The sequence below is a fragment of the Serratia sp. JUb9 genome, assembly GCF_014298095.1.
Classification (GTDB): Bacteria; Pseudomonadota; Gammaproteobacteria; order Enterobacterales; family Enterobacteriaceae; genus Serratia_B; species Serratia_B rhizosphaerae.
This window is the reverse complement of record NZ_CP060416.1, coordinates 976,379-1,032,618: the sequence shown is the minus strand read 5'-3', so window position 1 is coordinate 1,032,618 and position 56,240 is coordinate 976,379. Positions and strand designations below refer to the sequence as shown.

Annotated in this window: 55 protein-coding genes and 1 other RNA gene (2 of these 56 running past the window's edge); 13 read left to right on the top strand and 43 right to left on the bottom strand. The window is 60.8% G+C overall.

The annotated features are described in order from the left end of the window. On the bottom strand, positions 1-77 hold the start of the coding sequence (locus HF675_RS04895) for a protein YgfX (RefSeq protein WP_187044174.1). Its footprint begins 343 nt before the window's first position; 77 of the gene's 420 nt are visible here — the first part of the coding sequence; it begins with the start codon at positions 75-77; its stop codon lies off the left edge, out of view. Next, a complete protein-coding gene (gene sdhE, locus HF675_RS04890) occupies positions 58-324 on the bottom strand; it encodes an FAD assembly factor SdhE (protein WP_105232395.1) in 267 nt (88 codons plus the stop codon). The genes HF675_RS04895 and sdhE overlap by 20 nt, the downstream gene beginning before the upstream one ends. A gap of 330 nt (positions 325-654) precedes the next feature. On the opposite strand from sdhE, the gene ygfZ reads away from it, so the two are divergent. Continuing rightward, the gene (gene ygfZ, locus HF675_RS04885) at positions 655-1,647 is read left to right on the top strand and encodes a tRNA-modifying protein YgfZ (protein ID WP_187044173.1); all 993 of its coding nucleotides are present in this window, start codon (positions 655-657) and stop codon (positions 1,645-1,647) included. 36 nt (positions 1,648-1,683) lie between these two features. On the opposite strand, the gene HF675_RS04880 is transcribed toward ygfZ, so the two are convergent. After that, on the bottom strand, positions 1,684-2,364 hold the full coding sequence (locus HF675_RS04880) for a hemolysin III family protein (protein WP_105232397.1): 681 nt from the start codon (positions 2,362-2,364) through the stop codon (positions 1,684-1,686). A 194-nt stretch (positions 2,365-2,558) separates the two neighbouring features. Here HF675_RS04880 and HF675_RS04875 point away from each other — a divergent pair, with 194 nt between their 5' ends. After that, positions 2,559-3,167: an HD family hydrolase gene (locus HF675_RS04875; RefSeq protein WP_105232398.1), complete on the top strand. Its 609-nt coding sequence runs from the start codon at positions 2,559-2,561 to the stop codon at positions 3,165-3,167. A 31-nt stretch (positions 3,168-3,198) separates the two neighbouring features. Here the strand turns inward: HF675_RS04875 and HF675_RS04870 are convergent, their stop codons facing one another. From HF675_RS04870 to HF675_RS04855, 4 genes are read right to left on the bottom strand one after another with little or no spacing between them, the layout of a single operon-like run. Next, complete coding sequence (locus HF675_RS04870) at positions 3,199-4,518, bottom strand: MFS transporter (RefSeq protein ID WP_187044172.1); 1,320 nt, start codon at positions 4,516-4,518, stop codon at positions 3,199-3,201. After that, positions 4,515-5,168 carry a DUF4286 family protein gene (locus HF675_RS04865; protein WP_187044171.1) on the bottom strand — a complete coding sequence of 218 codons (654 nt, stop codon included), beginning with the start codon at positions 5,166-5,168 and terminating at the stop codon, positions 4,515-4,517. The genes HF675_RS04870 and HF675_RS04865 overlap by 4 nt, the downstream gene beginning before the upstream one ends. A 47-nt stretch (positions 5,169-5,215) precedes the next feature. After that, entirely contained in the window at positions 5,216-6,565 is a 1,350-nt protein-coding gene (locus HF675_RS04860) for an amidase (protein ID WP_187044170.1), read from the bottom strand. Next, positions 6,565-7,275 carry a DUF2848 domain-containing protein gene (locus HF675_RS04855; RefSeq protein WP_105232402.1) on the bottom strand — a complete coding sequence of 237 codons (711 nt, stop codon included), beginning with the start codon at positions 7,273-7,275 and terminating at the stop codon, positions 6,565-6,567. Before HF675_RS04855 ends, HF675_RS04860 begins: the two co-directional genes overlap by 1 nt. A gap of 126 nt (positions 7,276-7,401) precedes the next feature. On the opposite strand from HF675_RS04855, the gene HF675_RS04850 reads away from it, so the two are divergent. Beyond that, positions 7,402-8,082 (top strand): GntR family transcriptional regulator, encoded by a 681-nt coding sequence (locus HF675_RS04850; RefSeq protein WP_105232403.1) that lies wholly within the window; start codon positions 7,402-7,404, stop codon positions 8,080-8,082. Positions 8,083-8,233: 151 nt separating this feature from the next. Here the strand turns inward: HF675_RS04850 and gcvP are convergent, their stop codons facing one another. The 7 genes from gcvP to HF675_RS04815 form a co-directional block, all read right to left on the bottom strand. Continuing rightward, the gene (gcvP, locus tag HF675_RS04845) at positions 8,234-11,113 is read right to left on the bottom strand and encodes an aminomethyl-transferring glycine dehydrogenase (RefSeq protein WP_187044169.1); all 2,880 of its coding nucleotides are present in this window, start codon (positions 11,111-11,113) and stop codon (positions 8,234-8,236) included. Between the two features lie 91 nt (positions 11,114-11,204). Then, the gene (gene gcvH, locus HF675_RS04840; protein ID WP_105232405.1) at positions 11,205-11,591 is read right to left on the bottom strand and encodes a glycine cleavage system protein GcvH; all 387 of its coding nucleotides are present in this window, start codon (positions 11,589-11,591) and stop codon (positions 11,205-11,207) included. A gap of 35 nt (positions 11,592-11,626) precedes the next feature. Beyond that, positions 11,627-12,724, bottom strand: a complete 1,098-nt coding sequence (gene gcvT, locus HF675_RS04835) for a glycine cleavage system aminomethyltransferase GcvT (protein ID WP_187044168.1) — start codon at positions 12,722-12,724, stop codon at positions 11,627-11,629. A gap of 503 nt (positions 12,725-13,227) precedes the next feature. Continuing rightward, positions 13,228-14,427: an FAD-dependent 2-octaprenylphenol hydroxylase gene (gene ubiI / locus HF675_RS04830; protein WP_105232407.1), complete on the bottom strand. Its 1,200-nt coding sequence runs from the start codon at positions 14,425-14,427 to the stop codon at positions 13,228-13,230. A gap of 58 nt (positions 14,428-14,485) precedes the next feature. After that, on the bottom strand, positions 14,486-15,664 hold the full coding sequence (ubiH, locus tag HF675_RS04825; protein WP_187044167.1) for a 2-octaprenyl-6-methoxyphenyl hydroxylase: 1,179 nt from the start codon (positions 15,662-15,664) through the stop codon (positions 14,486-14,488). A gap of 1 nt (position 15,665) precedes the next feature. Continuing rightward, positions 15,666-16,979, bottom strand: a complete 1,314-nt coding sequence (pepP, locus tag HF675_RS04820) for a Xaa-Pro aminopeptidase (protein WP_187044166.1) — start codon at positions 16,977-16,979, stop codon at positions 15,666-15,668. Positions 16,980-17,029: 50 nt separating this feature from the next. Further along, complete coding sequence (locus HF675_RS04815) at positions 17,030-17,608, bottom strand: YecA family protein (RefSeq protein ID WP_105232410.1); 579 nt, start codon at positions 17,606-17,608, stop codon at positions 17,030-17,032. Positions 17,609-17,929: 321 nt separating this feature from the next. Here HF675_RS04815 and zapA point away from each other — a divergent pair, with 321 nt between their 5' ends. From zapA to HF675_RS04800, 3 genes are all read left to right on the top strand, one after another. Beyond that, the gene (zapA, locus tag HF675_RS04810; protein ID WP_015673685.1) at positions 17,930-18,262 is read left to right on the top strand and encodes a cell division protein ZapA; all 333 of its coding nucleotides are present in this window, start codon (positions 17,930-17,932) and stop codon (positions 18,260-18,262) included. A 41-nt stretch (positions 18,263-18,303) separates the two neighbouring features. Further along, positions 18,304-18,485, top strand: a non-coding RNA gene (gene ssrS / locus HF675_RS04805) — 6S RNA. A 52-nt stretch (positions 18,486-18,537) separates the two neighbouring features. Then, entirely contained in the window at positions 18,538-19,146 is a 609-nt protein-coding gene (locus tag HF675_RS04800) for a 5-formyltetrahydrofolate cyclo-ligase (RefSeq protein WP_187044697.1), read from the top strand. Positions 19,147-19,195: 49 nt separating this feature from the next. On the opposite strand, the gene serA is transcribed toward HF675_RS04800, so the two are convergent. Both serA and rpiA read right to left on the bottom strand, forming a co-directional pair. Further along, the gene (serA, locus tag HF675_RS04795) at positions 19,196-20,434 is read right to left on the bottom strand and encodes a phosphoglycerate dehydrogenase (protein WP_105232412.1); all 1,239 of its coding nucleotides are present in this window, start codon (positions 20,432-20,434) and stop codon (positions 19,196-19,198) included. A 372-nt stretch (positions 20,435-20,806) separates the two neighbouring features. Then, entirely contained in the window at positions 20,807-21,463 is a 657-nt protein-coding gene (gene rpiA / locus HF675_RS04790) for a ribose-5-phosphate isomerase RpiA (RefSeq protein WP_015673688.1), read from the bottom strand. A gap of 184 nt (positions 21,464-21,647) precedes the next feature. Here rpiA and HF675_RS04785 point away from each other — a divergent pair, with 184 nt between their 5' ends. Next, entirely contained in the window at positions 21,648-22,541 is an 894-nt protein-coding gene (locus HF675_RS04785) for a LysR family transcriptional regulator ArgP (RefSeq protein ID WP_105232413.1), read from the top strand. A gap of 41 nt (positions 22,542-22,582) precedes the next feature. Here the strand turns inward: HF675_RS04785 and HF675_RS04780 are convergent, their stop codons facing one another. The 7 genes from HF675_RS04780 to epd form a co-directional block, all read right to left on the bottom strand. Continuing rightward, the gene (locus HF675_RS04780) at positions 22,583-23,314 is read right to left on the bottom strand and encodes an oxidative stress defense protein (RefSeq protein ID WP_015673690.1); all 732 of its coding nucleotides are present in this window, start codon (positions 23,312-23,314) and stop codon (positions 22,583-22,585) included. A gap of 200 nt (positions 23,315-23,514) precedes the next feature. After that, positions 23,515-24,129: an arginine exporter ArgO gene (gene argO, locus HF675_RS04775; RefSeq protein WP_111736524.1), complete on the bottom strand. Its 615-nt coding sequence runs from the start codon at positions 24,127-24,129 to the stop codon at positions 23,515-23,517. A gap of 277 nt (positions 24,130-24,406) precedes the next feature. Beyond that, complete coding sequence (mscS, locus tag HF675_RS04770; RefSeq protein WP_187044165.1) at positions 24,407-25,273, bottom strand: small-conductance mechanosensitive channel MscS; 867 nt, start codon at positions 25,271-25,273, stop codon at positions 24,407-24,409. A gap of 13 nt (positions 25,274-25,286) precedes the next feature. Next, positions 25,287-25,463: a hypothetical protein gene (locus HF675_RS04765; protein WP_187044164.1), complete on the bottom strand. Its 177-nt coding sequence runs from the start codon at positions 25,461-25,463 to the stop codon at positions 25,287-25,289. A 36-nt stretch (positions 25,464-25,499) separates the two neighbouring features. Next, entirely contained in the window at positions 25,500-26,579 is a 1,080-nt protein-coding gene (gene fbaA / locus HF675_RS04760) for a class II fructose-bisphosphate aldolase (RefSeq protein WP_105232417.1), read from the bottom strand. A 165-nt stretch (positions 26,580-26,744) separates the two neighbouring features. After that, positions 26,745-27,908 carry a phosphoglycerate kinase gene (gene pgk / locus HF675_RS04755; protein WP_105232418.1) on the bottom strand — a complete coding sequence of 388 codons (1,164 nt, stop codon included), beginning with the start codon at positions 27,906-27,908 and terminating at the stop codon, positions 26,745-26,747. A gap of 110 nt (positions 27,909-28,018) precedes the next feature. Then, complete coding sequence (epd, locus tag HF675_RS04750; protein WP_111736523.1) at positions 28,019-29,035, bottom strand: erythrose-4-phosphate dehydrogenase; 1,017 nt, start codon at positions 29,033-29,035, stop codon at positions 28,019-28,021. A gap of 400 nt (positions 29,036-29,435) precedes the next feature. On the opposite strand from epd, the gene HF675_RS04745 reads away from it, so the two are divergent. Then, positions 29,436-29,768, top strand: coding sequence for a putative quinol monooxygenase (locus tag HF675_RS04745; protein ID WP_105232420.1), 333 nt, complete (start codon positions 29,436-29,438; stop codon positions 29,766-29,768). 80 nt (positions 29,769-29,848) lie between these two features. Here the strand turns inward: HF675_RS04745 and tkt are convergent, their stop codons facing one another. Next, the gene (gene tkt / locus HF675_RS04740) at positions 29,849-31,843 is read right to left on the bottom strand and encodes a transketolase (RefSeq protein ID WP_187044163.1); all 1,995 of its coding nucleotides are present in this window, start codon (positions 31,841-31,843) and stop codon (positions 29,849-29,851) included. Between the two features lie 238 nt (positions 31,844-32,081). Here tkt and HF675_RS04735 point away from each other — a divergent pair, with 238 nt between their 5' ends. Next, positions 32,082-32,837 carry a M48 family metallopeptidase gene (locus tag HF675_RS04735; protein WP_105232422.1) on the top strand — a complete coding sequence of 252 codons (756 nt, stop codon included), beginning with the start codon at positions 32,082-32,084 and terminating at the stop codon, positions 32,835-32,837. A 77-nt stretch (positions 32,838-32,914) separates the two neighbouring features. Here HF675_RS04735 and HF675_RS04730 read toward each other — a convergent pair whose 3' ends face one another. From HF675_RS04730 to HF675_RS04665, 14 genes are all read right to left on the bottom strand, one after another. Beyond that, complete coding sequence (locus HF675_RS04730) at positions 32,915-34,555, bottom strand: thiamine pyrophosphate-binding protein (protein ID WP_187044696.1); 1,641 nt, start codon at positions 34,553-34,555, stop codon at positions 32,915-32,917. Positions 34,556-34,605: 50 nt separating this feature from the next. Next, positions 34,606-36,075 (bottom strand): aldehyde dehydrogenase, encoded by a 1,470-nt coding sequence (locus HF675_RS04725; RefSeq protein ID WP_111736520.1) that lies wholly within the window; start codon positions 36,073-36,075, stop codon positions 34,606-34,608. Positions 36,076-36,089: 14 nt separating this feature from the next. Continuing rightward, positions 36,090-36,884 carry an aspartate dehydrogenase gene (locus tag HF675_RS04720; RefSeq protein WP_187044162.1) on the bottom strand — a complete coding sequence of 265 codons (795 nt, stop codon included), beginning with the start codon at positions 36,882-36,884 and terminating at the stop codon, positions 36,090-36,092. A gap of 10 nt (positions 36,885-36,894) precedes the next feature. Beyond that, on the bottom strand, positions 36,895-37,689 hold the full coding sequence (locus HF675_RS04715) for an SDR family oxidoreductase (protein WP_105232426.1): 795 nt from the start codon (positions 37,687-37,689) through the stop codon (positions 36,895-36,897). Then, positions 37,686-38,504 (bottom strand): alpha/beta fold hydrolase, encoded by an 819-nt coding sequence (locus HF675_RS04710; RefSeq protein ID WP_187044161.1) that lies wholly within the window; start codon positions 38,502-38,504, stop codon positions 37,686-37,688. Before HF675_RS04710 ends, HF675_RS04715 begins: the two co-directional genes overlap by 4 nt. Next, positions 38,501-39,028, bottom strand: coding sequence for a cupin domain-containing protein (locus HF675_RS04705; protein ID WP_105232428.1), 528 nt, complete (start codon positions 39,026-39,028; stop codon positions 38,501-38,503). The genes HF675_RS04710 and HF675_RS04705 overlap by 4 nt, the downstream gene beginning before the upstream one ends. A 30-nt stretch (positions 39,029-39,058) precedes the next feature. After that, a complete protein-coding gene (locus tag HF675_RS04700) occupies positions 39,059-40,315 on the bottom strand; it encodes an MFS transporter (RefSeq protein ID WP_105232429.1) in 1,257 nt (418 codons plus the stop codon). A gap of 66 nt (positions 40,316-40,381) precedes the next feature. Continuing rightward, positions 40,382-41,596, bottom strand: coding sequence for an NAD(P)/FAD-dependent oxidoreductase (locus HF675_RS04695; protein ID WP_187044160.1), 1,215 nt, complete (start codon positions 41,594-41,596; stop codon positions 40,382-40,384). Further along, on the bottom strand, positions 41,593-42,522 hold the full coding sequence (locus HF675_RS04690) for a VOC family protein (protein WP_187044159.1): 930 nt from the start codon (positions 42,520-42,522) through the stop codon (positions 41,593-41,595). The genes HF675_RS04695 and HF675_RS04690 overlap by 4 nt, the downstream gene beginning before the upstream one ends. A 147-nt stretch (positions 42,523-42,669) precedes the next feature. Next, complete coding sequence (locus HF675_RS04685) at positions 42,670-43,464, bottom strand: IclR family transcriptional regulator (RefSeq protein ID WP_105232432.1); 795 nt, start codon at positions 43,462-43,464, stop codon at positions 42,670-42,672. Between the two features lie 30 nt (positions 43,465-43,494). Further along, positions 43,495-44,250, bottom strand: a complete 756-nt coding sequence (locus tag HF675_RS04680) for an SDR family oxidoreductase (RefSeq protein ID WP_160030081.1) — start codon at positions 44,248-44,250, stop codon at positions 43,495-43,497. Next, entirely contained in the window at positions 44,247-45,290 is a 1,044-nt protein-coding gene (locus tag HF675_RS04675) for an aromatic ring-hydroxylating dioxygenase subunit alpha (protein ID WP_105232434.1), read from the bottom strand. The genes HF675_RS04680 and HF675_RS04675 overlap by 4 nt, the downstream gene beginning before the upstream one ends. A 19-nt stretch (positions 45,291-45,309) precedes the next feature. Beyond that, complete coding sequence (locus HF675_RS04670) at positions 45,310-45,618, bottom strand: recombinase-like helix-turn-helix domain-containing protein (RefSeq protein WP_105232435.1); 309 nt, start codon at positions 45,616-45,618, stop codon at positions 45,310-45,312. Between the two features lie 3 nt (positions 45,619-45,621). Continuing rightward, the gene (locus tag HF675_RS04665) at positions 45,622-45,939 is read right to left on the bottom strand and encodes a non-heme iron oxygenase ferredoxin subunit (protein ID WP_105232436.1); all 318 of its coding nucleotides are present in this window, start codon (positions 45,937-45,939) and stop codon (positions 45,622-45,624) included. Between the two features lie 381 nt (positions 45,940-46,320). Here HF675_RS04665 and HF675_RS04660 point away from each other — a divergent pair, with 381 nt between their 5' ends. Then, a complete protein-coding gene (locus tag HF675_RS04660) occupies positions 46,321-47,559 on the top strand; it encodes an MFS transporter (RefSeq protein ID WP_187044158.1) in 1,239 nt (412 codons plus the stop codon). 121 nt (positions 47,560-47,680) lie between these two features. Here the strand turns inward: HF675_RS04660 and rluF are convergent, their stop codons facing one another. The 3 genes from rluF to speA all read right to left on the bottom strand — a co-directional run bounded on the left by rluF (position 47,681) and on the right by speA (position 51,688). Beyond that, positions 47,681-48,526: a 23S rRNA pseudouridine(2604) synthase RluF gene (gene rluF / locus HF675_RS04655; RefSeq protein ID WP_105232438.1), complete on the bottom strand. Its 846-nt coding sequence runs from the start codon at positions 48,524-48,526 to the stop codon at positions 47,681-47,683. A gap of 59 nt (positions 48,527-48,585) precedes the next feature. Then, positions 48,586-49,506, bottom strand: coding sequence for an agmatinase (speB, locus tag HF675_RS04650; RefSeq protein ID WP_105232439.1), 921 nt, complete (start codon positions 49,504-49,506; stop codon positions 48,586-48,588). 205 nt (positions 49,507-49,711) lie between these two features. Further along, on the bottom strand, positions 49,712-51,688 hold the full coding sequence (gene speA / locus HF675_RS04645; RefSeq protein ID WP_111736513.1) for a biosynthetic arginine decarboxylase: 1,977 nt from the start codon (positions 51,686-51,688) through the stop codon (positions 49,712-49,714). 984 nt (positions 51,689-52,672) lie between these two features. Here speA and metK point away from each other — a divergent pair. Then, positions 52,673-53,827, top strand: a complete 1,155-nt coding sequence (gene metK / locus HF675_RS04640) for a methionine adenosyltransferase (protein ID WP_105232441.1) — start codon at positions 52,673-52,675, stop codon at positions 53,825-53,827. A 63-nt stretch (positions 53,828-53,890) separates the two neighbouring features. On the opposite strand, the gene HF675_RS04635 is transcribed toward metK, so the two are convergent. Both HF675_RS04635 and HF675_RS04630 read right to left on the bottom strand, forming a co-directional pair. Continuing rightward, positions 53,891-54,343, bottom strand: a complete 453-nt coding sequence (locus HF675_RS04635; RefSeq protein WP_187044157.1) for a DMT family transporter — start codon at positions 54,341-54,343, stop codon at positions 53,891-53,893. A gap of 10 nt (positions 54,344-54,353) precedes the next feature. Then, complete coding sequence (locus HF675_RS04630) at positions 54,354-54,788, bottom strand: DMT family transporter (RefSeq protein WP_105232443.1); 435 nt, start codon at positions 54,786-54,788, stop codon at positions 54,354-54,356. Positions 54,789-54,887: 99 nt separating this feature from the next. Between HF675_RS04630 and HF675_RS04625 the strand changes: the two genes are divergently transcribed. After that, positions 54,888-55,820, top strand: coding sequence for a LysR family transcriptional regulator (locus HF675_RS04625; RefSeq protein ID WP_105232444.1), 933 nt, complete (start codon positions 54,888-54,890; stop codon positions 55,818-55,820). Between the two features lie 199 nt (positions 55,821-56,019). Beyond that, positions 56,020-56,240: the 5' portion of a contact-dependent growth inhibition system immunity protein gene (locus HF675_RS04620; protein ID WP_105232445.1), read on the top strand. It continues 82 nt past the right edge of the window; the window shows 221 of its 303 coding nt (coding positions 1-221); the start codon lies at positions 56,020-56,022; the stop codon falls past the right edge of the window.

Below are 56,240 nucleotides of genomic sequence, written 5' to 3'. Positions count from 1 at the left end.
ATCAGCGCGCCATGCGCCAACAACGAGATAAGCTGAGTACACCAGGAGATGCGGACATCACATCGCCACTGGGCCACGGTCTTTATTTCGCGTCTGGATCAGCGTCACCATTCTTTGCAATTCAGCGTCCTGCGGGGCGCCATGATTCATCAGCCAGTTAAACAGATCGGGATCGTCACACTGCAACAAACGCACGAACAGCGCCTTATCCTCTTCGCTCAATGAATCGTACTCATGCTCGAAAAACGGCATGATGGAGATGTCCAGCTCACGCATTCCACGGCGGCAAGCCCAGTGAATACGCGCTTTGTTATTAATATCCATGTTGTTATGACCAACCTCTGTTCAGCGTGGCAAAGCCAGCGTAGGGTTCAACCGACACACCGTATGGCAACACACGCGCAATATAATTCCGTCGGCTCACGAGCGATGTGCAAGAGTAGCACGAGCCATAAGCGTATAGAGTAACAATTTGACATACACGGCGGGAAGAATGTTAGCGCGAAATAGCAAAAAAAGCGCTGCGGCGGAATAACTGTTTGCAAAGCCTGCGCCCTCTTTTACCATGGTAGGTCTACGCCTTCAGGTAAGCCGGATACCCGGAATCATTAAAGCGGCAGCGCGGCCGGGTATAACGTTAATCAGGAACCGACTATGACGTTCACAACTCCTTTTCCACCTCGTCAGCCTTCCGCCTCTTCCCATCTGCCATTGACGCTGATTTCTCTGGAAGACTGGGCGCTGGTGACGATGAATGGCCCCGACACGGTGAAATATCTCCAGGGGCAGGTTACCGCCGACGTTGAGGCGCTGGCGGACGATCGGCACGTTCTCTGCGCGCACTGCGACGCCAAGGGCAAAATGTGGAGCAACCTGCGCCTGTTCCGGCGCGGTGAAGGCTTCGCCTATCTGGAACGCCGCAGCCTGCTGGACAGCCAGTTGGCAGAGATCAAAAAATACGCGGTGTTCTCAAAAGTGACCATCGCCGCCGACAACGATGCAGTGCTGCTCGGCGTGGCCGGCTTCCAGGCGCGCGCCGCCCTGGCGGACGTCTTCAGCCAGTTACCCGATGCACAGAATCCGGTGGCGCAGGACGGCGACACCACGCTGCTGCACTTCAGCCAGCCGGCAGAACGCTTCCTGCTGGTGACCAGCGCGGCGGTCGCCGAACAGCTGGTCAGCCGTCTGCAGCAGCAGGCCGAACAAAACGACAGCCGCCAATGGCTGACGCTGGATATTGAAGCCGGCTATCCGATCATCGACGCGGCCACCAGCGCGCAGCTGATCCCGCAGGCCACCAACCTGCAGGCGCTGGACGGCATCAGCTTCAGCAAAGGGTGTTATACCGGCCAGGAAATGGTGGCGCGCGCCAAATTCCGCGGCGCCAACAAACGCGCGCTGTACTGGCTGGCCGGGAAAGGCAGCCGGGTGCCGGCCGCTGCGGACGATTTGGAACTGCAGCTGGGGGAAAACTGGCGCCGTACCGGCACCGTGCTGGCCGCCAGCCAGTTGGCCGACGGTACGCTGTGGGTGCAGGCGGTGCTGAATAACGATTTGGCGGCGGACAGCAAGCTGCGGCTGCGCGAGGACGCCGGCGGCGAACTCAGCATTATGCCGCTGCCTTACTCGCTGGCAGAAGAGAAGTAACCTTCGCCGCCCGGCAGCACGGCCGGGCGGCAATCATCAGACGTAGAGATAAATCGCCATAAAGTGGCATACGCTGCCGCCCAGCACAAAAGCGTGCCAGATGGCGTGCCCGAAGCGCCAGCGCTTGGAGGCGTAAAAAATCACTCCCAGGCTGTACACCACCCCACCGACCGCCAACAGCGTCACGCCGCCGATATCCAGCCGCGTCGCCAATTGATAGATGACGATCAGCGACAGCCAGCCCATAGTCAGATAGGTCACCAGCGACAACGCTTCAAAGCGATGGGCAAACGCCAGTTTGAACAGCACGCCGAGCAGCGCCATGCCCCAGATGACCGCCATCAGCCCGCGCGCCAGCGGCGACCCCAGCCCCACCAGCAGGAAAGGCGTATAGGTGCCGGCAATCAGCAGGTAAATGGCGCAGTGGTCAAATTTTTTCAGCCAGTGTTTGGCCTTCTGATGAGGAATGGCGTGGTACAGCGTTGAGGCCAGGTACAGCAGGATCATGCTACCGCCGTACAGGCTATAACTGGTGATCGCCGTCGCCCCGGCGCCGGTGTCGATAGCCTGCCCCAGCAGCAGCACCAGGCCGACAATGCCAAAAACCAGACCAATACCGTGACTGACGCTGTTGGCGATCTCTTCCGCCCACGGATAGGCCGATTTCGCCGTCTTGTCCGCCTGCGTCCCGGCTTTCGCCACGTCCGTTTTATCCATAATATTCCAGCCCTCAAAAACGCCTGCATTGCGTGAAATTAACGCAAAAGCAGCTTAACTGAGAATAATTCCAGTGTACACGTGTACGCTAAAATAAAAATGTGAACGCTTGTAACATGCTGAAAATATCGAAATCCCCCCGCCGCTGGTCTACAATCGCTGGGTTTTAACGTCACCTACACCGAGGCTGTACCATGTCATCTGCCGTACCCGCATTAGAATTTGGCGCCATGACCGAAGTCATCCGGTTCCTGATGGAAATCGACAAACTCAAGAGCGTTCAGCGCCGCACCAAAGTGCTGGGCACCCAGCGTCAGGAAAACTCCGCCGAGCACAGCTGGCACTTTGCCATCGCCGCCATGAGCCTGGCGCCCTACGCCGGTAAGGACGTTGATATCCAGCGCGTGATTCAGATGGCGCTGCTGCATGATATCGTCGAGATCGACGCCGGCGACGTGCTGGTGTACGACCTGGCCGCCCGCGCCGCCATTCACGATCAGGAGGTCGCCGCCGCGCGCCGCCTGTTCGGCATGCTGCCGGAGCCACAGCGCGAGTATTTCACCGCTTTATGGCAGGAATATGAAGATGCCGAAACCGCCGACGCGCGCTTTGCGCTGGTGCTGGACCGCACCATGCCGATGCTGATGAACCTGCATAATGAGGGGCAAAGCTGGGTGGAGAACGGCATCTCGCTGGAGCAGGTGCTATCGCGCAACGAGATGATTGCCGAGGTCTATCCGGAGCTGTGGCAACATCTGCTGCACCATCTGCAGGACGCGCAGCGTAAAGGCTGGCTGAAGTGATAAAGCGCCGGGCCTGCGCCCGGCGTTGATGTTACAACGGCTTATGGGCGGTCTCCTTGGCCGCCAACACCGCCCACAGGGTGATCAGCAGCGTCAGGGTCACATAGGCCGAGATCGCCAGCGTGCTGTCATACGATTTAAACAGCGATGTGATAATCAGCGGCGCAAAGCCGCCGCCGACAATCCCCGCCAGCGTATAGGCCAGCGACGAGCCGGCATAGCGCACCCGCGTCGGAAACTGTTCAGTGACAAACGCCGCCTGCGGGCCGTACATCGCCGCATGAATCAGCAGTCCCACCACCACCGCCAGACAAATCAGCACCGGCTGCGTGCTGTCCAGCAGCACAAAGAACACAAAGGCCCAGACGATTGCCGCCAGCGCGCCGCCGATATACACCGGGCGCCGTCCCAGACGATCGGACAGCGCACCGAACAGCGGCACCGTAATGGCATTGCCCACCGCCCCCAGCATGGTGGCGGCCAGCGCCAGCGGCCGCGGCAGGTTCAGCACCGTAGTGACATAGGTCAGTGTAAACACCACCACCAGCGCGTACAGCACGTCGGAACCGATACGCGAGCCGCCGGCGATCAGCAGCGGGCGTTTATAGTGGCTGAAGACTTCACGCAGCGGCGCGTGCGTCACATCGCGGTTCGCCGCCAGTTGCAGAAACGCCGGCGTCTCGCCCACGCCGCGCCGCAGCCACAGGCCGAACGCCACCAGCGCCAGGCTCAACAGAAAAGGTATGCGCCAGCCCCACTGCTGGAAGTCCTCCGCCGACATCGCCAGCGTCACCACGGTGATAAACCCGGTGCCCACCAGCGTCCCGCAGGAGGGGCCAACCTGGGCAAACGACGCGTTGCGCCCGCGCTGTTGCGGTTTGCCGTGCTCCATCGCCAGCAGCACCGCCCCGGCCCACTCGCCGCCCAGCGCAATACCCTGAATAAAGCGCAGCGTCACCAGCAGCAGCGGGCTCCAGATGCCCCAGCTGGCGTAACCAGGCAGCATGCCCATTAGCGCGGTGGTGGCGCCCATGATCAGCAGCGTGGTGACCAGCACAAAGCGTCGGCCGAGCACGTCGCCCAGATGGCCGAACACCATACCGCCGATCGGCCGCGACACATAGCCGACCGCATAGGTGGAAAACGCCAGTATGGTGCCGACCAGCGGGTCGAAGGAAGGGAAGAAAACGTGATTAAAAATCAGCGCCGCCATAATGTTGTAAACGGTGAAGTCGTACCATTCCAGCGCGGTGCCGATGGAGCTGGCCGCCGCCAGTTTGCCGGTGTTCGGCGCAGCCTCGCTGTGCGCTGCTGCGCTATCGAGCGGCGTATCGGTGGTTGAGGTGCTCATGATTTCAGCTCCTGTGCGGTAAGTTGCCAGCCAAGGGCGTAACGCAGCACGGCATCTGCGGCGATATTCAACTGCTGACAGGCCAGCGCGTTAAGACGCTCGCCAGCTTCGGCGCTACTGCTTTCAATCAGCAGCATCGGTGACAGCGTGCGGTTATCCGGCGCTTCTTTCGGCAGCGGCGTGCTGAGCGCCGCGTCCGGCAGCAGCAGGCTGCTGCAGACAAACCCGGCCTCGGCGGACAGCATTTCCCCCAGTTGGGAAACGCGCGGCGTTAGCACGGCGGCGTCTTCCGCCGGAAGCGTTATCACGCCGAGGTGGCTGCCGCAGCCAAAGCCGGTGACCGCCGCCACGGCGCATACCCGCCGCATCGGGTCCACCATTTTATCCAGGCTGGCTACCGACCACGGCGTTTGCCGGGTAAACGCCGCGTGATAGGCCGCAGAGGTAAAGCTGTCGAGCGAGACGGTTTTATACAGGCCCAGGTATTTGCGTCCGCCCTCCAGCGCCTGATAGCGCGCGCCGCTTAAAAAACCGTCGATGCGCACCCGCTCTTCCACGTGTTCACGGTCATACCAGCGATTGAAATCCGCCTCATCCTGCGCGGCGACATCGGTTGCAACAAACAGCATTCCGTTCGGGGTTCCGGTCATGGGACTCTCCTGTTAGCTCATTATGAGGCGGGCGGGCCCGCCGGAAATTACGCGCCGGCCAGACAGCGCTCAACGGACAGCGCCCAGCCCAATAGCGCCTCATCCTGCTGCGCCAGACCGGCGACCATCAGCCCTACCGGCGCTTCGCCCGGCGCTTGAATCGGCAACGACACCGCGCAGCCGTCCAGGAAATTAATGATTGAAGGGTTACGCAGCGCGGCGCCGTTGATCCGGAAGTAGTGCGCCTCATCGGCCTCCAGCTCGGCGATGGTCGGCGCGACAAACGGCACGCTGGGCATCAGCAACGCGTGGTAGCCCTGCAGCGAACCGGCCACCCGCCGCTGCCAGTCGAGCCGCTGCTCCCGCAGCCGGCGGCCGTCCTGCTCGCCCAGCGCCGCACCACGTCGGATGCGCGACAGCACCCGCGGGTCGTAAGCCGCCGCCTGCTCGGCAATCAGCGTCTGGTGCCACTGCCAGGACTCCAGCGCGGTAAAGCCGCCGGCCGCGTTGATCGCCGCCAGTTCGGCAAACTCATCGCAAGGCAGGGCGTCAATCCGCGCGCCCGCCTGCGCCAGCCGCCGCAGCGCACGCTGAAACGCCGCGGACACCGTCTCGTCCAGTTCATCCATCGCCAGCGTCTGCGGCAGCGCAAAGCGCGCCTGCGCCAACGGCTGGGCGGTCGGCAGCAACGGCTGCCGCGCAATCAGCCCATCCAGCGCGATGCAGTCCGCCAGACCGTGGGCAATCACGCCGACGGAGTCCAGCGACGGCGACAGCGGCTGCACGCCCGTCATGTCTATGCGGCTGGCGCTGGGCTTATAGCCGGTCAGGCCGCAGAACGCCGCCGGAATGCGCACCGAGCCGCCGGTATCGCTGCCAATCGCGCCAAAGCCCATGCCGTCGCTGACCGCCACCGCGGCGCCGGACGAGGAACCGCCGGGAATTCGCCGCTCCTCCCGCCGCCACGGATTGGCCGGCGTGCCGTAATGCGGGTTAATGCCCAGGCCGGAGTAGGCGAATTCAGTCATATTGGTTTTGCCGATCACCACCGCGCCGCCCTGCAGCAGCCGCGCCACCACCGCCGCATGACGCTGCGCCGCCGGCGCCTGCATCAGCGCCCGTGATCCGCCGGTAGTGGCCTCGCCCTCCACGTCAAACAGGTCTTTAACCGACACCGGCACGCCGTCCAGCGCAGAGAGAGGCTGCCCGGCCGCACGCCGGCGGTCGGCGTCCTGCGCCTGTCGCCGCGCCCAGTCGTGATACACGCGGACAAACGCTCGCGCTCCTTCCCCCTGCGGATCGTCAATTCGCGCCAGCGCAGCGGCGGTCAGCCGTTCAGAGGTGATATCGCCGTTGGCGAGCGCGGCGGCGGCCTGTCGTAATGTCCAGTTTTCCATCACGCCACCACCGGTAATTCAACGCTGCGATAAGCGTGACTGATGGTGCGACCCAGCACTTCGTCCACCAGCTCCATACGAAACTCCGCCGCCGGACGGATGCCGCCGATCGCCGCCAGGGTGCCGCAGGTCATCGCCAGCCCTTCCGGCGGTTGCGGCATTGTCAGACACTCCGGCGTCTGCACACCGCCCAGATAACGTTCGAGCAAGTCCCCCGGCGTGCGCAGGCCGGCCAACGTGCCTTGCTGGTAAAGACGAAACTCCCCCTCCTCGCGGATCCAGGAACGCAGAATCAGGCTGTCCCAGTGCGGCGCCACCTCATGCAGCGGCCAGGCCGCAGAGGCAACCGGCTTGACGCAAAGCTGCTTCGACAGCGCGACGCTGTGCGCCTCCAGCTGACGGTCGGTGTGATCGGAAGCCAGCGACACATACAGCTCGCCGCGGTGGGTGAAGATCAGCGGTTCGGCTTCGCCGGAGCTGGCGCCGCCGACCACCTCAACGCTGTCGCACTGGCTAAGCTGATTGGCCGCCACGCGATAAAACAGCGGAATTGCACTCGGCTGGGGCACGCCCAGCTCCGCCAGTTCCCTGATATGGTGCAAAATGGCCTCATGGTCGCGCCCGGTCCAGCCGGCGATCACCAGATGATCGATCGCCACATTCAGCGCCTCAGCCCCCGCCGAATCAGGTAAAGTGAAGGTTAGTTGCATGGCATCTGTTTCCTTGGTGTTAAATTCCAGTGAAATTTCACTATATCTTCAGTTGCTAAATAAGCGATTTCCGTGCCATGTTTTTGTGTACTATGTCTAAAAACTTTCTGGTTGCAGGAGCAAAGTGTGAAGACCGTTGACGCAGAGCGCCGGGAACTCCCGACGGTAGAGGAAGCCGGCCTGTCGCAGAACGAACTGGCCTACCGACGCTTTAAACAGGCACTGGTGACGCTGAGCTATAAGCCCGGCGAGTACCTGAATACGGCGCAGGTGATGGACGATCTGGCGATGGGGCGCACGCCGATCAATCAGGCGATCCACCGGCTGGCGAATGAAGGGTTGCTGCAGGTGATCCCGCGTAAAGGCGTGATGGTGGCACCGCTGTCGATCGACGATGCGCTGGAGCTGATTGACGTGCGGCTGGCCAATGAACTGCTGTGTATGCGGCTGGCCAGCAAGCGCGCCAGCGCACCGCAGATCGCCAGCCTGGAGGCCATCAACCAGCAGATCGAAGCCGCCTGCCAGGCGCGCGATCGGGTGCGCATGATGACGCTGGATCATGAGTTCCATCAGGCGCTGGCGCAGATCGCCGGCAACGCCATGCTGGCGGACATTCTCAGCGTGCTGCACGCACGCGCCCAGCGCTTCTGGGCGACCTCGCTGTCCCGGCAGGGCCATATGCAGGAAGTGATCGACGAACACCGGGCGATTATCGCCGCGCTGGCGCAGCAGGATGCGGATGCGGCGGAAAGCGCGGCGCAGGCGCATATCCTCTCCTTCCGTAGCGCGCTGTTGCACGATGCATAACGGTTTGCCGGGCGGTGATGCCGGCTGCTCGCCGAACTGTTCGCCCGCACCCCCGAGGATATTCACCTGCTCTGCGGCTGTTAAGCCGTCGCAATAAAAAAGGGACACGGCATAATGCGGTGTCCCTTGATGTTCAGCGTTCGCTTATGCGTTATTGATATTCGCCGATTGGCACGCAGGAGCAGAACAGGTTGCGGTCGCCGTAAACGTCATCCAGACGCTTCACGGTCGGCCAGTACTTGTTCTCACGCACCGCAGCGGACGGGAATACCGCCAGCTCGCGGCTGTAGGCGTGCTGCCAGTCGCCCACCAGCTCGGCCTGCACGTGCGGCGCATTCACCAGCGGGTTATCGTCCAGCGGCCATGCCCCCTGCTTCACGCTCTCCATTTCTGCGCGAATCGACAGCAGCGCCTCGATAAAGCGGTCCAGCTCAACCTTACTTTCTGACTCCGTCGGCTCAACCATCAGCGTGCCCGCTACCGGGAACGACATGGTCGGCGCATGGAAGCCGTAATCGATCAGGCGCTTGGCGATATCCATCTCGCTGATGCCGGTTTCCTCTTTCAGCGGACGAATATCCAGAATACATTCGTGCGCCACGCGGTGGTCGCGGCCGGTGTACAGAATCGGATAGGCATCCTTCAGACGGGTGGCGATGTAGTTGGCATTAAGGATTGCCACCTGGCTGGCCTGCTTCAGGCCTTCCGCCCCCATCATGCGGATGTACATCCAGCTGATCGGCAGAATCGACGCGCTGCCGAACGGCGCGGCGGACACCGCGCCCTGCTGGGTGGTTACGCCGTCAATCTGCACCACGCTGTGGCCGGGCACAAACGGCGCCAGATGTGCTTTCACGCCGATCGGCCCCATGCCCGGGCCGCCGCCGCCGTGCGGAATACAGAAGGTTTTATGCAGGTTGAGGTGAGAAACGTCCGCACCGATGTAGCCCGGCGTGGTGATGCCGACCTGTGCGTTCATGTTGGCGCCGTCCAGATACACCTGACCGCCGAACTGATGCACGATCTGGCACACTTCACGGATGGTTTCTTCATAGACGCCGTGGGTGGACGGATAGGTCACCATAATGCATGACAGCTCCGCGCCTGCCTGTTCGGCCTTGACGCGCAGATCGTGCAGATCGATGTTGCCATTCTTGTCGCAGGCCACCACCACCACGCTCATGCCCGCCATCTGGGCGGAAGCCGGGTTGGTGCCGTGCGCCGAGCTTGGGATCAGGCACACGTGACGCCCCGCTTCATTGCGGCTTTCGTGATAACGGCGAATCGCCAGCAGGCCGGCATATTCCCCCTGCGCGCCGGAGTTCGGCTGCATGCAGACCGCGTCATAGCCGGTCAACTGCACCAGCCACTGGGAGAGCTGACCGATCATCACCTGGTAGCCGGTCGCCTGCTCAGGCGGACAGAACGGGTGCATATCGGAGAACTCCGGCCAGGTGATCGGAATCATTTCCGCCGCGGCGTTCAGCTTCATGGTGCAGGAACCCAGCGGGATCATCGCCTGGTTCAGTGCCAGATCCTTACGCTCCAGACGATGCATATAGCGCATCATTTCGGTTTCGCTGTGGTAGCTGTTGAACACCGGGTGGGTCAGGATCGCTTCCTGACGCAGCATCGCCGCCGGAATGGAGGCGCTTGCCGCGCTGACCGCCGCATCCAGCGCATCGATGTCCAGCCCGTGGCCGTCACCGGCCAGCACCGCAAACAGGGTTTGCACGTCTTCACGTGAGGTGGCCTCATCCAGCGTGATGCCGACCGCGCCGTGAATATCGGTGCGCAGGTTCAGGCCGAAGCTCAGGGCGCGATCCAGCACCGCCGCCTTGTCTTTCACCTCTACCGTCAGGGTGTCGAACCAGCTGTTGTGACGCAGTTGCAGGCCGGCCTGCTGCAGCCCGGCCGCCAGAATATCGGTCAGGCGGTGGATACGTTCGGCAATGCGCTTCAGGCCCTGCGGCCCGTGGTACACCGCATACAGGCTGGCGATATTGGCCAGCAGCACCTGCGAGGTACAAATATTGGAGTTGGCCTTTTCACGACGGATATGCTGTTCGCGAGTTTGCATCGCCATACGCAGCGCGGTATTGCCGGCAACGTCGCGGGAAACACCGATGATACGGCCCGGCATCGAACGCTTGAATTCATCACGGCAGGCAAAGAAGGCCGCGTGCGGGCCGCCATAGCCCATCGGCACGCCGAAGCGCTGCGCGGAGCCGAACACCACGTCGGCGCCCTGCTTACCCGGCGCGGTCAGCAGCACCAGCGCCATAAAGTCGGCCGCCACGCTGGTGATGATTTTGCGGGATTTCAGTTCGGCCAGCAGCGCGCCGTAGTCGTGCAACTCGCCGGTGGTGCCCACCTGCTGCAGCAGCACGCCGAACACTCCTTCCAGCTCCAGCACTTTTTCCGCTTTATCGACGATCACCTCAAAGTTGAAGGTTTCGGCGCGGGTACGCACCACGTCCAGCGTCTGCGGGTGCACATCGTCGGCGACGAAGAAACGGTTGGCGCCTTTCAGCTTGCTGGCGCGCTTGGCCAGCGCCATCGCTTCGGCGGCGGCGGTAGCCTCATCCAGCAGCGAGGCGGAGGCCAGATCCAGCCCGGTCAGATCGAGCGTCACGGTCTGGAAGTTCAGCAGCGCTTCCAGACGGCCCTGCGACACTTCCGGCTGATACGGCGTATAGGCGGTGTACCAGCCCGGATTTTCCAGCATGTTGCGCAGGATCACCGGCGGCGTCAGCACCGAGCTGTAGCCCATGCCGATATAGGATTTGTAGCGCTGGTTCTGGCCGGCGATCGCCTTCAGTTCGGCCAGCGCCTGATGTTCAGTCACCGCATCGCCAACCGGCGGCGGCCCCGGCAGCTGAATATCTGCCGGCACAATCTGTTGGATCAGCGCGCTGAGCGAGCGGGCGCCCACCGCCTCCAGCATCTCTTGCTGTTGCTGTGCAGAAGAGCCGATATGGCGTTCAATGAACGCTTCGCTGTGTTCAAGTTGGCTGAGTGTCTGAGTCATTGCGACAAATTCCTGAATGCTTACGTGGTACGGGATGTAGCCTTAATAACTAAAACGCCCCGACGCGTCAGCGTGCGGGGCGTGGTAACCATTACTCTTCGATAGACGCCTGATAACCGGCGGCATCGAGCAGCTTGCCGAGCTCCGCTTCGTCAGAGGCCTTGATGCGGAACAGCCAGCCGTCAGCGTAAGGATCGCTGTTGACCAGCTCCGGCGAGCCGTCCAGCTCTTCATTCACCGCGATGATTTCACCGCTGATTGGCGCATAGATGTCGGACGCGGCTTTCACCGACTCCGCCACCGCGCAGTCGTCGCCGGCGGCAACGGTGGCGCCGACTTCCGGCAGATCGACAAATACCATATCGCCCAGCAGTTCCTGCGCGTGTTCGGTGATACCCACCACATATTCGCCATTGCCTTCGCTACGCACCCACTCGTGAGAGGTGGCGTATTTCAGTTCAGTTGGTACATTGCTCATCGCCCGCGGCTCCTTCAAATAAAATCAATCAATCATTAATCAATCAGTGACTTACCGGCACGTACAAAACCGGGCTTGGTGACCTTCACCGGCATTTCACGGTTGCGGATCTGCACGATGGCCTGGTCGCCGATGCCGGCCGGCACCCGCGCCAGCGCGATGCTGAAGCCCAGCGTCGGCGAGAACGACCCGCTGGTAATCGCCCCTTCGTGCGTCTGGCCCGCTTCATCGGTGAAACGCACCGGCAGTTCATTACGTAATACGCCCTTTTCCGTCATCACCAATCCGACCAGTTGTTCGGTGCCCTGCTCGCGCTGCTGTTCCAGCACGTCGCGGCCGATGAACTGACGGTCCTGCGGCTCCCAGGCGATGGTCCAGCCCATATTGGCCGCCAGCGGCGATACGCCTTCATCCATCTCCTGACCATAAAGGTTCATTCCGGCTTCCAGACGCAGCGTATCGCGCGCGCCGAGGCCGGCCGGCTTCACGCCCGCCGCCAGCAGGCGCTGCCAGAAGTCGGCCGCCTGCTCTGTCGGCAAGGCGATTTCATAGCCGGCCTCGCCGGTATAGCCGGTAGTGGCGATAAACAACTCGCCGGCCTGTACGCCGAAGAACGGTTTCATACCGGCCACCGCCTGCTGTTGTTCCGAATTGAACAAAATGGCCGCGCGCTCTTTAGCCTGCGGCCCCTGCACCGCGATCAGCGCCAGGTCGTCGCGCACCTGCAGCTCTACGCCATACGGCGCGGCATGCTGTTCAATCCACGCCAGGTCTTTGTCGCGCGTGGCGGAGTTAACCACCAGGCGGAAATAGTCTTCCGTCAGGAAGTAAACAATCAGATCGTCAATCACGCCGCCGGAAGCGTTCAGCATGCCGGTATACAGCGCCTTGCCGGGCTGGGTCAGTTTGGCGACGTCATTCGCCAGCAGATAGCGCAGGAACTCCCGGGTGCGGGCGCCGTGCAAATCGACAATAGTCATGTGGGAGACATCGAACATGCCGGCGTCCTGACGCACGGCGTGATGCTCATCAATCTGCGAGCCATAATGCAGCGGCATCATCCAACCATGAAAATCGACCATGCGAGCGCCGCATGCCACGTGCTGCTCATACAGTGGAGTTTGCTTTGCCATCTTATCCCTCTTTCCACAATGTCCCCGTCATCATGCCGGCCGCATGGCGGCTGGCGGAATACATTCCGGGGTTGAAATGCCGTGCGAAACCGTGGCGAAAAAAAGGCGCCCATCAGCACGACGCAAACGATACCCTTTACCCGAACTTATCACCGAACGTCGTTTTTAACCATAAGTTAAAATAGGCTCAGCGCGGTGCGCGGGAGGAAAAATGTCGCGTTAGTGTGCAGAGTTTTTCACTGGAAAAATGCGTCTTAAGGCACAAAATTAACAATTAAAGCGGCAAATGTCCGATGTTATATAACAAACACGCTGTAAGAGAAGGAGTTATAGCCTTTGCCTTTTTTACATCGGATTATAAAAACTAATGGGTTATCGGGCGTTAAATTAGATTATTTCAAATGAAGGGTAATATAAGGAAAATTGATGACTGAAGGCCTAAAAAACAGGGGCGCCGTGATAGCGCCCCCTGATGCTAAATAAGATACCGCGCGTCGGCAGCCTTACGTCAGCCACTCCGGCAGGTCATTCAGCCCCATCGCCTGACGCACCAGCTTCGGCTTGACGCCCGGCAGGCTGTCGGCCAGCCGCAGGCCGACATCGCGCAGCAGCTTCTTGGCCGGATTGTTGCCGTCAAACAGTTCGCGGAAACCCTGCATGCTGGCCAGCATCACCGCCGCACCGTGCTTGCGGCGGCGCTCATAGCGCCGCAGATACAGGTGCTGGCCGATATCCTTGCCCTGCCGCTGCAGGCGCTTCAGTTCAGCGATCAGCTCCGCGGCGTCCATAAAGCCCAGGTTGACGCCCTGCCCGGCCAGCGGGTGTACGGTATGCGCCGCATCCCCTACCAGCGCCAGACGATGGCCGGCAAAGCTGCGGGCGTAGCGTCCGGTCAGCGGGAAGGTCAGCCGTTCGCTTTCCAGCGTACAGCGCCCCAGACGCATATCGAAGGTCATGCTCAGTTCGCGGTTAAACGCCTCCGGCGACAGCTGGCTGAGCCGTTCGGCCTCCTCCGGCGCCACCGACCAGACGATCGAGCACAGGTGTGGGTCGCCAAACGGCAGGAAGGCCAGAATGCCGTCGCCGTGAAACACCTGACGCGCCGTAGCCTGATGCGGCTCTTCGGTACGAATCGTGGCGACCAACGCGCTGTGGCGGTAATCCCAGAAGGTCAACGGAATATCGGCGTGCTGACGCAGCCAGGAGTTGGCGCCGTCCGCGCCCACCACCAGACGTGCGCTGAGCATGCGGCCGTCCTCCAGCGTGATAAAGGCGTCGTTCTCACCCCAGGCGACCTGTTTTAACGCCGCCGGCGTCAGCAGCGTGACGTCCGACAGCGTCTGCGCCTTGCGCCACAGCGCCTGCTGGATCACGTTGTTTTCAACAATGTGGCCCAGATGGCTGAAGCCGCACTCATCGCCGCGGAAGGCGATTTTACCGAAGCTGTCGCGGTCCCATACTTCCATCGCATTGTAGGCGCTGGCGCGCAGCTGCAGAATATCGTCCCAGACGCCAATCTGTTGCAGCAGGCGCTCGCTGGCCGCATTAATGGCGGAAACGCGCAGCGCCAGCTGCTCCGGAACGCCCTGCTCCGGCTGCCGGTGCTCCAGCACCGCCACGCGCAGGCCGCTGCCCTGCAGGCCGCAGGCCAGCGCCAGTCCCACCATACCGCCGCCGGCGATAACCACATCGAATGATTGCATGCTGCTTAATTCCTTAAAAACGCCTTAAATAACGGGGAGCGACATCGCGGCCATCGGCCTAGCGCTCGACCCAGCCCAGGGTGCGTTTGGCAAAGGCATCGCGCACCACGGGCAAATGTTCCATCGCCATCAGGCCCAGATTACGCCCAACCACCAGCGGCGCATAGCGGTTGGCGAATAATTTGATCAGGCCGTCGGTCACGCCGATGGTTGCCTGCTGGTCCTGCTGCCGCCGCTGCTGATAGCGGCCAAGCACCGCGTAGGCGCCGAGATCCTCGCCGGCCTGCGACGCTTCCGCCACGGTTTCCGCCAGCGACATCACGTCGCGCAGCCCCAGGTTGAAACCCTGCCCGGCGATCGGGTGCAGCGTCTGCGCCGCATTGCCCACCAGCGCCAGACGGTGGGAAACGTGCTGCTGCGCGGTCAACAGACTCAGCGGGTAGCTGTGGCGCTTGCCGACCTGCAGCATCCGCCCCAGACGCCAGCCGAACGCCTGCTGCAGTTCCTGCAGAAAACGCGCGTCGTCCCAGCCGTCCACCCGTTCACGATCGTCGCGGTCATGACACCAGACCAGAGAGCTGCGCCCCTGCGACATCGGCAGCAACGCCAGCGGCCCGTGGCGGGTAAAGCGCTCAAAAGCGCGGCCCTGCGGGTCCTGCTCGCTGGTCACATTAGCGATAGTGGCGAACTGCGGGTAGTCCTGCTGCCGCCACTGCACATTGCAGGCGCGCGCCAGAGCGGAACGCGAACCGTCCGCCGCAACCATCAACTGGCCGCTCAGGCGCTGTCCGTTATCCAACAGCACCTCGGCCTGCTCGCGGCTACGCGTCACATCGATCACTTTGGCCGGACAGTGCAGCGTCACGCCCGGCGCATTTTCCAGCAGGGCAAACAGCCGCTGGCCGGCGTCGTACAGTTCGATCACCTGCCCCAACGCCTCGACCTGATAGTCCTGCGCCGACAGATTGACGAAGCCGGCGTGGCCGCGATCGCTGACGTGCACCTGCGAGATCGGCGTCGCGCAGTCGCGCAGCGCAGGCCAGACGCCGATGCGGCTGAGCTGCTGACAGGTGCCCTGCGCCAGCGCAATGGCGCGCGCGTCAAACCCCGGATGCATCCGGTCGCCCGGCAGCGTGGCCTCAACCACGTCAATGCGCACCCTGCCCTGCGTCAGCGACGACAGCGCTAACGCCAGCGTCGCTCCGGCCATCCCGCCGCCAACGATAATTACGCTCATCTTATCTTGCCGCCGCCATCAACGCTTCAATCGCATCGGCGTCTTTCACTACGCTGGCGGTCAGGTTCTCGTTGCCGTCCGGCGTAATCAGGATATCGTCCTCAATACGGATGCCGATGCCGCGATAGGCTTCCGGCACGTCGGCATCCGGCGCGATATACAACCCCGGCTCCACCGTCAGCACCATGCCCGGCTCCAGCACCCGGTCGCGGTTTGGCGAACCGTAATGACCGACGTCGTGCACATCCAGCCCCAGCCAGTGGCTCAGGCCATGCATAAAGAACTGGCGGTGCGCCTGTTCGGCAATCAACTGTTCAACCTCGCCTTTCATCACGCCCAGCTCCACCAGACCGGTGACCATAATGCGCACCACTTCCGCATTCACTTCGCCGATGCTGGTGCCCGGCCGGAACAGCGCCAGCGCCTTGTTGAGGGACGCCAGCACAATGTCGTACACCGCCCGCTGCGGCGCGCTGAATTTGCCGTTGACCGGGAAAGTGCGGGTAATATCGCCCGCATAGCCCTGATATTCACAGCCGGCGTCGATCAGCACCAGATCGCCGTCGCGCATCTCACTTTCATTTTCGGTGTAATGCAAAATGCAGCCATTTTCACCGCTGCCAACGATGGTGTTATACGACGGGTAGCGGGCGCCGAGGCGGGTAAACTCGTGATGAATCTCCGCCTCCAGCTGATATTCGAACATGCCCGGCCGGCACTTTTCCATCGCGCGGGTGTGCGCCAGCGCACTGATTTCCCCGGCGCGGCGCATTACCGCCAGCTCTTCGGCCGATTTAAACAGCCGCATGTCATGCAGCCACGGCCGCCAGTCAGTGACGGTGGCCGGCGCCTGGAAGTTCTGGCGAAAGCCCTTGCGCAGCTTATCCAGCGCGGCGTAGAGGATCCGGTCCGCATAGGCATATTCGCCCTGCGCGTGATACACCACATCCAGGCCGTTAAGCAGCAGATGCAGCTGTTCATCGATTTCATCAAACGGCAGCGCACGATCGACACCCAGCCTTTCGGGCGCCGCTTCCTGCCCCAGACGACGGCCAAACCAGATTTCAGCCGTCAGATCGCGCACCCGGTTGAACAATACGCTATGGCTGTGCGTTTCATCGCTCTTGATCAGAATCAACACCGCTTCCGGCTCGTTAAAACCGGTCAGATACCAAAAATCACTGTTCTGGCGGTAAGGATATTCTGAATCTGCACTGCGCGTTGCTTCCGGCGCGGCAAAGATCACCGCCGCGCTGCCCCGCGCCATTTTCGCCAACAGCGCCTGGCGGCGGTTCTGAAATTCCTGCTGAGTCATGTCCTTCTCCTGAAATCAAGTCGGCCGAAGCGCACGGTCGATACGAATCTTTAGTGCAATGTAGGTTTGACGTTTTCCACCGCGGTCGGTTTACGGCGGTTGAATTCGTTATAGCAGAGGATTGCCGCCATACGGACGTATTCCGCTACTTCTTCCAGCGACTGCTCCAGCTCTTCCTGGTCTTCGTCTTCGTCGTAGCCCAGCTGCGCGATGCTGCGCAGATCGTCAATGGCTTCGCCAACCTCGTCTTTCACCTGCGCCAGCTTCGGCTGCATCATGCCGAGGCCCAGCAGGAAGTGATTGACCCAGCCGGACAGAGCATCAGCGCGTTCGAACACCGTAACCGCCTCGCCTTCGGGCAGCATCAGCTGGAACATAAATTCATCATCGCTCAGCGTCTCATGAATCAGATCATACACCTGCTGCAGCGGCTGGCTCAGCGCCTGAGGGAACGCCACGCCTTCATTGGTCAGGTCGTGCACCAGCGTGCGCCAGCTGGCGTCATTGTTGCCGCCGCACAGCAAACCGCTGATTAAACCGTGCATTTCAGCGGCGGTGAGCGCCACCGCCTGCTGGTTCAGGGCGGCGGACAAGGTGAAGTAATTTGGGTATGTATTCTGTATAGACATGCGTATTCGTCATCGTTGGCAGGATAAGTTCGTGTTATGCTACCACCAAGGCTCGTGGTTACACCAGATAAGCACGCCCCTTCAGTGGTTGGTGACAATCCGTCTGTGGTCAGGGTTGGCCGGGATAACGACAGCGTTCGCAGCGGCCTGGCTATTTTTTTGACTGCCGGCGCGACGCACAGTAGATTATCATCAGGTTACTGAATAACCACGGGATAAAACGCCGTGTTTTAAGGGGTTGTATCTTGGTACCGAGGTATATATAGTGGCGCCCCGCTTCGATAGACCGGAGCCGGCGCGAAATTTAGGCAGGAAGGTGGCATGTCTGCACAACCAGTAGATATTCAAATTTTTGGCCGTTCGTTAAGGGTTAATTGCCCGCCAGAACAACAAGATGCGTTGAACATGGCGGCGGACGATCTTAACCAGCGGTTGCAAGATCTCAAAGTTCGCACTAGAGTCACAAATACTGAACAGCTGGTTTTCATTGCCGCGTTGAATGTTTGTCACGAACTCGCACAAGAACGCTTGAAAACTCGTGATTATGCGGCCAATATGGAACAGCGCATCCGTATGCTGCAACAGACCATTGAACAGGCGCTGCTTGAGCAAGGTCGCATCTCTGACCGTCAGGATGATGCACAATTCGAATAACATAAGTTGCTGAACGCTAACGGTTCGGCAATGAGTACAAAATTTCTCTGAGATGTTTGCCAGCGGGCCAGTCCCCTGAGCCGATATTTAGTACAAACAGAATGTATTGCTCCGCGATCGGTGAGCATGCTCGCTTGTCGAGAAGCCTTAAGATTGCGACGGTACGTTCACCTTGAACCTCGGGTTCAAGGGTTACAGCCTGCGACGGCATCTCGGAGATTCCCCCTTTCATCAGGTTTACGCGGCCTTTAACGCGCTATGCGATCATGCCCATGATGCATTACCAACCTCAGTTCGCCAAACAGCGGCAAGACATCCGTCAGCAAATCCGTCAGCGACGCCGTGCGCTTTCCGCGCAGCAACAGCATACTTTCGCCCGGCAAACCGCCGAACGCATCGCTTCTCATCCGCGTATTATTGCGGCCGACAGCGTGGCGGCGTTTCTTTCCTTTGACGGCGAACTGGATACCCGCCCGTTAATCGAGCGTCTGTGGCATATGGGCAAACAGGTTTATCTGCCGGTGCTGCACCCGTTCAGCGCGGGCAACCTGCTGTTTTTACACTACCACCCCGACAGCGTGCTGCGCCCCAACCGTTTTAACATCCTCGAACCCGAACTGGACGTGCGCAACGTGTTGCCGACCTCACAGCTGGCGGTCATTCTGGCGCCGCTGGTCGCGTTCGACAGCCAGGGGCAGCGTCTGGGCATGGGCGGTGGTTTCTATGACCGCACGCTGCAACAGTGGCAGCACGGCGGCCCTTATCCGATAGGGCTGGCGCACGACTGCCAGCAGGTGGACGGCATCCCGACCGAACACTGGGATATCCCGCTGCCGGAAATCATCACCCCGTCCAAAGTCTGGGCCTGGCAAATCGCCCAATAGCAAAAGGCCGGGACAAGCCCGGCCTCTTTAATCCGCGTTAAAACGCCAATCAGAACAGCAGACGCGCGCGAATGGTGCCTGGGATGGCCTTCATTCGCTGCAGCGCCGCGTCGGCGCGTTCGGTTTCCGCTTCAATATCAATGACCACATAACCAATTTCCGGGCCGGTCTGCAGATACTGAGCGGCAATGTTGACGCCCTCTTCGGCAAAGATCTGGTTAATCTGGGTCAGCACGCCGGGGCGGTTTTCATGGATATGCAGCAGGCGGCTGGCGTTCGGGCTGTGCGCCGGCAGCGACACTTCCGGGAAGTTAACCGCCGACAGCGTGGAGCCGTTATCGGAATACTTCGCCAGTTTACCGGCCACTTCATCGCCGATGTTTTCCTGCGCTTCCTGGGTAGAACCGCCGATATGCGGCGTCAGGATCACATTGTCAAACTCGCACAGCGGCGAATTGAACGGATCGCTGTTGGTGGCCGGCTCTTCCGGGAACACGTCAATCGCCGCGCCCGCCAGGTGTTTGCTGGACAGAGCCTCGCACAGCGCGGGGATATCCACCACGGTGCCACGGGAGGCGTTGATCAGGATCGAGCCAGGCTTCATCAGCGCCATCTCGTCCTTGCCCATCATGTTTTTGGTCGATGGCGTTTCCGGCACGTGCAGGGTCACCACGTCGCTCATATTCAGCAGATCGGACAGATGACGCACCTGCTGCGCGTTGCCCAGCGGCAGTTTGTTCTCAATGTCGTAGAAGAACACTTTCATCCCCAGCCCTTCGGCCAGGATGCCCAGTTGGGTGCCGATATGGCCGTAGCCGATGATGCCCAGCTTCTTGCCGCGCGCTTCGTACGAGCCGACGGCCAGCTTGTTCCACACGCCGCGGTGCGCCTTAGCGTTGGCCGACGGGATGCCGCGCAGCATCAGCAGCAGCTCGCCCAGCACCATTTCGGCAACGGATCGGGTATTGGAGAAAGGTGCGTTGAACACCGGGATGCCGCGTTTGGTCGCCGCTTTCAAATCCACCTGGTTGGTGCCGATACAGAAGCAGCCTACCGCCACCAGCTTTTCGGCCGCGGCGAAGATCTCTTCGCTCAGATGCGTGCGCGATCGGATGCCGATGAAATGGGCATCGCGGATCGATGCCTTGAGTGACTCGGTGTCTAACGCACCTTTGTGATATTCAATGTTGGTATAACCGGCAGCGCGCAGATTATCCACCGTGCTTTGATGAACCCCTTCCACTAACAGGAATTTAATCCTGTCTTTCTCCAATGATACTTTTGCCATTTACCCGACCCTATGTTCAGACTTCAGAAGCGGCTGTCCCCTCTTCCGCTCGCGGGCGCCCCGCAGGGTTTCCACCTTGCCGGCAGCCGGATGACGGGAAGAGATAAAACAGCTCGACCACCAACATAACAAAAATAACGCGGGCGGCAATACAAACGATTGCCCGCCCCTCAGCACAAGGGAGAGTTCAGAGGGGTGATTCTGGTTGAAAATGCCATGCAGAAAGAATTTGGCAGAAGCTTAACCGAGGTTATGACGAGAATGTGACATATGTCACCAAATTTGGCGGATTAAAGAAAAGATGTTTTCTGCTGAAAATTATGCCGGCAACGGGCTGCGCCGGGCGGCGCAGCCTGCATACACAGCCGGTGGTTATTCGACCACCTTGACGCCGTCCGCCGTGCCGACCAACGCCACATCGGCGCCACGGTTGGCGAACAGCCCGACGGTCACCACGCCGGCGATGCCGTTAATTTTGTTCTCCAGCGCCACCGCGTCGGTGATGCTCAGATTGTGCACATCGAGAATCACGTTGCCGTTATCGGTGACCACATTCTGACGATACTCCGGCAGACCGCCCAGCTTCACCAGTTCGCGCGCCACGTAGGAGCGCGCCATCGGGATCACTTCGACCGGCAGCGGGAACTTGCCCAGCACGTCCACCTGTTTGGAGGCATCCACGATGCAGATAAATTTGCGGGCGATGGCGGCGATGATTTTTTCACGCGTCAGCGCTGCGCCGCCGCCCTTGATCATCTGCATATGGCCGTTGATTTCGTCCGCGCCGTCGACGTAAATATCCAGCGAGTCCACTTCGTTGCTGTCGAATACGTGGATGCCGAGGCTTTTCAGCTTGGCGGTGGAGGCGTCGGAGCTGGACACCGCGCCTTCAATTTGATCCTTGATTGACCCCAGCGCATCAATAAAGTGGGCGGCGGTCGACCCGGTGCCCACGCCGACGATGGTGCCCGGCTTCACGTATTCCAGCGCCGCCCAGCCTACCGCTTTTTTCAGTTCATCCTGCGTCATGCTATTTTCCATTGCCTATATACGAAAACGTATGCGTATTATAGGGTAAATCGCCTCGCTGAATGCAGGTATGGATCGCAAATTGTGGCCCGTGCGCGCCAAGCGTCACGCCTGTGCTGTGATGCAAGCGGCGCTATTTAAGGTATAGTGCCAGAAACCATTAACGTTAAGGGATATCTCTCCGATGAAACGCCCAGACTACAGAACGCTACAAGCGCTGGACGCGGTGATCCGTGAACGCGGCTTTGAACGCGCGGCACAAAAACTCTGCATCACCCAATCGGCGGTATCTCAACGCATCAAACAGCTGGAAAATCTGTTTGGCCAGCCGCTGCTGGTCCGTACCGTACCGCCGCGCCCCACCGAACAGGGGCAAAAGCTGCTGGCGCTGCTGCACCAGGTGGAGCTGCTGGAGGAAGAGTGGCTGGGCAACGATACCGGTGTCGATACGCCGCTGCTGCTGTCGCTGGCGGTCAACGCCGACAGTCTGGCAACCTGGCTGCTGCCGGCGTTAAAACCGGTGCTGGCCGACTCGCCGATTCGTCTGAACCTGCAGGTGGAAGATGAAACCCGCACTCAGGAGCGCCTGCGCCGCGGCGAGGTGGTCGGCGCGGTCAGTATTCAGCCGCAGCCGCTGCCCAGTTGCCTGGTCGATCAGCTCGGTGCGCTGGACTACCTGTTCGTCGCCTCGCCGGGCTTTGCCGAACGTTATTTCCCGAACGGCGTCACCCGCTCGGCGCTACTGAAAGCGCCGGCGGTCGCCTTCGACCATCTGGACGACATGCATCAGGCCTTCCTGCAGCAAAACTTCGATCTTTCGCCGGGCAGCGTACCCTGCCATATCGTCAACTCGTCGGAGGCTTTCGTGCAGCTGGCGCGCCAGGGCACCACCTGCTGTATGATCCCGCACCTGCAGATCGAGAAAGAGCTGGCGTCCGGCGAACTTGTCGATTTAACCCCGGGATTGCTCCAGCGCCGGATGCTGTTCTGGCACCGCTTCGCGCCGGAAAGCCGCATGATGCGTAAAGTGACCGACGCCCTGCTGGAGCACGGCCGTCAGGTTCTGCGTCAGGATTAAAAAAGGCGCCGTTAACGGCGCCCTGCTGTACTGTCTGCGGCTTACTGCGCGCCGCCGCGCTGCAGTTCAAACACCACGTCAACCTGATCGTCAAAGTGAATGCTTTGCTGCTCGTAAGTCTGCGCGGCGCTGGTTTCCGGCGCGGCGCTGGCAGCCTTATACATACGGGCAACCGGCATCGGCTGATAGTTGGCAACGTGGTAGCGGATGCTGTACACCGGCCCCAATTTGGCTTTAAAGCCCTGGGCCAGCGACGCCGCCTGCTGCGTAGCATTCTCAATCGCCTGCTGACGGGCCTTCTGCCGGTACTCGTCCGGATTCGCCACGCCCAGCTCCACCGCGCGGATCTCATTCAGGCCGGACTTCAGCGCGCCGTCCAACAGCTCATTCAGTTTATCCAGCTTGCGCAGCGTCACCTGCACCTGACGCACGGCACGATAGCCTTTCAGCACTGACTCGCCGCTCTTCAGGTAATCGTATTCCGGCTGCGTACGCAGGTTGGCGGCGCTGATATCTTTTTTCTCAATGCCGTTTTTCTGCAGGAAGTCGAAATACTGCGCAACGCGTTCATCAACCTGTTTTTTTGCCTGCGACGCATCCTTGGAGGATACGCTGACTTCAATCGCCAACGTTGCGATATCCGGGGTGGCGTCGACGCTGGCCGTCCCGGAGGTCACCACGTGCGGCCCTTCAGGCACTTCCGCCGCCTGCAGCGCCATCGGTAACGTTCCTAATCCAACCATTGCGGCCATAGCCAATGCTTTTAGCTTCACAGTGTCTCCTTAATGACAGGCTGTTCTGATTCCTGCTTATTCATGCCGATATTCCACCGCTGCCGACAGTCAATTTACCATTATTTACGCAGCCATCGTCCGGAATGAATAATCAGTTCCTTGCCATCAACCCTAGCATATCGTCCGGTTTTTTTAATTCAGATTAGTGCCAAATTATGATCCTGCCCCCAGCGGCGGCTTTATTGCATGCCGTGCCAGGCCAGCTGCGCGGCGATGGCCCACATCACCAGCCCCACCAGAATATTGATGATTCTCTGCGCCAGCGGCGTCTTCAGATACGGCGACAGCCAGGCGGCCAGCAGCGCCAGCGCGAAAAACCAGGCGGCAGAGGCGCTGACCGCACCGAAAGCGAACCAGGAGCGCACCTCCGGCGCGAACTGGCTGCCCAGACTGCCCAGCACCACAAAGGTATCCAGATAGACGTGCGGATTCAGCCAGGTGACCGCCAGCATGCTCACCACAATACGCCAGCGGCTCTGCGCCAGTTCGGCCACGCTGGCCAGAGCGATATGGCGGCTAAAGGCGGTGCGAAATGCTCCCCAGCCGTACCATAGCAAAAAGGCGACGCCGCCCCAGGTCACCAGCATCAGCAGCAGCGACGAGCGGTGCAGCAGCGCGCTGCCGCCGAAAATGCCGGCGCAGATCAGGGCAATATCGCTGAGCGCGCACAGCGATGCCACCAGCAGATGATACTGCCGGCGGATCCCCTGATTCATCACAAACACATTTTGCGGCCCCAGCGGCAAAATCATCGCGGCGCTAAGCGCAAAACCCTGTAGAAAAACGGCAAGCATGGCAAGTCCTCATCAGATACGTCGATTAACCGAGCGCATCATACGAGGAAGCTATTATTAGGTGAAATTGATAATTCTAATTCGCCATTAAGGATATTAATGACTCGGGCAGGAGGGGGAAAAAAGGGGCCTTGCGGCCCCTCAGAGTACTGACAAAGTCAGTGATTAGGGAGAGCGTGACGATGGGGTCGTAGCGGCATCAGCCGCCGCAGCGCCCGGCCCGTGGATCTCGAGCCATCCGACAACGTTGCCATCAACCTCAAGCCCCCTTGCGGCATTATTCCGCTTTAGCGGAAGTGCCGTCGGTACGATACAGATGAACGTCCATCTGCGGGAACGGAATGCCGATATTGTTGGCATCCAGCGCACGCTTGAAGTTTTCCATCAGATCGAAGTAAACATCCCAATACTGCGCATTGGTGGTCCATGAACGGGTGACGAAGTTCAGGGAAGGCGGCGCCATTTCGTTCAGACGTACGGTCACACCCTTATCGTGCATGATGCGCTTGTCAGCGGCGATCACGTCGTTCAGCACCTTTTTCACCGTGTCGATATCGGCGTTATAGGCGACGCCCACCACGATATCCACGCGGCGGTTCGGCTCGCGGGAGTAGTTGGTGATGTTGCCGGCGATAATTTTGCCGTTCGGCACCACGATGGTTTTATTGTCCGGGGTACGCAGCGTGGTGGAGAAAATCTGCACCTGATCGACGGTACCGGCAATGCCGCCGAGGTCGACGTATTCACCGGCACGCAGCGGACGGAACGCTACCAGCAGCACGCCGGCGGCAAAGTTGGACAGCGAGCCCTGCAACGCCAGACCAACCGCCAGACCGGCGGCACCCAGTACGGCAATCACCGAGGTGGTCTGTACGCCGACCCGTCCCAGCACCGCAATAAAGGTGAAGGCCAGAATGGCGTAACGCGCCATCGCCGACAGGAAATCAGAAACCGTGGCGTCAATACCACGCATTTTCATCACCCGGTTCAGCGCATTGCTGACCACGCGGGCAATGATCATACCTACGATCAGAATCGCGATAGCCGCGACGATATTCACCGCATACTGAATCAGCAGATCCTGATTTTTTACCAGCCAGCTGCTGGCATTATTAATACCGTTTACTACGTTGAGATCTTCCATTCTAACGTCCTAATTAAAAAAGCTCCCAGCGGGAGAAATCGCAAAAATACATCGCATTGACCGATGCGGAAACCACCGGGTAAGGGTAACCAACAATGGTGTGCGTTGCCAACTCTGCCAGCAAAAGTTGGGCAAAAATATCGGATACGCCCCAAAAATAAAGGCTCCCGCAGAGGGAGCCTTTCAGCATCAGACACGGGCGCGCTCATGGCGCGCCGGCCGGGGATTACAGAACGTCGATCGCGTTCAGATCCTTGAAGGCCTGTTCCAGACGCGTCACCATGCTTGACTGTGCAGCGCGCAGCCAGACACGTGGGTCGTAGTATTTCTTGTTCGGCTGATCGGCGCCTTTCGGGTTACCCAGCTGGCTTTGCAGATAGCCTTCATTTTCTTTGTAGTACTGCAGGATGCCGTCCCAGGTCGCCCATTGGGTATCGGTATCGATGTTCATTTTGATCACGCCGTAGCTGACGGATTCTTTGATCTCTGCGTCGCTGGAGCCGGAGCCGCCGTGGAACACGAAGTTCAGGCTGTTGTGCGGCAGGTTGAACTTCTCGGAAACGAATTTCTGAGAATCACGCAGGATGGTCGGAGTCAGCTTGACGTTGCCCGGCTTGTACACGCCGTGCACGTTGCCGAACGAGGCAGCAATGGTGAAGCGCGGGCTGATGGCGTTCAGTTTTTCGTACGCGTAAGCCACGTCTTCCGGCTGGGTATACAGCGCGGAGGCGTCCATATGGCTGTTGTCCACGCCGTCTTCTTCACCGCCGGTGCAGCCCAGTTCGATTTCCAGCGTCATGCCGATTTTAGCCATGCGCGCCAGGTACTTGGAGCAGATCTCGATGTTTTCTTCCAGCGACTCTTCAGACAGGTCGATCATATGGGAAGAGAACAGCGGCTTGCCGGTAGCGGCAAAGTGTTTTTCACCGGCGTCCAGCAGGCCATCGATCCATGGCAGCAGTTTTTTCGCGCAGTGGTCGGTATGCAGAATAACCGGCACGCCGTAATGTTCAGCCATCTGATGCACATGGTAAGCACCAGAGATAGCGCCCAGAATCGCTGCGCCCTGAGGAACGTCAGTCTTCAGACCCTTGCCGGCGATAAACGCGGCGCCGCCGTTGGAGAATTGCACGATTACCGGCGCACGTACTTTAGCCGCGGCTTCCAGTACTGCGTTGATGGAATCGGAGCCGACGCAGTTTACCGCCGGCAGCGCAAAGTTGTTCTCTTTAGCGACTGCAAAGACTTTCTGAACGTCATCGCCAGTGATGACACCCGGTTTTACGAAATCAAAAATTTTAGACATGTTACTTTGTCCCGTTTCGTCTGCCGTTGTACCTTCTTTCCCCCGTTCGTACGCCAGGCGTCCGGCCAAGGGTCATCGGGTAGATGGATGTAAATCGTTTCTACCCCGCGCCGCAACCGGCGCGGAATAAAACAAACGGGCGGCTTGCGCCCCCCGTTGTCAGAATTACTGCTTAGCTCGCTCTTCCAGCATCACTACCGCCGGCAGTTGTTTCCCTTCAACAAATTCCAGGAACGCGCCGCCGCCGGTGGAGATGTAGGAAATTTTGTCGGCGATATCGAACAGGTCAATCGCCGCCAGGGTGTCGCCGCCGCCAGCGATGGAGAAAGCATCGCTGTCTGCAATGGCGCGCGCCACGATTTCGGTCCCCTTACGGAAGTTAGGGAACTCGAATACGCCAACCGGGCCATTCCACAGAATGGTTTTGGCGTTCTTCAGGATAACGGCCAGACGCTCGGCTGAAACGTCGCCCATATCCAGAATTTGCTCGTTGTCTTGAATTTCGTTGGCCTGCTTGACCGTCGCCGTTGCGGTTTCAGAGAATTCGGTCGCCACGCGCACATCGGTCGGCACCGGAATATCGCAGGTTTCCAGCAGTTTCTTGGCGTTGTCGATCAGATCAGGCTCATACAGCGACTGGCCGACGTTGTTGCCCTGCGCCGCCACGAAGGTGTTGGCGATGCCGCCGCCGACGATCAGCTGATCGGCGATTTTAGACAGGGAATCCAGGACGGTCAGTTTGGTGGAAACTTTAGAACCACCGACGATGGCGACCATCGGACGGGCCGGGTTGCCCAGCGCTTTACCCAGCGCTTCCAGCTCTGCGGATAGCAGCGGACCGGCACAGGCGACCGGTGCGAATTTGCCAACGCCGTGGGTAGAGGCCTGCGCGCGGTGTGCGGTGCCGAAGGCGTCCATCACATACACGTCGCACAGCGCCGCATATTTTTTGGACAGGGTTTCGTCGTCCTTTTTCTCGCCTTTGTTAAAGCGCACGTTTTCCAGCACCACCAGCTCGCCTTCGGCAACGTCAACGCCTTCCAGGTAGTCTTTCGCCAGACGCACCGGGTTGCTCAGGTGCTCTTTCAGGTAGTTGACGACAGGCAGCAGAGAGAATTCTTCGTTGTACTCGCCTTCGGTAGGACGGCCCAGGTGGGAGGTTACCATCACGCGCGCGCCTTGTTTCAGCGCAGCTTCGATAGTCGGCAGGGAAGCGCGGATACGCGCATCGGAAGTCACTTTACCGTCTTTCACTGGTACGTTCAGGTCAGAACGGATAAGAACGCGTTTTCCTGCCAGATCCAGATCGGACATCTTAATTACAGACATGGTGAACCCTCTTGGTTGATTCTCTATAAAGTTGCCTATCCCCGCCTCTTTCAGGCTATCGCCCGGAATCCTGCGGGTTTAAACGACCGCGCCCAAACGGCGCCGCCGTACTAGAAACCGCTTGCGGCCATTGCCCGGGTGGTATCCAACATCCGGTTGGCAAAGCCCCATTCGTTATCGCACCAGACCAGGGTCTTGATCAGGTGCTGCCCGCTGACCCGCGTCTGCGTGCCGTCGACGATGGCGCTGTGCGGATCATGGTTAAAATCAATCGAGACTAATGGTAGTTCCGTATAGTCAACTATACCACGAAATGATCCCCGTGCGGCCTTTTGCAGCAACTGGTTGACCTCTGTCACTTTCACCCGTGAACTCACGCTGACGCTAAGATCGATCGCCGTGACATTAATGGTCGGCACACGCACCGAGATCGCTTCAAAACGATCGCAAAACTGCGGAAAAATACGGGTGATGCCGGCGGCCAGTTTGGTATCGACCGGAATGATCGACTGGCTTGCCGCACGCGTCCGGCGCAGGTCCGTATGATAGGCGTCTATCACCGGCTGATCGTTCATCGACGAGTGAATGGTGGTGACCGTACCCGACTCGATGCTGTAGGCATCGTCCAGCAGCTTGATCACCGGAATAATACAGTTGGTCGTGCAGGAGGCGTTGGAAACGATGCGATGTTCCGCCCGCAGCGTCTGGTGGTTGACGCCGAACACGACGGTGGCGTCCAGATCGTTACCGCCGGGATGGGCAAACAGCACTTTCTTCGCGCCGGCCGCCAGATGGGCTTCGCCATCCTCACGGCTGCCGTACACGCCGCTGCAGTCCAGCACCACGTCCACGCCCAGCTCGCCCCATGGCAGTTGCTCCAACGCCGGCTGATGCAGCAGACGAATCGCGTCGTCGCCCACCGTCAGTACGTCGCACTCCTGACGCACGTCCCAGGCAAAACGCCCGTGACTGGAGTCATATTTCAGCAGGTGGGCCATCCCTTCGGCATGCGCCAGCTCGTTGATTGCCACCACGGTAATTTCGGCGCGTCTTCCTGATTCATACAGTGCGCGTAAAACGCTGCGGCCAATGCGGCCAAAGCCGTTTATCGCTATGCGGATGGTCATGCTTGTTCCTGCTAAATGGCCCTCCCTGCCGGACTTATTCACCGGATTGCGGGTGGCGCTGACGAGTTATCCTGCTAATCTATATAGAATACTTTAGCGTACCGTCTGCTGTGAATCGCTGCGTAATATTATTCACCAACCATATATGTAAAAATAACCGCTCACTCTGCCACTTTCAGCGGCCAATTGTGCCAACTGAAACGCTTCAGCCGAGCATAAACCAAAGTTTTTTGAAAAGGAACAGATCCGACACGTTGTCTGTCAACTCGCGGACACTTTGCGGTAATAAAATGATCTGGCGCACACTTTTGCTTACTACCCACAGCATGTCGCCGATCGTTTTTTCATCTGCCTTTTCCCATACGCCTTACATTTACAGGGCATATACAAGGAGCCAATAATGAGTGAAGTTAAGATTGTCGCCACCCTGACCCCGCGGCCGGAATTCGTTGACGCCGTCAGAACCGCAGCCAGAAAGATGGTGCCGCAGACCCACAACGAGGCCGGCTGCCTGCAGTATGACCTGCATGAAACACGCGAAATTCCCGATGTGCGCGATCTGCAGAACCAGGGGAAAGTTTCCTTCGTGTTTATTGAACGCTGGACGTCAGAACAGACGCTGAAAGAACACGTGGCGATGAGCTATCACGACGATTTCCTGGAAGCGCTGGATGGGAAATTGGAAAGCCTGAACGTGCAAAAACTGACCCAACTGGAACCGTCCAAGGCGTAATCAGTCCATAGCCGAATATACGGTTATCTCTACGAAAAAGGCGCCGCAAGGGCGCCTTTATGATGGCTGCTTTCAGCCGCTTACTTCAGCAGTGCCTGAGCCTGCGCCACCACGTTTTCCACGGTGAAGCCGAACTCCTTGAACAGCTGGTCCGCCGGCGCCGACTCACCGAAGGTGGTCATGCCCACCACCGCACCGTTCAGCCCGGTGTACTTCAGCCAGTAGTCTGCAATGCCCGCTTCAATCGCCACCCGCGCCGTGACCGCCGCCGGCAGCACCGACTCGCGGTAGGCCGCATCCTGCTTGTCGAACGCGTCGGTCGACGGCATCGACACCACGCGCGCCTTGCGGCCCGCCGCCGTCAGCTGACCCGCCGCCTCGACCGCCAGCTCCACTTCCGAGCCGGTGGCAATCAGGATAACGTCCGGCGTGCCGTCGCAGTCCTGCAGCACGTAGGCGCCGCGATACACGTTCGCCAGCTGCTCCGCCGTACGCGTCTGCTGCGCCAGGTTCTGACGCGAGAAAATCAGCGCCGTCGGGCCGTCGTTGCGCTCGATGGCGTACTGCCAGGCAATCGCCGACTCCACCTGGTCGCACGGACGCCAGGTGCTCATGTTCGGCGTGACCCGCAGGCTGGCCAGCTGCTCCACCGGCTGGTGGGTCGGGCCGTCTTCACCCAGACCGATGGAGTCGTGGGTGTAGACGAACACGTTGCGCTGCTTCATCAGCGCCGCCATGCGCACCGCGTTACGCGCGTATTCCACAAACATCAGGAAGGTCGCCGAGTACGGCAGGAAGCCGCCGTGCAGCGCGATGCCGTTGGTGATGGCGCTCATGCCGAACTCGCGCACGCCGTAGTGGATGTAGTTGCCCGCCGGGTCTTCGTTCAGCGCCTTGGAGCCGGACCACATGGTCAGGTTGCTCGGTGCCAGGTCGGCGGAGCCGCCGAGGAATTCCGGCAGCAGTTTGCCGTAGGCTTCCAGCGCGTTCTGCGACGCCTTGCGGCTGGCGATGTTGGCCGGGTTGGCCTGCAGCTGCTCGACGTAGGCCCTGGCCTGCGCCTGCCAGTCGGCCGGCAGCTCGCCGCTCATGCGGCGGGTGAACTCGGCGGCCAGCTCCGGGAAGGCGGCGGCGTAGGCGGCGAACTTGTCGTTCCAGGCCGCTTCACGCGCCTGACCGGCTTCCTTGGCGTCCCACTGGGCATAGATGTCCTGCGGGATTTCAAACGGCGGGTAGTGCCAGCCCAGCTGCTCGCGGGTGGCGGCCACTTCGGCATCGCCCAGCGGCGCGCCGTGGGAATCGTGGGTGCCGGCCTTGTTCGGCGAGCCGAAGCCGATAACGGTCTTGCACATCAGCAGGGACGGCTTGTCGGTAACCTTGCGGGCTTCCTCAATCGCCGCCTTGATGGCGTCGGCGTCGTGGCCGTCCACGCCGCGTACCACGTGCCAGCCGTAGGCTTCGAAACGCTTGGCGGTGTCGTCGGTGAACCAGCCGTCGACGTGGCCGTCGATGGAGATGCCGTTGTCATCGTAGAAGGCGGTCAGCTTGCCGAGCTTGAGGGTGCCGGCCAGGGAGCAGACTTCGTGTGAGATGCCTTCCATCATGCAGCCGTCGCCCATAAAGGCGTAGGTGTTGTGGTCGACGATATCATGGCCCGGGCGGTTGAACTGCGCGGCCAGGGTGCGTTCGGCGATGGCGAAGCCGACGGCGTTGGCGATACCCTGCCCGAGCGGGCCGGTGGTGGTCTCGACGCCCGGGGTGTAGCCGTATTCAGGGTGTCCCGGTGTTTTGGAATGCAGCTGACGGAAGTTTTCCAGCTCGCGCATCGGCAGGTCGTAGCCGGTGAGGTGCAGGAGGCTGTAAATCAACATGGAGCCATGGCCGTTGGAGAGGACGAAGCGGTCACGGTCGGCCCAGTGCGGGTTGGTCGGGTTGTGGCTGAGGTAGTCGCGCCACAGGACTTCGGCGATATCGGCCATGCCCATAGGGGCGCCCGGGTGACCGGATTTTGCTTTTTGTACGGCGTCCATGCTGAGTGCGCGGATGGCGTTGGCAAGCTCTTTACGAGAGGACATGTTTTACTCCAAGTCGGATGAAAAAAGCAGTCAAGTTTGCCATTTTCTCAGACTCGGCATAAGAACGGCAATCCCTAATAGTAAATGAGAGCGAGTTCACAACTTATTAGCACGATTGGCCCTATTTTCGGAATAACACTATTTTGCCGCCGAGTGTCGTACACTAGGCTGTTGCGAGCGAAATTGTTTCTGCTCATTTGTATAAAATCCCTTGTTACTATCATAGGAAGATGGCTTCATGAAAATCCGTACCTCTTTGATTGCATTAGGCATTGCCACCCTGGTCAGCGGCTGTCAAAGCCTTGATCCCAACGCCCTGATGCAGTCTGGCGCGCAGGCGTTCCAGGCGGCGACCCTGAGCAACGACGATGTCAAAGCGTTAAGTGATAAATCCTGCGTCGAGATGGACAGCAAGGCAAAAATCGCGCCGGCCAACAGCAGCTACGTCAAGCGCCTGAACAAAATTGCGGCAGCGTTGGGCGATAATATTGACGGCACGCCGGCCAACTACAAGGTGTACGTCACCAAAGACGTTAACGCCTGGGCGATGGCCAACGGCTGTATCCGCGTCTACAGCGGCCTGATGGACATGATGAACGACAACGAAGTGGAAGGCGTGTTGGGCCATGAAATGGGCCACGTGGCGCTGGGCCATACCCGCAAGGCGATGCAGGTGGCGTACGGCACGGTCGCGCTGCGCACCGCGGCGGCCTCGACCGGCGGCATCATCGGCTCGCTGTCGCAGTCGCAGCTGGCGGATATCGGTGAGAAGCTGGTCAGCGCCCAGTTCTCCCAAAAGCAGGAGAGCGAAGCGGACGACTACTCGTTCGATCTGCTGAAGAAACGCGGCATCAATCCGAACGGGCTGGCGACCAGTTTCGAAAAACTGGCCAAGATGGAAGCCGGGCGTCAGAGCAGCATGTTTGACGATCACCCGTCCTCCGAAGCGCGCGCGCAGCACATCCGCGATCGCATCGCCGCTGAAGGCAAGTAACCCGGCCATTGGCGGGGCTGCAGTCCCCCGCTAATCGCTCTCAACCACAGGGACGGCAAGCCGTCCCTGTGGTTTATTCAGTACAACGTCTTTTGCGGCGGCCCGGCAAAGGTCAGCGGCCCGACCTGTTTCATATCCACTTCCACCACCGACGGTCCCGGGTAGTTGATCGCCTCCGCCAGCACGCCGCCGAACTGCTCGGCGCTGTCAATCTTCCAGGCCTTCAGCCCCATCGCCTCCGCCACCTGGGCAAACGCCGGGGTGTGCAGTTCGTTGTAGTATTGACGGCCGGCGAAGTACTTGTCCTGAATGCCGCGCATCACGCCGTAGCCGCCGTCGTTCATGATCAGCAGCGTGATATTGGCCTGTTCCTGCGCCATGGTCGCCAGCTCCCCCAGCCCCAGCGCCAGACCGCCGTCCCCCACCAGCCCGACAACTTTACGCTGCGGGTTGGCAAGCGCGGTGCCAATCGCCATCGGCAGCCCCATGCCGATGGCGCCGGCCAGCGAGTGAATATTGCACAGCGGCGCCACGGCGCGGAACAGACGGCTGCCCCACACGCTGCCGGACACGGTGATATCGCGCACCAGCAGGCCGTCATCCGGCAGGGCGGCGGCAATCGCGTCGCTGAGCTTGGCATATTCGCCGGACTGCTCGCGCAGCGCCTGCTCCGCCTGCTGCACCGCAGCGGCTATCTCGGCGTCCCATCCGGCGTCCACTTTCTCGCCCGGTGCAAAACGCGCCGCCAGCGCCGTCAGCAGCGCGCCGCAGTCGCCGTTTACCTGCTCATCCGCCAGATAGTTGCGGTTGGCCGCCGCCGGGTCGATGTCGATCTGCACCAGCGGGCGCGGCAGCGGCAGCGTCCAGGTGCGGGTTTCGTTGCTGCGCAGGCGCGAACCGGCCACCAGCGTCAGATCGCAGCGATTGAGGATCTGCTCCACGCTCGGCGAATTATGGAAAGCGCGCAGGCTGCGCGGGTGGCTGTCCGGCAGAATACCGCGCCCGTGTGTGCTGGACATCACCGCCACGCCGGCGTCCGCCAGCCGCTGTACCGCCGCTGCGCAGCCCAGCGCGCCGCCGCCCAGCCACAGCAGCGGTCGCTTGGCGGCCTTCAGGCGCTGATACAAACGCTCCACCGCCGCCGCATCCGCCGCCGGCAAGGCAGGTGGAGCAATGGCCGGCGTCAGCACCGCGCGGGAAACCAGGCTGCTCTGAATATCAATCGGGATCTCCACCGCCACCGGGCCACACGGTACGGTTTGCGCCTCCTGGATGGCCCGCTGGATCACCGCCACCGCCTGCTCGGCGCTGTTGACCCGGTAGGCGCGCTTCGAACAGGCGCGCAGGAAGCCCATCTGATCCTTGGTTTCGTGAATAAAGCCGGCGTCGGCGTCCAGATACGCCTTTTCCACCTGGCCGGTGATGTGCAGCAGCGGCGTGTTGGCGTTCAGCGCTTCAATCATCGCACCCACCGCGTTGCCGGCGCCGGCGCCGGTGCTGGTCAGCGCCACGCCCAACCCGGAGAAACGACCGTGGGCGTCGGCCATCGTCACCGCGCCCGCCTCGCCGCGCGCCGGCACAAAGCGGATCGCGCCGCGCTGTCCGACGGCATCGGCGATCGGCAAATTATGAATCGAGATGATGCCGTACATCGCCGACACCGCGTATTGCTCCAGAGTCCGGGCTATCGCCTCACCAACCGTTATTTTATCGCTCATCATCTGCCTTCTTATCATAGTCATGCGTAGGGATACATCGTGCGCCGCGCTCAGTCGCTCCAGCGGTTCACCTGATGGCTCAGCGCCAGATACAGGCTTTTCTGTTGCATATAGGCCTTGATGCCGTGCAACCCTTTTTCCCGTCCCAGGCCGCTCTGTTTCACGCCGCCGAACGGCGTGGAAATCGAGAATGTTTTGTAGGTATTGACCCAGACGGTGCCGGTCTCCAGCTGCTCAGCCAGCGCCATGGCGCGCGGGAAATCGCGGCTCCAGATGCCGGCGGCCAGGCCGTAGACCGAATCGTTGGCCATGGCGATCAGCTGCTGTTCATCGTCAAACGGCATCGCCACCAGCACCGGCCCGAAGATCTCCTCCTGGCAGACCCGTGCGTCATTATTCAAACCGTCAATAATGGTCGGCAGGTAATAGCTGCCGTCCGCCAGCTGCGGATCCGCCGGCGCTTCGCCGCCGATCAGCACCCGACCGCCCTCCTGCCGCGCCAGCGCAACGTACTCCGCCACGCTCTGGCGGTGTTTGTCATTAATCAGCGGCCCTAAATGCACGCCCGGCTGCAGCGGGTTGCCAAGACGCAGCCCGCCCGCCAGTTCGCACAGCCGCGCCAGCAGCGGCTGATACAGTGAACGGTGCACAAATAGCCGCGAACCGGCGATGCACGCCTGGCCGGCCGAGCTGAAAATGCCGTAGCAAATACCGCGCGCCGCCTGTTCCAGATCGGCGTCTTCCAGCACGATGGTCGGCGACTTGCCCCCCAACTCCAGCGAAGTTGGGATCAGTTTTTCGGCGGCGATATGCGCCAGGTGACGGCCGGTGCCGGTGCCGCCGGTAAAGGAAATCTTTTTCACCAGCGGGTGACGCACCAGCGCCTCGCCAATCACCGAACCTTTGCCCGGCAGCACGCTGAGCAAGCCGGCGGGCAGCCCCGCCTGCTCAAACAGTTCCGCCAGTTTCAGCGCCATCAGCGGCGTGGCTTCCGCCGGCTTCAGAATCACCGCGTTGCCGGCCGCCAGCGCCGGCGCCACTTTCTGCATTTCGCTGGCGATCGGTGAGTTCCACGGCGTAATGGCAGCGATCACCCCCAGCGGCTGGTACTGGCTCAGCGTCATCACCTCGCGGTTGCGCTGGGTGGGCAACTCCCCTTCCAGCACTTCGCAGGCGGCGGCGAAATAGCGCGCGGTGGCCGCCGCGCTGGCCACCAGGCCGCGGGTTTCCGCCAGCGGTTTGCCGTTGTCGCGCGTTTGCAGCTGTGCCAGCGTCTCCAGCTGTTCGCTAATCAGATCGCTGACGCGGTATAAAATCGCCGCGCGCTGATGCGGCACCAGACCGCGCCACTGTGGGTCACGCCAGGCGCGCTCCGCCGCTTCAACCGCTTCGTTGACGTCATTCACGTCGGCGGCGCGCAGCTCCGCATTAAGCGAACCGTCGGCCGGGAAGGTGGAGCGCATCGGCTCACCCCGCCCTTCGCACCAGCGCCCGGCCAGAAAAATCTTTTGTATCGCCATACTGTTATTCCCCTTTATGCCGTCAGTTCGCCGTCAAGCAGTCGACGGCAGGCCTGTACCGCGCTCAGCGCCGCCAGCGTCGATGTCTTCGGGTTACTGGCCAGCGGATTGCCGCTTAACTCAATCTGAAATTCGCCAAACGCGCCCTGCGCCTGCAGCCGGTGCGTATTGCGCCGCGTATGCGGATCCACCTGCAGGCGCACCCGCGTCTGGTCCATACCCAGCCCGTACAGCGCAATGGTAGCCGCCACGTTGGCGTTGGCCGGGAACTGCCGTGCCGCTTCACGCGCGCTGCCCTCGAAAAACACCTGCGCTTCGCTGACCGCATCGAGGTCGATCAGGCTTTCCGCCGGGCTGCCGCGCCAGCTGGCCGGGCTTTTGCTGGCCTGATAGGTGACGCTGGTCAGTCCGCCTTCGCGCGCCGACGCCAGCCCGTCCATGCCCGCCACCGCGCCGGACAGCACCCAAACCCGCCCGTGATGCTCGCGGCTGGCCTGCTGGATACGCTGCTGCAGCCCGGCGTCCGCCAGCGCGCCGGTGGAAATCACCGCCAGCGTCCAGCCGCGCCGCACTACCGCTTCGCCAAACTCGGCGACCGCCTGCTGACTGGCGCACTCCAGCACCAGATCGGGACAGCCGTCGCACTGGCGCGGATCGCTCAGCGCCTGCACCCGGCCGTCAAAGGCGGCGGCAATCGCCGCATGATGCGGCTCGCGCGCCACGATCCAGCCGGGTTCCACGCCTTCCGGCAGGCGGGACAACACTTCCTTCGCCATCGCGCCGTAGCCAATCATCATGATTTTCTTCATTACTCTGCTCCTACAGATGGCGGTTGAAGCCGCCGGAGACGTCCAGCGCCGCGCCGGTGGTAAACGACGCCATCGGCGACGCCAAAAACAGCAGCGCACGCGCCGGTTCCTGCGGTTTGCCCAGCCGTTTCATCGGAATGCCGCGCCGTTCGGCAATCGCCGCCGTCCAGGATTCCCAGCTCTGCTCGCGGTCGCTGCGCTCTTCAAAGCGGCGGCGCCACTGGCCCGATTCCACCATCCCCAGCAGAATGGAGTTCACGCGGATGCCCTTTGTCACCAGCTCTTTCGACAGCGTCAGCGTCATATTGAGCAGCGCGGCGCGCGCCGCCGAGGTGGCGATCATGTGTTCTTCCGGCTGCAGCGCCAGCAACGAGTTGACGCAGGTGATCGAGGCGATATCCGAGCGCTCCAACGCCGGCAAAAATGCCTGCAGCGGGTTAATCACGCCGAACAGTTTCAGCTCGGCCTCGTGCAGCCAGGCCGCGCGCGGCGTCTGGTCAAAGTGGGAAACGAAGCCCTGCCCGGCGTTATTGATCAGCATATCCACGCCGCCGAAGCGCGCCTCGACCTGCCCGGCAAACTGCGCCACCTGCTCCGGCACCAGCACGTCACAGCGCTGCGCCAAAATCTGCGCCTGCGGAAACTCGGCCTGCAGTTGCGCCAGCGCACCGTCAAGTTTGTCCTGACTGCGGCCGCAGAACGCCACCCTGGCCCCCTCCGCCAGCAGCAGGCGCAGAGTCTCAAAACCGATGCCCGACGAACCGCCGGTAACCACCGCGACCCGGTTTTCAATCTGGAAATTCATGGTTGAATCGCTCCCGTAAAGTCCCGCACGTAGCGGTTAAAGCACGCCGGCGCGTCCAGATAGCTGGCGTGCCCGGCGGCGGCGATCAGACGCAGCGGCGCACCCTGCCGCGCTGCCAGCGCCTCTGCCGCCGCCGGCGGCGTAATGGCGTCCTGCTCGCCGCACCACACCTGCAGCGGACCGCGATAGCGCGCCAGATAGGCGTTGATATCGTCGTTGGCCAGCATCCAGGCGGCGCTGAGGAAGCCGTCCGGCTGCAGCTGCTGCATACCGCGGCGCACCCAGGCGATATCCTGCGGATCGGCATCGGCACGCAGCAGCGCCGCGGCGCGCTGTTCGCCGTAACCCTGCGGCCCCAACGTGTCCATCATCTGCCGGCGCTGCGCGAACACCTGCCGGCGTTTCTCCGCATCGGCCGACGCATAGCCCTGCGCCGGGTCGGCCAGCGCCAGGCCGCAGAGGCCGTCAGGATGGGCGGCGCCATAGGCGCTGCCCATCAGCGCGCCCAGCGAATGCCCCACCAACAGCGGCTGGCACAGTGCCAGGTGGCTGACCAGCGCCGCCAATGCGTTGGCATAATCGGCGGCCTGCGGCTCGGCGTTCGCCAGCGCGGCGCTGTCGCCGTAACCCGGCGCGTCCCAGGCGATCAGCCGGTGGCCGTCCAGCAGGGCCGCATCGGCAAACTGTTTCAGCCATGAGGCGGAACCGGAGCTGATGCCGTGCAGCAACAGCACCGGCCGTCCCTGACCGGCCTCGCGCCAGCTCAGCCGGTAGTCGCCGCACTGCGCCTGTTGACGTTCCGGCAGCGCGTTCATCCGTTGCGCTTCACTTTCGACAGCGGATGGTCCGCCGGATAGGTCGGGATCTCCGGCTTGGCGGTGCCGAGCATCACGCACATCAGCGCCTCTTCCTCGCCGTGGTTGAACAGCCCGCGGTAAATCCCCGCCGGCACCGAGATCAGATCGCGCTCTTTCAGTACGGTTTCGTAATACTCCTCGCCGTCTTGAATCATCAGCGTGATGGTGCCCTTCAGCATAAAGAACACCTCTTCCACATCGTCATGCAGGTGCAGCGGCCCTTCGCACTTCGACGGCAGCACCATGGTGGAGAAGGTGAAATTGCCGGCCGGCACGGTATTGGTATCGCTCGCCACGCCGGTGGCGCCGGTGCCGATGTAGCGCATCTGCGCGCGGCGGTATTTCGGGTCGAAATCCGCCTGGAACTTCAGCGCGTTCCAGTCATATTTGCGGCCTTCAAAGCGGGCGATGCGTGATTCCACCCAGTCCGCCATGGCGATATCCTGCGGCTTGATGCCGGCTTTGTTGTCAACCTGAGACATGGTTCTCACTCCTCAATTGATTTGGCAAACTCAATACTTCTTCAGCAGCGGCAGCAAAATGATGCAGCCGACAAAGGCGGTCACCACCAAAAACAGCAGACCGCTATCCATATTGCCGCTGGCGGCGATCAGCGCCCCCATCAGCACCGGCGCCAGCGCGCCGGCAAAATTCCCCATCCCGTTGAAAATCCCGCCGGCGGTGGCGCTGACCTTGCTGCTGGTGGCTTTCGCCAGCAGGGCGAAAATGTTGGGCGCCCCGGCGCCCCACATAAAGGTGCTGAGCGCCATGGCGGCAATCACGCTGTAGGTGCCCGACAGCTGCAGCACCGCCGCCAGCCCCACGCCGGCGCCCGCCAGCGACAGGAAACAGGCCAGCGCGCGGCGGTCGAGTTTGTCCGACAGCCAGGCGCCCAGCACCTCTCCCAGCAGCATGGCGATAAACGGCAGCGAGGAGAGGTAGCCTGCATGCTCCAGATGGATGTCTTTACCCTTAATCAGATAGCTCGGCAGCCAGCCGTTCATGCCCCACAGGTAGGTCAGAAACGCGATATTAAACAGGCAGATCATCCAGAAATGCGGGCTGCGCAGCAGCTCGTGCCGGTGCTGCTTACGCTCGGCCGGCGTGCTCTGTTGGTTCTGCGCCACCCGCTGCACCTTCAGATGGCGCAGGCCGAACAGCACCAGCAGCATCACCGGCAGCGTCAGCAACGCCATAAAGAAGAAAGTCGCCTGCCAGTGAAAGGTGTTGAGGATAAACAGCGTCACCGGAAAGCCCAGCGCCGCGCCGAGCGGCGTGCCCAGCAGCCACAGCATGGTGGCCCGCGCCTGCAGGCGCTGCGGGAACGCCTGGCGGATAATGGCGTAGGCCATCGGCAATAGCGGCCCTTCCGCAATGCCGAGCAGAATGCGCAGCGTCATCATGGTGTGATAGGAGCGGGTAAAGCCCATCATCACCATCAGCAGCGCCCAGACCACCATCATACCGATCAGCACCCGCACCGGGTTCAGCCGGTCGCCAATGCCGCTCAGCAGCATCGATGAGAAGCCGTAAGAAAACAGAAAGGCGCTCATCAGCAGCCCGAGACGCGTCGGATCGAAACTGATGCCCAGCGCCTGCTGGAAGTCGGCGTCGGAGAACAGCGCCGCAATGCTTATCTTGTCGAAAAACGCCAGCAGTACGCAGGCAAACAGCGCAATAGGCACCGACCAGCGCACCTGTTGCGGCTGATTTTCGACAACGGCCTCCCCCACCCGGCCGTCGCGGGCGTCAATCTGTTGCAGAGTCATGAAACGCTCCCGTCGCTTGGGCGTTACCCTCTGGCGCTTACAGGCCCAGCCTGCAAGCCGCCGGGATTACTTCAACGCCATCAGAGAAAATTCCGCATCCGCCAGCTGCGCCGGATCCAGTACCCGTCCGCTGGCCAGCCAGCGCTTGCCCAGTTTGATGGCGCGCGCGTCGTTAAACGCCACCATCTGCACCAGCTGCCGGTCGGCATTCAGGGTAAAAAACACCTGCGACTGCGGCGTGCGCCGCGTCACCTGATGTACGCCGCCCATCGGCACGCCAAGGATCTGGATATTGACGTCATATTGATCCGACCATAGCCAGGCGACGTCGTCGTAGGCCGGGGCATCGGCGTCAAGCATCGCACCGGCGGTGCTGATGGCCTGATTCTGCGCGTAGGCCCAGGATTGCAGGCACAGCCCCAGCGTCGGATGACGCGCCACATCGCCGGCGGCGAAAATCGCCGGATGGCTGGTGCGTCCCTGGCCGTCAACCACGATGCCGCCGCCGTCCACCTGCAGCCCGGCGCCGTGCGCCAGCGCCAGGTTCAGTTCCACGCCGATGCCGACCACCACCAGATCGAACGGCTGCGCCTCACTGACCGCGCTGGCGATCCGCGCCTCGCCGCCGCGCTGTTCGAGCTGAATATCGCCACAGTCGCAGTGCAGCGTCACGCCCTGCTGCTGATGCAGCGCCAGCAGCGCCTGCGAGACGTCAGCGCCGACGCTGCGCATGCACAGCGCGGGCTGACGCTCAAACACCGTCACCTCGACGCCGAGTTTGCGCGCCGAGGCGGCAATTTCCAGCCCGATCCAGCCGCCGCCGACGATCGCCAGACGGCGACTGTGCAGCAGCCCTTGCCGCAGGCGCGCGGCGTCGTCCCAGGAGCGCAGGGTCATCACTTGCGGGCAATCGGCCCAACGGGCGTCCGGCAGGCGCGGCCGACCGCCGGTCGCCAGCAGCAGCTGTGTAAAATGCAGCTGCCGTCCGTCGCTGAGCTGCAGCGTCTGGTCGTCGGCATTAATGCCTTCGGCGCGCAGCGGGCGATACCAGTCAATATTCAGCGCCGCCACCGTCTCGGCGCTGAACAGACGGCTGAGCGGCGCTTCGTCGTCCAGCAGCGCCGCCTTGGACAGCGGCGGACGCTCATAAAAGTCGTAGGGTTCATCGCTCACCACCGACAGCGTGCCGCTATAGCCGCGATCGCGCAGCGTCTTCGCCGCCCAGCCGCCGGCCTGACCGCCGCCGACGATAACGATGCCTGCGGAAATCGGCTGACTCATAGCGCCTCCGCCGGTTTATGCTGGCGGCGGGTATCGTGATCGATGCCGCCCTCCACCGCCCATTCGGTGAACGACACCAGCGAATGCTCCAGCTCGCGCGGCTGCCAGTTCTCCGTCAGGAAATCGTCGTTGGTGTAGTATTCAAACGCGCCGCCGGTCGGGCTGTTGACGTACCAGAAGTAGGCCGAAGAGATCGGGTGACGTCCGGGGCCGATAAAGGTGCTCCACTGCTCTTTATTCATCGCCAGACCGCCGCCGATCACTTCATGAATATCGCGTACGGTAAACGCCACGTGGTTCAGCCCGCGCGCACGGTTCGGCAGTTTCAGCAGAAACAGGTTGTGGTGGCCGCCGCGCGCCTGAGTGCGCAGGAAGACCGCGCGGTCGATATAGCGATCGGACACCTGAAAACCCAGCGCCTCGCGGTAAAAGCGCTCGGTGGCCGCCAGATCGTCGACAAAGAACACCACGTGGCCGATATTAATCGGCTGCGCCTGCTCATAGACCGGGCTGGGCTGGTCGATACGACGCACGTCGCCCCACTGATTAATCGGCGTCACCGGCAGCGACACCTCGCGCTGACGACTGACGACAAAACGCAGCGTCATGCCGTTGGGATCGCGGCACTCCAGCATCTCGCCCTGGCGTTGAAAACCCGGTGCCTGCGCCAGCCGTGCTTCCAACGCCGCCAGCTCCGCCGGGCCGGCGACGCCCCAGGTCATGCGGCGCAGCGTTGAACCGCTTTCGAAAGCCGGCGGCAGGTCGTCGTCGTCCAGCGGACGCAGCTGCACGCCGGCGCCGCTCAGGGTGGTAAATGCCGACGGCTGGCCCGCCGTCGTCTGCAGGCCGAAGTCCCGCATAAACTTCTCGCACTTTGGCAGATCTTCTACGCCAAATTCCAGCTGTTCGATGCCAATTACGCTCATTGTTTGTGCCTCACGTTCTCTGAAACGCCTGTTTCAGGCATGATCGTTCCCCGGCGCCTGCTTTTCAGGCGCCTCACGCGGTAGCTAAACCTTGTCGTTGGGAAAACCCGTGGGCGGGCATCGCTCCCCGCCCCACATGAAATAGTGTTAGCCGACGTCGGCCCGCGGCGGGGCGCCAAGGAAGTCGGAAATCTTCCCGGCGGCGTCGCGCACCTCCATCCGCAGCCGCTCGCGATCCTCGGCCGGGATCTGATCGAACGGCACCATAATACTGACCACCGCCTCCACCTGCAGATCGCGGTTAAAGATCGGGTAGACGATCGAGGAGATGCCGTGGCGGAAAAACGACTCGCCGATCACATAGCCGCGCGCCTTATCCTGCTGCACCATCTGCCACAGCGTTTCACGGTCGGCCGGCGTGCCCGGCCCGCTGCCCGGCAGGCTCTGCTGCGGATAAAGACGTTCAAACTCCTCGCGCGTGGTGCGGGTCAGCAGCATGCGTCCCAGCGAGGTCTGGTGCACCGGCAGACGCGTGCCGACGCTGACCTGATTGATCTGCGATCCGGCGGCGCTGACGCGGGCAATGTAGATCACGTCGCGTCCGTCGCGGATCGCCAGATGACTGCTGCACTGGCTGCGATCGCGCAGCTGCTCGATCACCGGCTGCCCGACCTGCGCCACGTCCAGCGAGGCGATATACTCAAACCCCAGCCGCAGCACCTTGATGCCCAGCGAGAAGGTGTTGGTGCGCGGGTTGCGCTCCAGAAAGCCCAGATGTTCCAGCGTCTGCACCACCCGGTAGGCGGTCGCCTTCGGCATGGCGACCAGACGGTGCAGCTCCGCAAAGGTCATCTCCTTGTGCTGCTCGCCGAACGCCAACAGCAGCTGCAAACCGCGATCCAGCCCGGGGATCAGATATTTACACGTTTGTTCATCCGCCATGCTCTGTTCCTTCTTCTCGCCGTCCGGCGGTCAGTTGAATACGAAACCGCCGTTCACCGGCAGCAGTTGACCGGTGACGAAATTCGCCAGCGGCGACAGCAGATACAGCACGCTGCCGGTCACATCATCAGGGTGCTGCGCCCCCGTCAGCGCCCGCCCCTGTTCGTACAGCTGGTGGCGCTCCGCCGGCACATATTCGGTGGCCTCCACCCGCGTCAGGCCCGGCGCGATGGCGTTGACGCAAATGTTCTGCTCGCCCAGTTCGCGCGCCATCGAACGCGTCATCGCAATCAGTGCCCCTTTGCTGGCCACATAGGCCATCAGGCGTGGCGCGCCCCACAGCGCGGTGTCGGACGCGACGTTGACGATCTTGGCGTGCGGTCGCTGCGCCAGCAACGGCACCGCCGCCTGGCTCACCAGCCAGGTGCCGCGCACGTTGACCTGCATCACGCGATCCCACAGCTCGATATCGTATTCCATCATGGTTTTGCCGCCGACGCCGGTCGCCAGCGCGGCGTTATTCACCAGGCCGTCGATCGCACCGCCCGCGCCAATGGCGCTGAACGCCGAGCGAATCGAGGCCGGCGACGCCAGATCGATAACCTGCGTCTCAACCTGCGCGCCCTGCTCGCGCAGCGCCGCCGCGGTGCTCTGCAGTTCGTCCGCCAGGATGTCGCACAGCACCACGCTGCCGCCGGCTTCGGCGATCGCCGCGGCGAAACTGCGGCCGAGGCCGCGCGCCGCGCCGGTGACCACAATGCGCTTGTCCGTCAGCAGGCCGCTCACTGCGCCGCCTCCAGCTCACTCAGCATCGCCAGCTGCTTTTGCGCCTCTTTTTGCATTATGCGGCGCAGGCGCGACAGCCCCACGTCATGCTGGTACAGGTATTCGCGGCTGCGGGCGTTCGGCGCCATGTTCTCCAGCACGATGCGATCCTGTTCGAGCACGTCCCAGTGCAGCGCCTCCAGCCGGTTGCGGTACATAAAGCGCCACAGATCGCGCTGCCAGTCCTTCACCTTGCGGATACGCCAGAAGAATACCCGGCAGTGATCCTTGTCTTCCGGCACCACCATGCCGATGATCCAGAAGTGGCCGCCCGGCCCGAAACGCTGTTTGTACGGGATCGACAGCCGCATCCAGTACGCGCCGCTGTTACCGAACTCCACCCAGTCGAAGTTGACGCCGATCTGGCCGTTTTTCTTGAAGATAAAGCCGCTGTCGGTCGGCTCCAGCGCCATATCCGCCTTGCGATCGCCTTCGGCCATCGAGTGCGATGACGAGTGCAGATAGGTGCCGTGCATCGGATCCATCACGTTTTCCAGCGCGTACTGGTAATTGCAGTCCCAGCTGGCGGTGCACAGGAAGTTGCTGTAAGACGCGTCGTCGGCCAGCTCCTGCGGGAAAGTGAGTTCAGACGGCGCTTCGTCGGCGGTGACGCCGAAATAGAGGAACACCGCGCCGTAGGCCTCCTGCGCCGGGTAGGAACGCAGGCATTTCTGCCCCACCAGCGGGCAACGATCCACCGCCGGCACGTCTTTCACCTCGCCGTCGCCGCCGACCTCCACGCCGTGATACCAGCAGGCGATGCGATCGCCGAGGTTCCAGCCCATCGACAGCCGTGCGCCGCGATGCGGGCAGCGGTCTTCCAGCGCGTGGATCGCGCCCTGCGCGTCGCGCCACAGCACGATCTGCTGCTCCAGACGGGTGATGCCGACCGGGTTATTGCCCACTTCCCAACTGGCCAGTACCGGATACCACATACCGCGTAAGCCCTGATCAAGGTAGTTCTGTAACGTCTGCGCGGAGGATGTTGTGTTTGCTGTCATTGTCTTCTCCCAGTGCTGCTCAGAAACCGTTAACGTGAAGGAATTCGCGGAACGCCGCTTCATTCCACGGCTGACCGTTGCGATCGAACAGACGGCGCTGATTCAGCGCGCTGACGATCTGATCCAGCTCGCTCGCCCCGCCCTCGAAGATCTCTTCCAGCGCGGCGACCAACGCCGTTTCAAAACCGTCCGGTACGCGGGCGCGCGTCTGCCAGATCACATTCTGGTAGCTGCCCGGCTGATGGATCTGGCCGTTGCCGCCCTCGCGCGCCGGGATCACCTGCTGGGTGTCCGGCAGCCACGGGTTGAAATCGGTAATGTGTTGCATGAATTACTCCTCCTCGATGACGGTGATCTGGATCTGATTGTCGATCACGCGGGTGGGAAAGGTTTGCAGGTCGCGGCCGCCCGGTTCACGCAGGCACTGGCCGGTGCGTACGTCAAACAGCGCTTCGTGCAGCGGGCACTCCACTTTGCCGTCGTCAACAAACCCCTGGCTGAGCAAGGCGTAGGCGTGCGGGCAAACATCTTCCAGCGCGTAGTATTGCCCGTCGATCAGATACACCCCGACCTCTTTGCCGTCTACCGTCGCCGAGTAAGGGAAATCTTCTTTTACCTGAGACACTTCGCACACGTTCTTCCAGCTCATTGCTAAAACCCTCTATCTCTTTGTTTCATATATGAAACTCAGTTTCTTATTTAATACGCCCACTATAAAACTGGCGAATGTTTCGTCAAGCGAGCCGGACGACAATTGTTAATAAAAGGTTGTTTAAAGATTACAAATGCGGAGGAGATCACGAAAAAATGCACCGATATGAAAATACGATGGTATTTATGCATTACATCGTGAATTTATATGCCAAAAAGCGTTGATTTTTGCATAAAAAGCGGCGTAAAAGTTTTCTCGCGCCGATAACTGCGCGCTTTCATGAAACAATAATTTTACATTCAGAGGGGTAATCCCCGCCTTCAGGCCCGGCAAACGCCGCCCGCCGCGCAGGTTTATCACCGTGTTAAGGAGTGCTTTGTGAATGCTCGTCAGCGCTGGTACGGCGTGTTCGCCCTGCTGTTCCTGATCGTCATCGCCTATGTCGATCGGGTAAATATCGCCGTGATGGTGGTCAATCCGGATTTTCTGCATCACTTCGGCCTGGGGGATAACCGGGTGCATCAGGGCACGCTGATGACCGCCTTTCTGCTCGGTTACGGCCTGGCGGCGCTGCTGCTGACGCCGTTTCTGGAAACGCTGATGGGCTACCGCCGTGCGCTGACGCTCAGCGTGCTGCTGTGGGCGCTGCTGACCGCCGCCTCGCCGCTGGCGGGCAGCGTCCTGTGGCTGCTGCTGGTGCGCGCCCTGCTGGGCATCAGCGAAGGGCCGCTGTTTTCGCTGAAAACCATGTATATCAGCGACCACTTCGCGGCCGATGAGTTAGGCAAACCCAACGCCGTCAGCGCGCTCGGCGTGTCGCTCGGGCTGGCGCTCGGCTTTCCGCTGGTCGGCTTTCTGATGGCCCATTTCGGCTGGGCGATGTCGTTTTACCTACTGGCGGCGTTTAATCTGCTGGCCGGACTGGGGCTGATCCGCGCGTTTATCCGCCCGGCGCAAAGCGCGCCGCCGCCGCGTGCCGCCACGCCGGTGCTGGCACGCGTCTGGCGCACCTTTAGCGACGCCTGGCAGACGCCGATGCTCGGCTGGATTATGCTGGTGGAGATCGCCACCCTCAGCTATCTGTGGGGCTCCAGCGCCTGGCTGCCGGCCTACCTGATCGACGAAAAAGGCTTTTCGATTAAACAGATGGGGGCGATGGCGTCGCTGCCGTTTATCGTCAGCATCGGCGCGAAATATCTCGGCGGCGCGCTGCTCGACCGGATGCAGCGGCACCAGGCGCCGCTGATTTTTGCCATCGGCGGCGGCGCCACCGCGCTGTGCGTGGCCGGACTGATGAACAGTGCTCAGACCGGCTGGATCGCCTTTTTCCTGCTGGCGGCCAACGCCTGCTGGGGCCTGCAGGGCGCGGCGATCCCGACGCTGCTGCAGCACTACGCCAAGCCGCAGGCGGTCGGCAGCGCCTACGGCATTATCAACGGCATCGGCAATCTGTTTTCCGCCTTTATTCCGCTGATCATGGGGCTGGTGATGGCCGCTCAGGGCACGGTGTCATCCGGCTTTGCGGTGCTGATCGCCTCGCAGCTGGTCACGCTGCTGGCGGGCGGCGTGCTGTTTGGCAAAATGCGCCCGGCCCGGCCGCTGGCACAGCGCCCGTAAGCTGCGAAACTGCAGATTTTAAGGGCTGACGTCTTCAAGTCAGCGATGCAGGAAAAGCAGGGGGATGGGATCGTAACGGCATACGCCGCCGGACAAATTTGCCGGCGGCGCAGCTCTGTCGCTAACGCCCTTTCTTTTTACGGCCTGGCTGGGTGAACCGCTTGCGCCCGGCGGGAAGCGCGGCGGGTTTACTGGCTTTTTTGGCCTTGTTGACCACCGGTTTTCGGGTCGCCGGTTTTGCTTCCGACGAGGAATCCTCAATCAGTTTAAACAACGCGATCAGTTCGTCATCCGTTAATTCCCGCCAGTCTCCCAGCGGTAAGCCGGCCAGCCCGACATTCATAATGCGGGTCCGCTCCAGCTTGGTGACCTCATAGCCAAAATGTTCACACATGCGGCGGATCTGGCGGTTAAGCCCCTGCACCAGCACGATGCGAAACACCGAGGCGGAGACTTTCTTCACCTTGCATTTTTTGGTCACCGTGCCCAGCATCGGTACGCCCGCCGCTAAACCGCGGATAAATTCATCGGTGACCGGTTTATTGACCGTCACCAGATACTCTTTTTCGTGATCGTTACCGGCCCGCAGGATCTTGTTCACCAGATCGCCGTGGTTAGTCAGGAAGATCAGCCCCTGCGAGTCTTTATCTAACCGCCCGATCGGGAAAATACGCGTACTGTGATTCACGAAATCGACAATGTTGTCTTTTTCGCCGCTTTCCGTGGTGCTGACAATGCCTACCGGTTTGTTCAGCGCAATGAAGACCAGGTTGTCTTCACTACGCGGCTCGATGAGCTGGCCGTTAACCTTGACCACATCTCCCGGAAATACCCGATCGCCCAGCGCCACGCGCTTGCCATTAATAAAAACATTGCCTTGTTCGATATAACGATCGGCATCGCGACGCGAGCAGATCCCGCTTTCGCTAATATATTTGTTCAGCCGTACAGATGGTTTGGCCAGCATGCCTGTCTCCATAAAATCCCCCGGTCTTTGGCAAGACCGGGGTTTTGCACTACTCTCGCTTACGCCTGCTTTTTCGCCGCCTGCAGATACAGCATTTCCAGCGCCAGCGTCGCCGCGGCCAGCGCGGTGATTTCCGACTGGTCATAGGCCGGCGCCACTTCCACCACGTCCATACCGACGATATTCAGCGACTGCATGCCGCGCAGCAGCTTCAGCGCGCGATCGGAAGTCAGGCCGCCGATTACCGGCGTGCCGGTGCCGGGCGCAAAGGCCGGATCCAGGCAGTCGATGTCGAAGGTCAGATACACCGGCATATCGCCGACGATCTGTTTGATCTGGGTCAGCAGATCGTCCACGCCGCGATCGTTAACCTGCGCCGCATCCAGCACGGTGAAGCCGTTATCGTGGTCGAATTCGGTGCGGATGCCGATCTGCACCGAGTGATGCGGATCGATCAGGCCTTCGTTCGGCGCATGGTAGAACATGGTGCCGTGGTCGAATTTGCTGCCGTTGGCGTAGGTATCGGTATGTGCGTCAAAGTGCACCAGCGCCATTTTGCCAAAGTGCTTGGCGTGCGCACGCAGCAGCGGCAGCGTGACAAAGTGATCGCCGCCGAAGGAAAGCATGCGCTTGCCGGCCTGCAACAGTTTCTCCGCATGGGCCTGCAGCTTGTCGCTCATGTCCTGCGCATCGCCGAAGTTGAACACGATATCGCCGCAGTCAACCACGTTCAGCCGGTCACGCAGGTCAAAACTCCACGGCCAGCGGTTGCCTTCCCACGCCAGGTTGGTGGACACCTGGCGGATCGCCGCTGGCCCGTGACGCCCGCCGGCGCGGCCGGAAGTCGCCATATCAAAGGGAATGCCGGTAATCACCCACTCCGCATCGCTGTCATACGGCATGAAATTCAGCGGAAAACGCAGGAAACCAAAGGCATTGGACACTAAAGAATTATCGGACTGATGACCTAAGGTGCTCATAGTAAATCCTCATCGTTCAACATTTCGCCCGCGGCGCAACGTCACAGGCCCAACAAAAAAAAATCCCCTCCGCGTCGTTAGCCCGACGAGGAAGGGATTGATGTAAACGTTCTTTTCAGCTTTCAGCGCTGCTGATGGCCTGAATTATCGCCCGATTTTCCTCAGGCTTCAAGTCGGCGCGGATGACGCCATCCGCGCCGTGGCGTTACTCGTCTTCCAGGTAAGTATAACCGTACAGGCCGGCTTCGAACTCTTCCAGGAACTGCGCCTGCAGCGCGTTATCCAGATCGGTTTCTTTCACCTGATCGCGGAACTTGGCCAGTAGCGCCGTCGGGTCCAGCTGCACATACTGCAGCATATCGGCCACGGTGTCGCCGTCGTCGGACTGCTCGGCTTCGATGGTGCCGTCCGGGAAGATATACACGTCAACCGAGGCGGTGTCGCCGAACAGGTTATGCATATTGCCCAGAATTTCCTGATAGGCGCCGACCATAAAGAAGCCCAGCACCGGCGGGTTCTCCGGATCGTACGGCGGCATCGGCATGGTGGTCGCCACGCCGTCGCCGTCGACGTAATGGTCGATAGTGCCGTCCGAATCGCAGGTAATGTCCAGCAGCACCGCGCGCCCTTCCGGCGGCTGATCCAACCCTTCCAGCGGCAGCACCGGGAACAGCTGATCGATCCCCCAGGCGTCCGGCATCGACTGGAACAGCGAGAAGTTGACGTAGAACTTGTCCGCCATCCGCTCCTGCAGCTCATCGATAATCGGCCGGTGAGCGCGGTTGCTCGGATCCAGCTGCTGCTGGATTTTGTTGCAGATGTTCAGATACAGCTGCTCCGCCCAGGCGCGCTTGGTCAGATCCAGCATACCGTGCGCATATTGGGTGTGTACGTCATGCAGGTCCATCTGGCTGTCGTGCAGCCATTCGCGCAGCGAGCGGCGGTTTTCCGGCTCGTTCATCTCCTGCCAGGTTTCCCACATGCTTTCCAGCGCGCGCGGCGCATCCGCCACCGGCGGCTCCGGCTCGCTGAACTCGTTGCGTTCCACGCCGATCACGTTGGACACCAGCACCGTATGGTGCGCGGTCACCGCGCGGCCGGATTCGGTGATCACCGTCGGGTGCGGCAGGCCGTGTTCATTACAGGCGTCGCCGATGCCCCAGATCACGTTATTGGCGTATTCGTTCAGGCCGTAGTTGACCGAACAGTCGGACTGCGAGCGGGTGCCTTCGTAATCGACCCCCAGGCCGCCGCCCACGTCGAAGCACTGGATATTGACACCCAGTTTGTGCAGTTCAACGTAGAAACGCGCCGACTCGCGCACGCCGGTGGCGATATCGCGAATGTTGGCCAACTGCGACCCCAGGTGGAAGTGCAGCAGCTGCAGGCTGTCCAGACGCCCCGCCTCGCGCAAGGTTTCCACCAGCTTCAGCACCTGCACCGCCGCCAGGCCGAACTTGGACTTCTCGCCGCCGCTGGACTGCCATTTGCCGGAACCCTGAGACGCCAGACGCGCACGCACGCCCAGGCGCGGCACCACGTTCAGGCGCTCCGCTTCTTCCAGCACCAGATTGATTTCCGACATTTTCTCGATCACCAGGTACACCTTGTGACCTAGCTTTTCACCGATCAACGCCAGACGAATATATTCACGGTCTTTATAACCGTTACAGACAATCACCGAACGGGTCATGCCGGCATGCGCCAGCACCGCCATCAGCTCCGCCTTGGAGCCGGCTTCCAGCCCCAGCGGTTCGCCGGAGTTGACCAGCGACTCGATAACGCGCCGATGCTGGTTGACCTTGATCGGGTACACCAGGAAATAGCCGCCCTGATAGCCGAACGACTCGCGCGCACGCTTAAAGGCGGCGTTAATCGAACGCAGGCGATGCTGCAGGATCTGCGGGAAGCAGAACAGCGCCGGCAGGCGTTGCCCCTCTTTCTGACGCTCTTTCACCAGTTCAGCAAGGTCGACGCGCGCTTCGGGAACGTCCGGGTCCGGACACACGCTGATATGGCCGCGCTCATTGACGTCATAATAATTATTGCCCCAATAGGCGACGTTATACGTACGCAGCATCTTGCTGGCGTTACGGTCATTCATGGCAACCTCCTGCATGGAGCGCAAAGAAACTGGTTCACCCGCTGCTGACGCGCGGTTATTCATTAGATCATCAGACATTAATTCGCCTCATTTCCCGTTCTGACGACGTAGTCAGCCACTATCGCAGCTACATCCCGCGAGAACAACCCAGCCTGACGCATTGGCGGCGGCACATCAGCCGGCCGTTCGCGTCTGGCGATCGGTTGGTTACCCCTATAATTGTAAGACACCCTGTTCAAACCTCGTGAATCAGGCCAAGAAACATCCCACAGGAAGGCTGCAGGCTACCCTTGTTCAGTGCTTCAGACGAGCGAAATACCAGCCGGCCCGGCGCAGCCTGACGGCAACGTCGGTCAGGCGGGATTAGCCGGCCCGAGAATCCTGAGTAGCGCCCAGGTGTTTATCACACCGGGTAGGTGAAATAGAGAAAAGACGGGAGATAACAGAAGAATTGGTGCCGGACTGGCACTGCTGTCGGGAACCAACAGCCGGTAGACAACGGATCATTAATCCAACCACCTCCACGCGCGTCGTTCAGCAGAACGACCAGGCCTCTAATAGTAGTGTAAGAACGTGACCGTTCTATGAAGCGGCAGCGTCCGTCGGGACGCCTGCAGCGGATTCACAGACCTTTACAACTTATGTCGCCGTATTGGCCAGCAAATGAGCCGTGCGCGCAGTTTATACCGATAACCCGGGCAAAATGCAAAATGAAAATTTGCCGCAAACTGTTTCAAGCGATGAAAATGGCGTCGGTGCGCCAGAGGAAAAGCGATAAACGGCAAAAAAATACTGGCAATCCGGCTAAAGCATAACCTAAAATAGACGTCCAGATGTTAATCCATCTATATACCTGATGAACGTCAACGGGCTGCCAAAGACGCCGCCTGAGTGGAAGACGAAGGGATATACTGGTTAACCGAAAAAACTGCTTAACGGCTTTGCCTGAGGGGCGTTGCAGGATGCATCTCGCGCCATCAGCGGAAGACCCTTCGCTTCGATGCCCGGATCTCCAGCGCTGTGCAGTAATTTCCACCCGTCTTATGCAAGGTAAAGAATACAATGGCTAAACACCTCTTCACGTCTGAATCCGTTTCTGAAGGACATCCTGATAAAATCGCCGACCAGATCTCCGATGCCGTACTCGACGCCATTCTGGAGCAGGACCCGAAAGCCCGCGTCGCTTGCGAAACCTACGTGAAAACCGGCATGGTGCTGGTTGGCGGCGAAATCACCACCAGCGCCTGGGTCGATATCGAAGAGATCACCCGTAACACCGTGCGCGACATCGGCTACGTGCATTCCGATATGGGCTTCGACGCCAACTCCTGCGCGGTGCTGAGCGCCATCGGCAAGCAGTCGCCGGATATCAATCAGGGCGTAGACCGCACCGATCCGCTGGAACAGGGCGCAGGCGATCAGGGCCTGATGTTTGGCTATGCCACCAATGAAACCGACGTGCTGATGCCGGCGCCGGTCACCTATGCGCACCGTCTGGTGCAGCGTCAGTCTGAAGTGCGTAAAAACGGCACGCTGCCGTGGCTGCGTCCGGATGCGAAAAGCCAGGTCACTTTCCAGTATGACGACGGTAAAATCGTCGGCATCGATGCGGTGGTGCTGTCTACCCAGCACTCTGAAGAGATTGCGCAAAAAGATCTGCAAGAAGCGGTGATGGAAGAGATCATCAAGCCGGTTCTGCCTGCCGAGTGGCTGAGCGCCGCCACCAAGTACCACATCAACCCGACCGGCCGTTTCGTTATCGGCGGCCCGATGGGCGACTGCGGCCTGACCGGGCGTAAAATCATTGTTGATACCTACGGCGGCATGGCGCGTCACGGCGGCGGCGCCTTCTCCGGCAAGGATCCGTCCAAGGTTGACCGTTCCGCCGCTTACGCCGCGCGCTACGTGGCGAAAAACATCGTTGCCGCCGGCCTGGCCGACCGCTGCGAAATCCAGGTCTCCTACGCCATCGGCGTGGCGGAGCCAACCTCCATCATGGTGGAAACCTTCGGCACCGAGAAAGTACCGACCGAGCAGTTGACCCTGCTGGTGCGCGAATTCTTCGACCTGCGTCCGTACGGCCTGATTCAGATGATGGATCTGCTCAAGCCTATCTACCGCGAAACCGCCGCCTACGGCCACTTCGGCCGCGAACACTTCCCATGGGAAGCGACCGACAAAGCTGCCCTGCTGCGCGACGCCGCCGGTCTGAAATAAACCAGCGCCAAACAGAAAGGCCGGGCATCATGCCCGGCCTTTTTTTTACCCTGCCGAACCGTCCTACTTCGCCGATGTCCGGCTGCTGGAGTAGATAAAGCCCAGCGCAATCGCCAGACAGACAATCGCGCCCAGCCGGCTGGCGGAGAAGCCGATGGCGGCGTTGCCCAGCCAGCCAAAGTTGTCGATCAGCATGCTCATCGTCAACTGGCCGAAAATCACCGCCACCGTCGCCACCGCCGTGCCGATACGCTGCACCGCCAGCACCATAATGACAATGTAAGGCACGCCGAACAGCGCCCCCACCAGCTGCCATTTCGGCACATCCAGCAGGCTGACCGCCTGTTTGGGTTCAAAGAAGAAAATCAGCAGCGCGGTCACCAGCGTGCCGACGGAAAAGGTCAGAAAGGCGCTGCGGAACACGCCCACTTTGCTGCCCAGTTGGCCGTTGATCGCCGCCTGAATGCTCAGCATTGCACCGCCAACCACCGCCAGTAAAATCATCAATATCGTCATGGTGTCCCCCTTAACCCTGCGCGACCAGCGCCAGCGCGGCGATGATGAAAACCAGCGCGAGAATGCGTCTGGCGTCTATTTTCCGGTGCGGCGTACCCAACAGGCCGAAATGGTCGATAATCAGGCTTTTGAAGACCTGCCCGGCCAGAATGCCGATCATGGTCAGCGCCACGCCGATGGCGGGCGTCGCCACGGTCAGAATCACCACGTAGATCGGCCCCAGCACGCCGCCCAGCAGCTGCCAGCCCGGCTGGGCAAAAAAGGATGGGCTGTTGCGCGGGCTGAAAAACAGCATCAGCAGGAAAGTCAGCGCGGCGCCAACGCCGAAGATGCTGAACGTCGCCCACAGATCGCCGACCTCGCCGCCCAGCGGCCCCAGCAATCCCGCCTCTACCGACAGGCCCATCCCGCCTGCGATAACCAGTAAAATCAGTAAAAGTTGCATAGCAAATGCTCTCCGATGAATCAGGCGGAGAAGCTTACAGCGGCAGAAAACGAAGAAAAACGGTATAATCCGTTAAACACCTTTGCAGGATTTGCATCAATGCTGGATACCGACGCGATTAATGTCAGCGCGTTAAAGATTTTTATTGATGTCTTTGACGCACAGAACTTCTCCGTTGTCGCGCGACAGCGCGGCATTTCAGCCTCCAAGGTCTCGCGCATTATTCACCAGTTGGAAGATGCGCTGGGGCAGCAGCTGTTTTACCGCAATACGCGCGCAGTGATACCGACCGAGTCCGGGCGGCTGTTTATCGACTATGCGCGCAGCATGGCCGAACAGCTGGACGAGGCACGCAAGGAACTGCAGGAGCGGGCGCTGGAGCCGTCCGGGCTGGTGCGCATCAATACGCCGGTGTTCTTCGGCCAGCGCCACGTGGCGCCCGCCCTGCCCGCGCTGGCCGCCCGCTACCCCCGCCTGCTGATCGATCTGGTGCAGACCGATGACTTTATCGATCCGCATCGCGATGCCGCAGACGTTATCTTTCGTATCGGCACGCTGACGGACTCCTCCTTCCACGCCCGGGTGTTTGGTGAGCTGCGCTACTACCTCGCCGCCTCGCCGGCCTATCTGCGCCGTTACGGCGCGCCGCAAAGCCCGGCGGAGCTCAGCCGCCACCGCTGTCTGGTGTACCGCGGCTCGTCCGGGCCGAACCGCTGGCTGTTTCGCGCCCCCGGCGACGCCTGGGTGCACTATCCGCTCTCCCCGCTGTTAACGTCCAACAATGCGGAAACGCTGCTGGTCGCCGCGCTGGGCGGCATGGGACTGGTGCTGTTTCCCGACTGGCTGATGGGCGAGCGTCTGCAAAACGGCGAGCTGGTCAGGCTGCTGCCGGAGTTTGAGACGGCGATAAAGACCGAGCCGCAACAGATCGCCGCCGTCTATCCGCACGCCCGCCGCCCGCCGCTGAACGTCAGGGCGGTGATCGATCACTACGTGGAGGCGTTTGGCGAGCCGCTTTACTGGCAGTTTTGACCTCTTCCCTTTACGTATCCTGGCGCTGATTTGGGGAATAGCCCAGTGTTAAACTAACCTCACGATTTATAACGCCTAGGCAAGGGAACTCCATAAAGTTAACTTCTAACTCCGTACGCGTGGTTCTGCTAAAGAAAGTGTACAACGGTAAACCCTATTACATTTTGACAGCCTATCCAATTATCAGATAAGGGAATGTATGGCATCTCAAACACCTAACCTTGGTACTCTGGTCCGTGTTTTTTTCGGACAAGATTGCGATTTATTCGGGGAGTCCGTAGAGGAGATTCTTGAGTCTTACAGGGACACCGAAAATGTTATGACTGTGCAAAAAACAGTGAATGAAGCCCAAATGTTTCTGGGTTTATACCCGGATGATACGCAACTTGAGTTTGCCTTTATAAACCTAGCTGAAGGGGA

Coding starts and splice junctions, on each gene's coding strand:
- sdhE (WP_105232395.1), bottom strand. CDS start 324: ATGGATATTAATAACAAAGCGCGTATTCACTGGGCTTGCCGCCGTGGA.
- ygfZ (WP_187044173.1), top strand. CDS start 655: ATGACGTTCACAACTCCTTTTCCACCTCGTCAGCCTTCCGCCTCTTCC.
- HF675_RS04880 (WP_105232397.1), bottom strand. CDS start 2,364: ATGGATAAAACGGACGTGGCGAAAGCCGGGACGCAGGCGGACAAGACG.
- HF675_RS04875 (WP_105232398.1), top strand. CDS start 2,559: ATGTCATCTGCCGTACCCGCATTAGAATTTGGCGCCATGACCGAAGTC.
- HF675_RS04870 (WP_187044172.1), bottom strand. CDS start 4,518: ATGAGCACCTCAACCACCGATACGCCGCTCGATAGCGCAGCAGCGCAC.
- HF675_RS04865 (WP_187044171.1), bottom strand. CDS start 5,168: ATGACCGGAACCCCGAACGGAATGCTGTTTGTTGCAACCGATGTCGCC.
- HF675_RS04860 (WP_187044170.1), bottom strand. CDS start 6,565: ATGGAAAACTGGACATTACGACAGGCCGCCGCCGCGCTCGCCAACGGC.
- HF675_RS04855 (WP_105232402.1), bottom strand. CDS start 7,275: ATGCAACTAACCTTCACTTTACCTGATTCGGCGGGGGCTGAGGCGCTG.
- gcvP (WP_187044169.1), bottom strand. CDS start 11,113: ATGACTCAGACACTCAGCCAACTTGAACACAGCGAAGCGTTCATTGAA.
- gcvH (WP_105232405.1), bottom strand. CDS start 11,591: ATGAGCAATGTACCAACTGAACTGAAATACGCCACCTCTCACGAGTGG.
- gcvT (WP_187044168.1), bottom strand. CDS start 12,724: ATGGCAAAGCAAACTCCACTGTATGAGCAGCACGTGGCATGCGGCGCT.
- ubiI (WP_105232407.1), bottom strand. CDS start 14,427: ATGCAATCATTCGATGTGGTTATCGCCGGCGGCGGTATGGTGGGACTG.
- ubiH (WP_187044167.1), bottom strand. CDS start 15,664: ATGAGCGTAATTATCGTTGGCGGCGGGATGGCCGGAGCGACGCTGGCG.
- pepP (WP_187044166.1), bottom strand. CDS start 16,979: ATGACTCAGCAGGAATTTCAGAACCGCCGCCAGGCGCTGTTGGCGAAA.
- HF675_RS04815 (WP_105232410.1), bottom strand. CDS start 17,608: ATGTCTATACAGAATACATACCCAAATTACTTCACCTTGTCCGCCGCC.
- zapA (WP_015673685.1), top strand. CDS start 17,930: ATGTCTGCACAACCAGTAGATATTCAAATTTTTGGCCGTTCGTTAAGG.
- HF675_RS04800 (WP_187044697.1), top strand. CDS start 18,538: ATGCATTACCAACCTCAGTTCGCCAAACAGCGGCAAGACATCCGTCAG.
- serA (WP_105232412.1), bottom strand. CDS start 20,434: ATGGCAAAAGTATCATTGGAGAAAGACAGGATTAAATTCCTGTTAGTG.
- rpiA (WP_015673688.1), bottom strand. CDS start 21,463: ATGACGCAGGATGAACTGAAAAAAGCGGTAGGCTGGGCGGCGCTGGAA.
- HF675_RS04785 (WP_105232413.1), top strand. CDS start 21,648: ATGAAACGCCCAGACTACAGAACGCTACAAGCGCTGGACGCGGTGATC.
- argO (WP_111736524.1), bottom strand. CDS start 24,129: ATGCTTGCCGTTTTTCTACAGGGTTTTGCGCTTAGCGCCGCGATGATT.
- mscS (WP_187044165.1), bottom strand. CDS start 25,273: ATGGAAGATCTCAACGTAGTAAACGGTATTAATAATGCCAGCAGCTGG.
- HF675_RS04765 (WP_187044164.1), bottom strand. CDS start 25,463: ATGCTGAAAGGCTCCCTCTGCGGGAGCCTTTATTTTTGGGGCGTATCC.
- fbaA (WP_105232417.1), bottom strand. CDS start 26,579: ATGTCTAAAATTTTTGATTTCGTAAAACCGGGTGTCATCACTGGCGAT.
- pgk (WP_105232418.1), bottom strand. CDS start 27,908: ATGTCTGTAATTAAGATGTCCGATCTGGATCTGGCAGGAAAACGCGTT.
- epd (WP_111736523.1), bottom strand. CDS start 29,035: ATGACCATCCGCATAGCGATAAACGGCTTTGGCCGCATTGGCCGCAGC.
- HF675_RS04745 (WP_105232420.1), top strand. CDS start 29,436: ATGAGTGAAGTTAAGATTGTCGCCACCCTGACCCCGCGGCCGGAATTC.
- tkt (WP_187044163.1), bottom strand. CDS start 31,843: ATGTCCTCTCGTAAAGAGCTTGCCAACGCCATCCGCGCACTCAGCATG.
- HF675_RS04735 (WP_105232422.1), top strand. CDS start 32,082: ATGAAAATCCGTACCTCTTTGATTGCATTAGGCATTGCCACCCTGGTC.
- HF675_RS04730 (WP_187044696.1), bottom strand. CDS start 34,555: ATGAGCGATAAAATAACGGTTGGTGAGGCGATAGCCCGGACTCTGGAG.
- HF675_RS04725 (WP_111736520.1), bottom strand. CDS start 36,075: ATGGCGATACAAAAGATTTTTCTGGCCGGGCGCTGGTGCGAAGGGCGG.
- HF675_RS04720 (WP_187044162.1), bottom strand. CDS start 36,884: ATGAAGAAAATCATGATGATTGGCTACGGCGCGATGGCGAAGGAAGTG.
- HF675_RS04715 (WP_105232426.1), bottom strand. CDS start 37,689: ATGAATTTCCAGATTGAAAACCGGGTCGCGGTGGTTACCGGCGGTTCG.
- HF675_RS04710 (WP_187044161.1), bottom strand. CDS start 38,504: ATGAACGCGCTGCCGGAACGTCAACAGGCGCAGTGCGGCGACTACCGG.
- HF675_RS04705 (WP_105232428.1), bottom strand. CDS start 39,028: ATGTCTCAGGTTGACAACAAAGCCGGCATCAAGCCGCAGGATATCGCC.
- HF675_RS04700 (WP_105232429.1), bottom strand. CDS start 40,315: ATGACTCTGCAACAGATTGACGCCCGCGACGGCCGGGTGGGGGAGGCC.
- HF675_RS04695 (WP_187044160.1), bottom strand. CDS start 41,596: ATGAGTCAGCCGATTTCCGCAGGCATCGTTATCGTCGGCGGCGGTCAG.
- HF675_RS04690 (WP_187044159.1), bottom strand. CDS start 42,522: ATGAGCGTAATTGGCATCGAACAGCTGGAATTTGGCGTAGAAGATCTG.
- HF675_RS04685 (WP_105232432.1), bottom strand. CDS start 43,464: ATGGCGGATGAACAAACGTGTAAATATCTGATCCCCGGGCTGGATCGC.
- HF675_RS04675 (WP_105232434.1), bottom strand. CDS start 45,290: ATGACAGCAAACACAACATCCTCCGCGCAGACGTTACAGAACTACCTT.
- HF675_RS04670 (WP_105232435.1), bottom strand. CDS start 45,618: ATGCAACACATTACCGATTTCAACCCGTGGCTGCCGGACACCCAGCAG.
- HF675_RS04665 (WP_105232436.1), bottom strand. CDS start 45,939: ATGAGCTGGAAGAACGTGTGCGAAGTGTCTCAGGTAAAAGAAGATTTC.
- rluF (WP_105232438.1), bottom strand. CDS start 48,526: ATGCTGGCCAAACCATCTGTACGGCTGAACAAATATATTAGCGAAAGC.
- speB (WP_105232439.1), bottom strand. CDS start 49,506: ATGAGCACCTTAGGTCATCAGTCCGATAATTCTTTAGTGTCCAATGCC.
- speA (WP_111736513.1), bottom strand. CDS start 51,688: ATGTCTGATGATCTAATGAATAACCGCGCGTCAGCAGCGGGTGAACCA.
- metK (WP_105232441.1), top strand. CDS start 52,673: ATGGCTAAACACCTCTTCACGTCTGAATCCGTTTCTGAAGGACATCCT.
- HF675_RS04635 (WP_187044157.1), bottom strand. CDS start 54,343: ATGACGATATTGATGATTTTACTGGCGGTGGTTGGCGGTGCAATGCTG.
- HF675_RS04630 (WP_105232443.1), bottom strand. CDS start 54,788: ATGCAACTTTTACTGATTTTACTGGTTATCGCAGGCGGGATGGGCCTG.
- HF675_RS04625 (WP_105232444.1), top strand. CDS start 54,888: ATGCTGGATACCGACGCGATTAATGTCAGCGCGTTAAAGATTTTTATT.